This is a genomic window from Halalkalibacterium halodurans, assembly GCF_004376175.1.
GTDB lineage: Bacteria > Bacillota > Bacilli > Bacillales > Bacillaceae_D > Halalkalibacterium > Halalkalibacterium halodurans.
Genome location: NZ_SNUY01000014.1, coordinates 1 through 57,671, shown reverse-complemented (window position 1 = coordinate 57,671; position 57,671 = coordinate 1). Strand labels below are relative to the sequence as shown.

General features: G+C 41.0%; 37 protein-coding genes and 5 pseudogenes (1 of these 42 running past the window's edge). 6 read left to right on the top strand and 36 right to left on the bottom strand.

Annotation, left to right across the window (positions count from 1 at the left end):
• From E2L07_RS06805 to E2L07_RS06755, 12 genes are all read right to left on the bottom strand, one after another.
• A protein-coding gene (locus E2L07_RS06805) for an IS256 family transposase (protein ID WP_134229209.1) crosses the window boundary here: on the bottom strand, positions 1 to 195 show its 5' end (the start). The gene continues 1,002 nt to the left of window position 1, outside the view; the window shows 195 of its 1,197 coding nt (coding positions 1-195); its start codon is at positions 193 to 195; its stop codon lies beyond the left edge, outside the window.
• 82 nt (positions 196 to 277) lie between these two features.
• On the bottom strand, positions 278 to 1,333 hold the full coding sequence (locus E2L07_RS06800; protein ID WP_134229208.1) for an ATP-binding cassette domain-containing protein: 1,056 nt from the start codon (positions 1,331 to 1,333) through the stop codon (positions 278 to 280).
• Positions 1,334 to 1,798: 465 nt separating this feature from the next.
• Entirely contained in the window at positions 1,799 to 2,098 is a 300-nt protein-coding gene (locus tag E2L07_RS06795; RefSeq protein WP_053431225.1) for a hypothetical protein, read from the bottom strand.
• Positions 2,099 to 2,225: 127 nt separating this feature from the next.
• Complete coding sequence (locus tag E2L07_RS06790) at positions 2,226 to 3,653, bottom strand: cobyrinic acid a,c-diamide synthase CobB (RefSeq protein ID WP_053431226.1); 1,428 nt, start codon at positions 3,651 to 3,653, stop codon at positions 2,226 to 2,228.
• 69 nt (positions 3,654 to 3,722) lie between these two features.
• Complete coding sequence (locus tag E2L07_RS06785; RefSeq protein ID WP_010898057.1) at positions 3,723 to 4,283, bottom strand: hypothetical protein; 561 nt, start codon at positions 4,281 to 4,283, stop codon at positions 3,723 to 3,725.
• Between the two features lie 83 nt (positions 4,284 to 4,366).
• The gene (locus E2L07_RS06780; protein WP_243854925.1) at positions 4,367 to 5,860 is read right to left on the bottom strand and encodes an esterase/lipase family protein; all 1,494 of its coding nucleotides are present in this window, start codon (positions 5,858 to 5,860) and stop codon (positions 4,367 to 4,369) included.
• A gap of 312 nt (positions 5,861 to 6,172) precedes the next feature.
• Positions 6,173 to 8,263, bottom strand: a complete 2,091-nt coding sequence (locus E2L07_RS06775; protein WP_134229207.1) for a peptidoglycan D,D-transpeptidase FtsI family protein — start codon at positions 8,261 to 8,263, stop codon at positions 6,173 to 6,175.
• 127 nt (positions 8,264 to 8,390) lie between these two features.
• A complete protein-coding gene (locus E2L07_RS06770; protein ID WP_276399881.1) occupies positions 8,391 to 8,873 on the bottom strand; it encodes an NUDIX hydrolase in 483 nt (160 codons plus the stop codon).
• 106 nt (positions 8,874 to 8,979) lie between these two features.
• Complete coding sequence (locus E2L07_RS06765; protein ID WP_083445535.1) at positions 8,980 to 9,432, bottom strand: DinB family protein; 453 nt, start codon at positions 9,430 to 9,432, stop codon at positions 8,980 to 8,982.
• Positions 9,433 to 9,550: 118 nt separating this feature from the next.
• The gene (locus E2L07_RS06760; protein ID WP_134229205.1) at positions 9,551 to 10,480 is read right to left on the bottom strand and encodes a hypothetical protein; all 930 of its coding nucleotides are present in this window, start codon (positions 10,478 to 10,480) and stop codon (positions 9,551 to 9,553) included.
• Between the two features lie 18 nt (positions 10,481 to 10,498).
• Positions 10,499 to 10,675 carry a DinB family protein gene (locus tag E2L07_RS21485; RefSeq protein ID WP_276399883.1) on the bottom strand — a complete coding sequence of 59 codons (177 nt, stop codon included), beginning with the start codon at positions 10,673 to 10,675 and terminating at the stop codon, positions 10,499 to 10,501.
• Positions 10,623 to 11,000 carry a DinB family protein gene (locus E2L07_RS06755; RefSeq protein WP_243854924.1) on the bottom strand — a complete coding sequence of 126 codons (378 nt, stop codon included), beginning with the start codon at positions 10,998 to 11,000 and terminating at the stop codon, positions 10,623 to 10,625. Before E2L07_RS06755 ends, E2L07_RS21485 begins: the two co-directional genes overlap by 53 nt.
• A 154-nt stretch (positions 11,001 to 11,154) precedes the next feature.
• Here E2L07_RS06755 and E2L07_RS06750 point away from each other — a divergent pair, with 154 nt between their 5' ends.
• The 3 genes from E2L07_RS06750 (at position 11,155) to E2L07_RS06740 (ending at position 13,806) form a co-directional block, all read left to right on the top strand.
• Positions 11,155 to 12,132, top strand: a complete 978-nt coding sequence (locus E2L07_RS06750) for a helix-turn-helix transcriptional regulator (protein WP_134229204.1) — start codon at positions 11,155 to 11,157, stop codon at positions 12,130 to 12,132.
• 27 nt (positions 12,133 to 12,159) lie between these two features.
• Positions 12,160 to 12,747, top strand: a complete 588-nt coding sequence (locus E2L07_RS06745; protein WP_083445536.1) for a GrpB family protein — start codon at positions 12,160 to 12,162, stop codon at positions 12,745 to 12,747.
• Positions 12,748 to 13,122: 375 nt separating this feature from the next.
• Positions 13,123 to 13,806 (top strand): 4'-phosphopantetheinyl transferase family protein, encoded by a 684-nt coding sequence (locus tag E2L07_RS06740; protein ID WP_134229203.1) that lies wholly within the window; start codon positions 13,123 to 13,125, stop codon positions 13,804 to 13,806.
• A 213-nt stretch (positions 13,807 to 14,019) separates the two neighbouring features.
• On the opposite strand, the pseudogene E2L07_RS06735 reads toward E2L07_RS06740, so the two are convergent.
• The 3 genes and pseudogenes from E2L07_RS06735 to E2L07_RS06725 form a co-directional block, all read right to left on the bottom strand.
• Positions 14,020 to 14,313, bottom strand: a pseudogene (locus E2L07_RS06735) (peptide-methionine (R)-S-oxide reductase); the annotation flags it as partial.
• Positions 14,304 to 14,552, bottom strand: a pseudogene (locus E2L07_RS06730) (ISL3 family transposase); the annotation flags it as partial. The pseudogenes E2L07_RS06730 and E2L07_RS06735, both read right to left, overlap by 10 nt.
• Positions 14,553 to 15,039: 487 nt before the next feature.
• Entirely contained in the window at positions 15,040 to 16,509 is a 1,470-nt protein-coding gene (locus tag E2L07_RS06725; RefSeq protein WP_134229212.1) for an aldehyde dehydrogenase family protein, read from the bottom strand.
• A 177-nt stretch (positions 16,510 to 16,686) separates the two neighbouring features.
• On the opposite strand from E2L07_RS06725, the gene E2L07_RS06720 reads away from it, so the two are divergent.
• Complete coding sequence (locus tag E2L07_RS06720; protein ID WP_134228568.1) at positions 16,687 to 18,120, top strand: DDE-type integrase/transposase/recombinase; 1,434 nt, start codon at positions 16,687 to 16,689, stop codon at positions 18,118 to 18,120.
• 244 nt (positions 18,121 to 18,364) lie between these two features.
• Here E2L07_RS06720 and gabT read toward each other — a convergent pair whose 3' ends face one another.
• From gabT to E2L07_RS06645, 15 genes are all read right to left on the bottom strand, one after another.
• Positions 18,365 to 19,726: a 4-aminobutyrate--2-oxoglutarate transaminase gene (gene gabT, locus E2L07_RS06715; protein ID WP_134229202.1), complete on the bottom strand. Its 1,362-nt coding sequence runs from the start codon at positions 19,724 to 19,726 to the stop codon at positions 18,365 to 18,367.
• Positions 19,727 to 19,785: 59 nt separating this feature from the next.
• A complete protein-coding gene (locus E2L07_RS06710) occupies positions 19,786 to 21,513 on the bottom strand; it encodes an AMP-binding protein (protein ID WP_166740038.1) in 1,728 nt (575 codons plus the stop codon).
• An 11-nt stretch (positions 21,514 to 21,524) separates the two neighbouring features.
• Positions 21,525 to 21,971, bottom strand: coding sequence for a 3-hydroxyacyl-ACP dehydratase FabZ family protein (locus E2L07_RS06705; RefSeq protein ID WP_134229200.1), 447 nt, complete (start codon positions 21,969 to 21,971; stop codon positions 21,525 to 21,527).
• A gap of 41 nt (positions 21,972 to 22,012) precedes the next feature.
• The gene (locus E2L07_RS06700; protein WP_134229199.1) at positions 22,013 to 23,269 is read right to left on the bottom strand and encodes a beta-ketoacyl synthase N-terminal-like domain-containing protein; all 1,257 of its coding nucleotides are present in this window, start codon (positions 23,267 to 23,269) and stop codon (positions 22,013 to 22,015) included.
• On the bottom strand, positions 23,270 to 24,487 hold the full coding sequence (locus E2L07_RS06695) for a beta-ketoacyl-[acyl-carrier-protein] synthase family protein (protein WP_134229198.1): 1,218 nt from the start codon (positions 24,485 to 24,487) through the stop codon (positions 23,270 to 23,272).
• 4 nt (positions 24,488 to 24,491) lie between these two features.
• The gene (locus E2L07_RS06690; protein ID WP_134229197.1) at positions 24,492 to 24,743 is read right to left on the bottom strand and encodes an acyl carrier protein; all 252 of its coding nucleotides are present in this window, start codon (positions 24,741 to 24,743) and stop codon (positions 24,492 to 24,494) included.
• Positions 24,744 to 24,834: 91 nt separating this feature from the next.
• A complete protein-coding gene (gene fabG, locus E2L07_RS06685) occupies positions 24,835 to 25,572 on the bottom strand; it encodes a 3-oxoacyl-ACP reductase FabG (RefSeq protein ID WP_134229196.1) in 738 nt (245 codons plus the stop codon).
• Between the two features lie 59 nt (positions 25,573 to 25,631).
• Complete coding sequence (locus E2L07_RS06680) at positions 25,632 to 26,057, bottom strand: acyl carrier protein (RefSeq protein ID WP_134229195.1); 426 nt, start codon at positions 26,055 to 26,057, stop codon at positions 25,632 to 25,634.
• A gap of 51 nt (positions 26,058 to 26,108) precedes the next feature.
• The gene (locus tag E2L07_RS06675; RefSeq protein ID WP_134229194.1) at positions 26,109 to 26,318 is read right to left on the bottom strand and encodes an MbtH family protein; all 210 of its coding nucleotides are present in this window, start codon (positions 26,316 to 26,318) and stop codon (positions 26,109 to 26,111) included.
• Between the two features lie 79 nt (positions 26,319 to 26,397).
• A complete protein-coding gene (locus E2L07_RS06670; protein ID WP_134229193.1) occupies positions 26,398 to 28,041 on the bottom strand; it encodes a cyclic peptide export ABC transporter in 1,644 nt (547 codons plus the stop codon).
• Positions 28,042 to 28,057: 16 nt separating this feature from the next.
• A complete protein-coding gene (locus E2L07_RS06665; protein ID WP_166740037.1) occupies positions 28,058 to 35,548 on the bottom strand; it encodes a non-ribosomal peptide synthetase in 7,491 nt (2,496 codons plus the stop codon).
• A gap of 24 nt (positions 35,549 to 35,572) precedes the next feature.
• The gene (locus E2L07_RS06660) at positions 35,573 to 38,746 is read right to left on the bottom strand and encodes a non-ribosomal peptide synthetase (protein ID WP_166740036.1); all 3,174 of its coding nucleotides are present in this window, start codon (positions 38,744 to 38,746) and stop codon (positions 35,573 to 35,575) included.
• An 11-nt stretch (positions 38,747 to 38,757) separates the two neighbouring features.
• Positions 38,758 to 39,786, bottom strand: a complete 1,029-nt coding sequence (locus E2L07_RS06655; RefSeq protein ID WP_134229190.1) for a TauD/TfdA family dioxygenase — start codon at positions 39,784 to 39,786, stop codon at positions 38,758 to 38,760.
• Between the two features lie 43 nt (positions 39,787 to 39,829).
• Positions 39,830 to 45,904: a non-ribosomal peptide synthetase gene (locus E2L07_RS06650; RefSeq protein ID WP_276399882.1), complete on the bottom strand. Its 6,075-nt coding sequence runs from the start codon at positions 45,902 to 45,904 to the stop codon at positions 39,830 to 39,832.
• A gap of 47 nt (positions 45,905 to 45,951) precedes the next feature.
• Positions 45,952 to 50,613 (bottom strand): non-ribosomal peptide synthetase, encoded by a 4,662-nt coding sequence (locus E2L07_RS06645; protein WP_134229188.1) that lies wholly within the window; start codon positions 50,611 to 50,613, stop codon positions 45,952 to 45,954.
• Positions 50,614 to 51,256: 643 nt separating this feature from the next.
• Between E2L07_RS06645 and E2L07_RS06640 the strand changes: the two are divergent.
• Both E2L07_RS06640 and E2L07_RS06635 read left to right on the top strand, forming a co-directional pair.
• Positions 51,257 to 52,536: pseudogene (locus E2L07_RS06640) on the top strand (IS4 family transposase).
• A gap of 362 nt (positions 52,537 to 52,898) precedes the next feature.
• Positions 52,899 to 53,287 (top strand): annotated as a pseudogene (locus E2L07_RS06635) (transposase); the annotation flags it as partial.
• Here E2L07_RS06635 and E2L07_RS06630 read toward each other — a convergent pair.
• The 6 genes and pseudogenes from E2L07_RS06630 to E2L07_RS21020 all read right to left on the bottom strand — a co-directional run.
• Positions 53,217 to 54,086 (bottom strand): TetR/AcrR family transcriptional regulator, encoded by an 870-nt coding sequence (locus tag E2L07_RS06630; RefSeq protein WP_134229187.1) that lies wholly within the window; start codon positions 54,084 to 54,086, stop codon positions 53,217 to 53,219. The pseudogene E2L07_RS06635 and the gene E2L07_RS06630 sit on opposite strands and share 71 nt — an antisense overlap.
• Before the next feature lie 18 nt (positions 54,087 to 54,104).
• On the bottom strand, positions 54,105 to 54,554 hold the full coding sequence (locus E2L07_RS06625) for a YwnF family protein (protein WP_134229186.1): 450 nt from the start codon (positions 54,552 to 54,554) through the stop codon (positions 54,105 to 54,107).
• Between the two features lie 33 nt (positions 54,555 to 54,587).
• The gene (locus E2L07_RS06620; RefSeq protein WP_134229185.1) at positions 54,588 to 55,343 is read right to left on the bottom strand and encodes a GTP pyrophosphokinase; all 756 of its coding nucleotides are present in this window, start codon (positions 55,341 to 55,343) and stop codon (positions 54,588 to 54,590) included.
• Positions 55,344 to 55,712: 369 nt separating this feature from the next.
• Positions 55,713 to 56,732: pseudogene (locus tag E2L07_RS06615) on the bottom strand (hydantoinase/oxoprolinase family protein); the annotation flags it as partial.
• Complete coding sequence (locus E2L07_RS06610; protein WP_134229184.1) at positions 56,674 to 56,985, bottom strand: S-methyl thiohydantoin desulfurase domain-containing protein; 312 nt, start codon at positions 56,983 to 56,985, stop codon at positions 56,674 to 56,676. The gene E2L07_RS06610 and the pseudogene E2L07_RS06615, both read right to left, overlap by 59 nt.
• Positions 56,986 to 57,207: 222 nt before the next feature.
• A partial coding sequence (locus tag E2L07_RS21020) for an AAA-type ATPase lid domain-containing protein (protein WP_478292531.1) occupies positions 57,208 to 57,671 on the bottom strand: 464 nt, incomplete at its 5' end.

The window sequence follows — 57,671 nt, the reverse complement described above, 5'->3', positions numbered from 1 at the left end:
TGTACGCGAATAAGACCCATTGCGAGAATTGCCTGAGTTGAACCCGATACGATCGTATTTTTCATAGTCCAGAAATTCCGTTAGTTCTGTCGCAAGTAACGAGTTAATCGCCATTTCCAAGTGCGAACGAAAAACCTCTGTAATATCTTGTTTTTTTACTAGTGCATCGACAATTTTTGTTGTAAACTGATTCATAGGGAAGACCTCTTTTCTAGAATTGGTTATGGTGACTTTATTCTACCAAGAAAGGGTCTTCCTTTTTACATGGAATTTTCATTTACACAAAATATTTTATACTCTCAAGTTTTATACCTGGTGCGTTTGCCTTTTCAATCAGATGAAGAAGCGTCGTCTTTCCTGCGCCATTCGGACCTGTGATCGCTAGCTTATCTCCCGGTTGAATGGATCCAGAGATACGTGAGACTAGCAACGATTCTCCAACTTGAATCGTGACATTTTCGAATGAAAGGACCGTCTTGCTATGCATCGCCTGAAACGTTTGGACATCGAACTGAATCGGTTTGGCCTCTTTCGGTTTTTCCTTCACGTCTAATTGCTCGATTCGGCTGCGAATGGCCTTGGCTCGGTTGTCAAGCTTCGCCTTCTTTTGACCGACACTCCGCTTATGAAGCCTGGCTTCTGAGTTGCCCATCCGTTTCGGTGCCTTGCGGAGCGATTTCGATGTTTCGCTCTGTTTCCTTGCCGCCTCCTCGAGTCGCTTTTTCTCTTTCTGAAACTGTACATATTCAAATTGTTGCCTCTCGCGCTCGTGCTCCTTTTGCTGTAAATAGGCATCCACATTTCCGTCATATTGATTCACTTCGCCAGATTCCACTTCCCATACCGACGTACAGACACGATTTAATAGCTCACGATCATGAGAAATGAGAATGAGGGCTCCTGGAAAATGAATAAGCTCAGCTTCTAGCTTTTCAATTCCTTTCAAATCGAGGTGACTTGTTGGCTCGTCTGCAATGAGTATCTTTGCCGATGTGGAAAGGGCTTGGGCAATCTTTTTTCTCGTTTGTTCCCCACCGCTCATCCTTTCGTTTGAAGCCTGAGAAACATTCCACTGCTTTTTCACTCGTCCATCGAGGCTCGCATCACGATCCTCAAGCTGGGGGATATAGGCGATGTCTCCATAAGCCTTCACAAAGCCAGAGCCATCTGAAGCTAGCACGCCAGCCAACATTTTGAGCAAGGTCGATTTTCCTTCCCCGTTTTTCCCGACCACTCCAATTCGGTCCCCTTCGTAGACGAAGAGCTCTTCCGCCTGTATCACCTGGCGATCCCCGTATGTTTTCTCGAGTTGTTTTGCTTCTAATAACAACATAAAAAACCCTCCCTGCGTTGCTAGAGAGGATTAATCCGATCGGGCTAATAACATCCTTAAATCATCGCAAAAAACGCCGGAAGGAGCATGTGCCTAAATAGTGCACAAAATCGTCTTTACTCGCGCTTCTGCAATCACTTCTTAACCGTAAAAGGATGAACCAGTACCCTAAAAATGGCAGACTAATCCTATCTAGACAAAATCATCTGTTCTTTTATGACGATTGTCTGAAGTGTAGGATTACTGCTTCATTGGCAAAGTACCGATCCTTTCCTTATCATTGTTACGTTTTGAAAATTGGCTTCTCAAAATGGTAAGCTGATCAAAACGCAATGCTAGGGCCTACATCCTGTAGGCAACACACATTTATAGCATAGTTTGGAAACTTCCCCATGTCAAGGCTGAATTTCATGTCCTAGCGTCATGCGAAAAAATCCTCCAGTTATCTGAAGGATTTCTCGTCAGCTATTCCTCCTGTTCCTCTTCTACAACAGCCGGCATGCCAAACAAAAAGCCGAGCCACGGATCGGGGATGGGAGCTTCCTGCTCTATATTTTCTGACCGTCTTCCGAACATAAACCCATACCACTCATCTTCAGCTTCACTCGAACGTTCTTGGACTGGAGTCTCCTCTGTCTGTGGTGCCGGTTCTTCCATCGTACCGCCAAACATGATCTCGTTCCACGGATCAACCGATGTTGCTTGCTCTTGAAAGGTTTCTCCTTCCTGCTCGTTTTCTTCTTGATGTCGTTCATTCTCGCTCATTCTTTTCGCTCCTTTTTCCTATGTTCCTTAGTATCCTATTAGGTTGATGCCCTGAATGTTTGGGCATCTATCCACATTGGACGGAAGAAACTTACTGAAAAAAGGACGGTTGATCTCGTAAAGTTCGTTATTGACTTACTTGGCCCCTATGTAAACGCCGATTTTTGTACACCTCACAGGCTTTTACCCATTGCGTAGCAACAGCTGGTTCGGAAGCAAAATGTAGATGGGTGTAGCCAGCAAGTAAATGATCAGACATGTAGCCTTCCTTCCCTTCCCCAAACAATCCTTTCACAAAATAAGCCGGCCTTTCTGTTTCCGTGTAAACTGCTTTTGAATAATGGAACTCATGTCCACGAATTTGTTGTCCTTTCGAAAGTAAAAACGAATCGTCTAATGGGGTTACATCTCGATAGCCGAGGGAAACGAGCTTGTTCTCCATTTGAACGACCATTGGAATGACACCAGCCATCTCAACTGTTTTTCCTTTAGTCGTGGTCAGCTGTTCGCCTAAAAACATATAGCCACCACATTCGGCTAATGTAGGCAGTCCGCTTTGGACTCGCTTTTTAAGCTGGGGATGGTCTTTTATCCATTGAGAGAGCTCATCTGCAAACTCTTCTGGAAAGCCGCCGCCTAAATACAAACCATCACAATGACTCGGCAAATCTTCACCGCGAAGGGGGCTAAAATAAACAAGCTCAGCACCAGCTTGCCTGAGCAATGTGAAATTTTCCTCATAGTAAAAATGAAAAGCCGCATCATAAGCGACCGCAATTTTCACAACTGATGGGCGTTTCGTTTGTTGAAACAGGTTCGTTCGCCTTGAAAGGGCAGATGTTTCCAAAGCCAGCCGCTCGATTCGTTCAAGATCAAATTGCCTTGAAACAACTGCCGCTAACTGTGAAAAAAGCGAATCATGCTCTCCACGCTCAAGGGCAGGAACGAGCCCTAAATGCCGTTCTGGGATCGATGGAACGTCCCCTTTTTTCAAGTAGCCTAAAGCGGGAATTCCACACGCTTCCTTAATCGCTTCACTGCACATTTCCGCATGTCTCTCACTTCCTGCCCCGTTGAGAATGACGCCAGCGATCTTCACCTTCTCATTTAATTGTTGGAAGCCTTTGACGACCGCAGCTGCACTCCGAGCCATCCCACTAATGTCGACAACGAGCAGAACCGGCGCCTGCAAAAGAAGGGAAATATCCGCTGTACTTCCTTTATCACTTGTGGAGGCTTTGCCATCATAGAACCCCATGACTCCTTCAATAATCGACAAATCCGCTCCATTACAGCCTTCAATAAAAATATCATTCACGACGTCCTCGCTCACCATCCAGCTATCTAAATTTCGCGATGCACGCTTTGTCACCGCACGATGGTAGCTCGGATCGATATAATCAGGGCCACATTTAAACCCTTGGACGATGTTTCCTTTTTCAACAAATGCCGCCATTAATCCTAACGTAACAGTTGTTTTCCCGACTCCACTATGAGTCCCTGCAATCACCAGTCTCGGTTGCAATTCTACCACCTCTTCTTTAGTCTCTCCCATCCTACCGCGTCTCTTTACGTTTATTAGCCTTTGGTGAAACACCAGTATACAGACGCTCGAAAAGGGGCCTTATCCCACAGCCGTGTAGCGCCTATATAAGGAGGTCTCTTGATCCATCGCAGCCGCGATCGTAAACGCTTCTTGCTCCCTTTTCCCGTTCGTGATCAGCTCGTACATGAACCGTGTCACAAACATTAGATTGGCATTGCCATCAATATAATCAATAGGACCTATAAACGACGGGCAACCACACTGAAGAAACGACTCGGCTAACCGTTCTACTCCTAGGGTGCAACCAGTGGCCAACACCTTGACACCTTTTACACTTGCAGACCGAATCACATCATCGGCACTGAAAAATTCCCCTTTCGGCTCACCGGGCTCATAGATGTCCTCACTAAGCACCGGAAGACAAAACCTTCCCTCATCACCATGAAAATTTAACAGTAAATAGTCTACTTGCTGCTCCCGATCAACGCCTGATAATACATCAACAAAATCGTTTGGCCGTCCAACCCAATGGACGTTCACCCTCGCGCCAAAATATTCTAATGTTGAGCGCAACGCGTAGGATTCCATTTCACAATTTGGACCGATCACTAAACTTACATGCATAACTGGTTTACTCATTTCTCTTGAACTCCCTATTCAAATCTTTACCTTCTAAAAGTGTAAAAAACGCTGGACGAAAAGTCCAACGTTTTTCATACAGACTATTGAAACAATTTTCCGTTTTTATCGACATAAACATTTTTGACAATGGTTCGCTCAAAAGGCGCCTTGTTCGTCGTCTCCCCAGAAACATCGAGTGTGATCGTGTAAGAGCCTTCTTTGTTTAACGGAAGATACAGTTCGCCGTCCTTCGTGACTCTTGCTTTTACTTTCTGGGTAACGGTTTTATTCGCTGGGTTCGTATACTCAACTTGAACATCGTATTTCAACTTTTGCTTATTTATTTTTGCGCCCTTCGTTTTAATTTTTTCATTCGTCACCGTAGGGATTTCGATCTCAAGCTGATCGGTTACGCCTCCCTCTAGCTGAACCGTTAGAAGATACGGATGTGTTTTCACATGTTTGGCTGTCACCGTCCATTCCCCTACTTGTGGGTTCGTAACAGTTGCTATATGCTGCCAAGCACCAGCGAACTCACCCTCTACTTCGACTACTTGATTGAGAGGATACTTGTCGCCGTTAGGAGCCGTTACGGTCACATCTTGCAACGGTGCATCGGATAAATAATCAAATGTAATTGTTTGGACACCATCCTCAACCGTCACGACTTCCTTTACTTCTCCTTGCTCTTCCCCACCGCGAAAAATTGTTGCACTGGCCAATGGTTGATCAACCTCCGCTTGTGCGTTCATTGTGGAAACTGTATGACGATTAGGGGTCAAATAAGAACGAAAATGTTGAAAAGTCGTGCGACCATTATTGATGTTGTAATGATCCCAGTTACTGACGGCAAGTTCCCTTGCATAAGGTAACCGAGAGGATGAGACTGTGACAGCTCCATCATTTTGGCCATACTGACTTAAATAAAGACCACCCCAGTAAAGAGAGCCTCCAAAGCTCCCCCAGCTCGTACCGGCTAATGTATAAATTGGATTCGTGCGATGATGCGCGTGGGAGTCTGTTAAGCTACGATAGTACGCCATATGACCTGTTTGCAATGAATACGTCCCATCATTCCTCCCACCGATAATTTCTGCTAGCCAACCAGCCCAACTGCTATAAGCTAGATCAGCGAGTTGGGAGCCATGATGGGGTGTCGACAAGGTGATCACATTGGAAACATAAGGATGGGCGCCATAATGAACTAGAGCTGTTTGTGAATCAACCCCCCCTTTGCTATGGGTGACTAATACGAGAGGCTTTCTACCGAAGTGATGATAAATCTCCTCTAACATGGTGGCTAACATCGAGCCGTTGTCCCACATATCCTTCACAGGGTATAAATCCACGAAGGCCGTTTGGTAGCCGTTGGCTCGTGCGGTATCGTACATGTCGTTTCCATCCCACCACGTATGTGATGAACTATTGAGACCATGGACGAACACAATCGGGGCTTTATTAGGGTCTATATTCCCCGGGTCGTCGCCTGCATACCAATGACCAGGGTTCCCTGGTGGATCGAATTTCCCTGCAAATGCGTCAACTGGAATTATCAAAAGAAACATCATCATCATCAACCCAACTACTTTTTTCAATTGTACCTCTCCCCCAAAAGATTGATAGCCGTTCGTCTGCTCCCCCCCTTTCCCGGCTCAAAAATGCTTATGTCTCTATTTCGCAACGAGACTGTAAAAATCCTATGAAACAGGTTAAAAAATGATGTTAAAAAAACGTAAACATGAGGTTAAATGGAAACATTTACGGATAACTCTCCGTCTTTTTTACTGGGAGAGCCTTTCGGGGTTTAGGACATTCGTTAACAAACGAATCACTAGTAGAAAAACAAACGATAAAAAAGGCTGCTAGGAAGCCCCTAACAGCCTGGCAAAATCGGTTAAACTCTATCACTAGTTTTCTTCATTTTCCTCATCATCTTCATCATTGACTAACGGTTCATCTGCAAGCTTTGGCCCGCGTCTTTCTTCTTTGAGCTTAAAATATTGATCGAGCATCTCACTACCAATATCCTGCGCCATACCCCTTACTGCACCTGGTGCTGAATCGACCCTCGCATTTGGTACGATGATGGCAAACGCCACTTCCGGATCGTCGTATGGAGCATAGCCAACCAATGCTTGATTGTTCCCCTTTACGACTCTACGATTGTCCCCTTCACCGACGACAACCGACACCTGTGCCGTTCCTGTTTTCAACGCTGGCTGATAGCTCTTTCCAGAAAATTTGTCTCTCGCCGTTCCTCGACCTCCAACTGCGACCCGTCGCAACCCTTGCTGGACGTCACGAATGTGGGCTTCGCTCATATCGATCCGGTTTAACACCCGCGGTTCAAACTGTTGCACGAGCGCCCCAGGGCTGCCTATTTCCGTGCTCGGCTCACGAATTTCCGTGACGAGCCGTGTTTGCATCCGGTAGCCGTCGTTGGCAATCGTTGCAATGTACTGTCCTAGCTGTAGTGTCGTGTACGTATCGAGCTGCCCGATAAACAAGTGGAGCAAGTTCCCCCCTTGTTGAATACCCCCATTAACCCCGATGTATTCGGAAGGGAGATCAATCCCGGTCTCAACGCCTAAACCGAACTGCCCGAAGTAATAGCGTGCTTCGCCATACCCTTTTTCTAAGTTCCAGCAGCAGTTAGAACTTAAATTGTAGCCAGCGAGCGCCATGGCGATACGAAACATGTAAACGTTGGAAGAGCGCTCTAACGCCGTTTGTCCGTTCACCCAACCCATATTTGTATAGGAGCCCATTGGAGGAGCACCTGGTAATTGAATCGGCGTATCGTACAACGATTCTCCCGGGGAAACGACCCCCGTATGATAACCTGTTAATACAGACGCTCCTTTAATCGAAGAGCCCATTTCAAAGGCCGCGTTCACAACTCCGAGTTGATCCGGTCCACGGTCAGTACGATAGCCGGTCATGGCGATGACGTCACCCGTTTTCGGATTGAGCATGACGACATAGGCTGAGCCGACATCGACAAAACCATGACGGCTATTTGAAATCTTCTTTTCCACGATCTCTTCTAAGTGTTGCTGCATCTCCATATCGATTGAGAGCACTAAGTCATAGCCCCGGGAGCCTAATCGTTCATTCACTAAGCGGTCAACTTCCTGTCCACCCGTCATCGTTGTAACGCTCTCGACTTCCGCTTTTTGCCCGCGAAGGACATCCTCGTATTGCTCTTCTAAATAGCTTGTTCCGACGATGTCTGAACGGTCATAACCGACCGATAAATAATAGTTTAACTTTTCTCGCGGAATTTGCCCGGTCTTCCCGAATACCCCCATGAGTGAGTCACCGTAAGGATATTCTCTAGAGGCGTCACGCAACAAGTCGACGCCCGGTAATTCATCAAGCATTTCCCCGATCATATGGGCTTCTTCTTCGGTGACGTTTCGCTTAATCCGTTGCGGAGTCATCGCATATCCTTGATTCATCTCACGGAAAATCGCTAAAATTCGTTCATCTTCTTCCGTTAATGTTTGCAAATGCACATCGGAAACCCGCTCGATTTCAAGGTCGTATTCCTCTTTTTGTGGCAGATCCTTTCGCTCTTCAAGTGTAACGAGCTCGTAGCGATCTTCTTCGCTCGCTGTCAGCAGCCAGTAATCTTTACGGTCCCTTTCGGTAATTTTATCCGTTTCAACCGTTATAATTTTTTCTAGCTTTTTAGCCACATCCAGCATTTCTTCCATATCACGAGTGTTCCCTTGAGACGTGTAGGTTAGTGACAGTTCTAAGCGGTTATCCACAACGACATGACCGTACCGATCAAACATTATACCGCGCGGGGCGTCAATGCGCGCCACATTATTCGACGTTCGTTGCAAGTTTGCATTGTGGACGTCTCCTTCAACAATTTGCACCATACCTAAGCGCAAAATGAGTAAGGAAAATAAGATAAAAATTGCAAAAAATAACACATTTAATCGAAGCGTCACATGATGACGCTTTTTCCGCGGAGCTTTCTCCATTTTAAGTCCTCCTCAAATTTTCATGAAAGGAATGAACTTCCAACAATATGATCCTATCATATTATGAGATCAAATGGTAGAGGTAGGATAAAGGAAATCGCACAAACGGTTCAGGGAAAAGCTCCTGTTATTTTAACTCCATAAACCGATCGAGGAAAATCCTGCTTGTTCTCGTGACATTTGGCGGGAATTGATCAAGTGCTATGTATTGTAGGTCCAACGATTCTCGCGGGTCCATTTGAATACTCCCCGCTACATCACGGGTCATAAACAGAGCCGTGACCGCGTAAAATTCATCACCATTATCGACTTTAACGTATAAATCTTTACCGGAAAATACATCGAGGAAGGTGATGTTTCTGATTGTCAAACCTGTTTCCTCAAGTATTTCACGCTTCGCTGTTTCTTCAAAGCTTTCACCGAGCTCCATTAAACCGCCGGGCAACCCCCATCGTCCATTGAGCCGCTTTTGCAGTAAAATTTCATCCTGTTCATTTAAAATGATGACCACAGATGCTGGTAATATAAGCGGCCTTGTTCCGACTCGTTTACGTAAATCTTCCATGTATCCCATCTTATCGGCTCCTTTTTTCGCTTGAGACAAATCCATGACCAAATAGAACTCCTTGATCGGTCTCCCCTTCATATACGGCTCCCGCTAATGTTTCGTTTCGGTTATTCGAAAAAAACACAGATTGTTCCGCAAGCCCCCTTCCTTACCGATTAATGTAATTAGCAGAGACTGGTTCCCGCCCTAGCTCTCTTGCCCAGACAGACAGCTGCCCCATATGATGAATTTCGTGGGCAATCACATGACGTAGAATCTCGCCTTTTCGATAAGTACCTTCAAGCCAACGGGGGTCAACTAGATCCTCCTCCTGCTCATCTGTCCATGTTTGTAAAAATTCATAGATTTCCGGCTGACACGCTTCAGAATGTTGGCGAATGTATGTAAGAGACTTCATTGATTCGTAATCTAAAATCAGATCCTTTTCTCCTTTCATCGCTCGAATCCAGCTGTGCTCCACATCGACGATATGAAAGAGCGTTTGTAAGATTGAGCCTACTCCTCCTATTCGCTCGGCCGTTAACTGTTCAAACGATAAGTTTTCACACCAGTCAAACCACTTGCTCCGGACGTCCCAGTTGTACAAAAATAAGTGTAACACTCGGATCACTCCTATCTTTTCCATTTTTTTGAAGGTGAAGGATCATAAAAGAGTGAGAAACTCTCGCTCAAGAAGAGAGAATTCCTCACTTTTGTTTACATAACATCATTACAGTAATCTAATCTTGCGAAGTTTCGATTCTTTCATAGTTTTGCAACACTTTAAGCATGTGCACCGTTAAATAGCCTCTCCATTCTATCTCAGCCTGTTTCCAAACGTCTTCATAGTGACCGAACCAAGACCAATTAGGTTGCCAATATCCCTCCTCTCCTAGCTGTTTGATTTCATAATCAAGATTCTCAGCAATTTGTTTTTCTAGTAACGGCGCAAAGGGAGAATGAGGAGATGGTGCGATGTGCAAAGGCTTTGCTCCATAATCGTCCCACTCTGAAGGAACGAGCGCGGTTATGACGCGAACCGATGAACTAAGCTTGTCGAATAACTCCGTCTTATATGGATCAGGAATGACGTCTAATAAACGAGCAAAGCAATAAAAATCATGGATCTCCATCTCAAGTGGCGCAGTTCTGGCGGCGTGCATGGCGTTTTCAGTTACTTCCGCTAAAAAAGTGGCTGGAACGAGGCTGCGATGTTCGTAAAGGTAGGCAACAATTTCTGCCCCTGGGTTCGCCCATGAATCGTGTTCACCCGGGAAATCGTTTCTTTCATCAAAATGCCACCACGGAGCATGGGGGACGTTGTTTACCTCTTTCGGGACCATTTGCCACTTCTTTTTCTTTTCATCGTATTTATTGAGAAAATAACCAATTGCTCCTTTCACAATCGGATGTTCACTAGGTAAACCGATCGCACGAGCATACTGCATCCCGACCGTCGTAGCTAATGAGGACGAGGCAATTAAGCGAAAATCAGGCTCTAAACTGTGGCCAAACCCTCCATCTTCATTTTGGAAAGCTGCGAGCTCGCGCGCCACTTTATCGCTGTCCCCACCTTCAAAATAATAGCGAAACAACTGCCTGTCGAGCGGTCTAGCCTCTCGCATAACATACGCTTTCACGCGATCAAATTGCTCTCGAGTTAACTGCATCGTTCGTCTCCTTTCGTCTTACACTTCCGGAATAAAACCCATCTCTTGTCCTTCTTCAAATGAAGGCCCGTAACAGCCAGGAACCTTTACCCCCGCTTGCCGCATAAGAACGGTCATCTGTCCGCGATGATGAATCATATGCTTAATGAAAAGCGAGAGGAGCTCTGCTTTCGATAACGGTTCCCCCCCAGGCATCTTGGACGTAGGATAACGATTCATCCGTCCATCGCTGCTCTGCTGAGCGGGAGACAGCCTTGCTAGCCATACGAAAATAATCGGCTATTTCCTTCGCTTTTGTTGGAATATTCGCTGGCATTTCCACCTCTTCCAGTTCAAAACCAAACTCCGTTAAATACTCGGGTATCGTTTGTGATATATGCCAAGCCAACCTTCTAAGCGTCCGGCCGTTTTCAGAAAAGCGTTTATCTAACGATTCATCTGTTAACGCTGCGATTACTTTCTCCGTTATCGATGCTTCTTCCTTCCACTCTTGCAAAAATTGTGTCACCTTCGTATACATACTGAGACCTCCTTTTATTTTGAAACATGTGCTTAGCCTCTATAAAGCCGCCCTCCTTTAGCGACCAAGCTGACATTTTTCTGTTCACAAGGTAAAGTCTAGCATATAATAGTGACAAAACTTGTCATAGTTACGGAGAAAAGGTGGGAACATCATGTCAAAAGCGAAACGCCTCATGGAGCTAATGATGGTTATCAACCGAAAGCGGAGATTTACAGTGAAGGAACTTGCCGAGGAATTTAGTGTTTCATCACGAACGATTTTAAGAGATTTACAGGAATTAAGTGAGCTTGGAGTGCCTTTCTATTCAGAGGTAGGCCCTCATGGCGGTTATGAAGTACTCAATGAGCGAGTACTGCCACCTATTGCATTTACAGAGGAAGAAGCGGTCGCCATCTTCTTTACCGTCCATGCCCTACGCCACTTTTCAGCCCTTCCATTCCAAGCGGAATCTTCCTCTGTTAATCATAAGTTCTATTCGTACATGCCAGAAGACGTTAAAGAGCGGATCGATCAATTGAAAAATCGGTTTGATTTTGAAACCCCGATGAGACCATTGGCTACACCGTATTTGCCAACCTTGCTTGATGCAGCGATTAAACAGAACGTAGTATCCATCGAATATGAAACGAGCCAGGAGAAGACAAAACGAGAAATCCAACCGATTGGGGTCTATGCACGAGATGGTTTCTGGTATTGTCCTTCTTATTGTTTTTTACGAGAGGACATGCGTCTTTTTCGCTGTGATCGGATCACATATGTAACCGAGCAAACAACAAACAACCCTTTAAACTTTCGGCATGTTCATCTAGGGAATTGGCAGTCCTATATGAAACAAGAAAGAAACGTTCTCGATTTTTATGTGGAACTGTCACAAGACGGCGTTCAACGTTGTGTTGCCGAACAATGGCTGAAACCTCACCTACACATTCGTCAAGATGGGTCAGGTTGGCTTGAAGGTCCCTTCCCTGAAAGCGAGGTTCCCTATTTCTCCTACTATTTTATCGGGTTCGGCCATGACGCAACTGTCAAACAGCCTGTACAACTTGTGACTCTCATAAAAAAGTCATTACGTGAACTACTTTCTAAATATAATGGAGAAAAGGAGGGGTTACTTCAAAAGTCTTTCTAAAACATAATCATGAAGGAGGTCGTTTAAATGCCACCAATGAAGGATAGTTCAAATTCAACGCCTAGAACTGATGAAGAACTCCAAGAGGTTACGGTTGGAGAGCTTAAGCCTCATAATGCCTCCATTACTCTCTTGGAATATGATCCACGTTGGCCTAAACTATTCGACCGAGAAGCTAAACGAATACGTTCAGTACTTGGCAACAAGGCATTACAAGTGGAACACGTAGGATCAACTTCAGTGCCGGGACTGTGTGCTAAGCCCATCATTGATATCCTACTCGTTGTGACTGATTCTGCTGACGAAACGACCTATGTTCCCGACTTAGAGAAAGTCGGCTATACGTTACGTATTCGTGAACCTGATTGGTTTGAGCACCGTGTTTTCAAAGGACCTGATACAGACATCAACCTACACGTATTCAGCAAAGGAACATCCGAGATTGATCGAATGTTGCGCTTCCGAGATTGGTTACGGGCCAACAATTCAGACCGGGACAACTACGCTCGTGTTAAACGCAAACTTGCTCAGCATGAATGGCGACAAGTGCAACACTACGCAGATGCTAAAAGCTCAATTGTCCAAGAAATCATGGAGCGAGCAAACGCAACATGATCATGCCCCTGTGATTGTTCCGATATTCAGCCTTTTATTAGGATACCAATTGGTGAGGTAACCCCTGTTCAACAATCGGGTGTTTTAATAAAGTACCTAAATCCGTGAGTAAAAAATGCACAAATACACCATCAACCCTTAAAACGTTTTTCGTCGTAGATGTGATCCTTGTGTTTAATCCTATGGGAATGACTATATTTGATACTGCTATTCCCTCATATTATTATAAAATAGCATAAAGTAATCATGATATTTGCTTCTTGTTAATTCTAAACCCACACTTGCCTTAAAGCGCCGTCTCCCAACGCGTGTTTGGCGCTTCATGTGTGCAGACACCTTACAATGTCTTTCGATCAAATAGACTAGGAGGCAACCATGTCCCGTATTTATGCAATTCAATTAGACTACAATGTTACAGAAGGACAATATCATCGTTTGCTATCCGAGCTCTCCGAAGAGAAACAAAAAACAATTCAACGATTCGTTTTTCGTGAAGATGCGTTGCGGAGCTTAGTGGCGGATCTGCTGGTACGAAAGATCATCCGTACGGAACTTCAAATATCTAATGACCAAATTCAGTTCGAAACCAATACATACGGAAAGCCTTTCGTCAAAGGGCTGCCATCGTTCCATTTCAACATTTCACATTCCGGAAATTGGGTAGTCTGTGCTACTGATGATCAACCAGTTGGCATAGATATAGAACAAGTCCGGCCGATTGAATTTGAGATTGCAGAGCGCTTTTTTTCGGAATCAGAGATTCGGGATCTAGAAGAGAAAACAGGCAAAGCTAAGCAATCCTATTTCTATGATTTATGGTCACTCAAAGAAAGCTATATTAAAATGGTAGGAAAAGGGCTTTCTATTCCACTCAATTCGTTTAGCTGCAGAGTCATAAATAGTCAGGTATATTTCAGTTCAGTTCAAGAGCAGATACCTGCCTATTTTAGGCAATATGAAGTTGATCCACAATATAAATTAGCTGTATGTCAGAGCCATCCACACTTCCCAAAAAGTGTTCAGCGAATTTCCTTGGAAACAATTGTTACAGCCTTTTAAGGCTCTCATAGGATGATTATTTCTACTGGATCGTTAGCGCTTTCTTAACTTTCCGAACCGATTGGAACGTATAATCGTTACGTGTTACCCGATGATCGGATTTAGTATCGGTTATAGTCTGAATTATTTCTTATATCACTTCTGTAAAAGGGCAAAGTGCCAGAAATCGATACTTTTCGCATGAACACTTGGCATACCGCCAAGTGTTCTAATTAATTCTTTGTACTTTCCGTATCCTTCTTTCTCAAGGTCAGCCTTTGGAGGCATCCGAGTTAAAATGCAGTACTTAGACCGTTCGGTCCAGGGCCATCTGGAAATACGTACCTAAATAAGAATCCGCCTGCTTACTTCGCACCTAAGCCCGAATCATTCCGTGACTACGATCTTCTTTTTGAATAATTTCTTCTTCATCGATTGGTTTGGTAAAGCTTGGCCAACCGTAGCCAGCATCTTATCCTTAGAGCTAAACAACGGTTTCCCAGATACGATATCAACATAAACCGCTTTCCGCATCTACCACGCGTACCGGCGCTTTCGATAAGAATAGAGATACATCCGCCGTTCAAAGAGCTTGAGATTGAACTTTTTGAATACGATTATTATGAATTCTTTCGGTTCTCTCCCACAGGATGGCAACAATGAGGCGTTCGCGGCATTTCTAAATGGAGTGCGATATAGTCCTCTCGTTCCTCCATCTTTGTGACCTTCACACCTTTTAATCCGGGCAAATCCATGGTAAAATTCATCGTACACGCAGCTCCTATCCTTTCTTTGTTTCTAGGCAATTCAAGGATAATGGATAAAGGAGCCTGTGTGCATTTTTTTCCTCTTTTGAGCGAAAACCCCAACATTTATTGTAGAGCCAAATTTAAAGGCCTTTCCCCGATTGAATACCGAGAAAAGGCCGCAGCTTAAAATACTCTTTTTTTCATTGTCTACTTGACAGGGGTTATGTGCATATAACCTCTACCTCATTTTGGTACCTCTAAAAAAACTGATGATACTGTTTCATCGCTTTCCGACTCTTTAAGAGGTTGTTTTTACTTTGATAGTAACGCTGAGTTTCATTAATAATTTCTTCGATTCTTAAATACTTTGGTGGACATACGATCACTTTTTTCAAGCTTACCGTATTCGTTGTTGCAAGATGGATAAATGATTTGATTGGAGATAATCAAGTCTTTTTCTCCCCTTCGAAAGCTACGTTCCAAGTGATTCTTAGAAATCATAGCCTTAAAGTAGATCTGTATCTATTTGTGCTCGCTGCAGTTTATCGCTGTAGTCAATATATATCGTTTTCCATTCACTAAATGCATCAAGTGCGGCTTGTCCCGCCTCACGCATACCATTACCTGTATCTTTTGTTCCTCCAAATGGTAACTGAATTTCTGCACCAGTCGTTCCGTGATTAACGTATACGATGCCTGTATCAATCCCTTTTATCCCTGTGAAAGCATGATTAACGTTCCTAGTAAATACGGCTGTGGATAACCCATAGCTTACCGAGTTATTGATTTTAATTGCCTCATCTAACCCCTGTGCTTTGATCAAGCATAGTACAGGACCGAATATCTCTTCCTTGGCGAGTGGGCTCGTTGGGTCAACAGGACCTAATACTGTTGGGGCGAAGAAATGACCCGGAAGCCCTTCTAGTCTTTTTCCACCACAATGAACCTTGATGTTTTCTTCGACAGCTCGTTTAATATAAGCCTCTACCTTTTCGATACTATTTTCATTAATCAGTGGTCCAACATCAACATTTTCATCTCTTACATCACCAATATTGAGCTGGGAGGTGATCTGCAATATTCTTTGTAATAATTGATCGTATATGCCTTCTTCGATTATTACTCTGCTTGCAGCTGTACAACGTTGACCACTTGTACCAAACGCAGCCCAAACAATTCCTTCGGCTGCAAGCTCCAGGTTGGCATCCTTAAGCACAATAATCGCATTCTTTCCCCCTAGTTCTAGAGAGACTCGTTTGAGCTGTTTTGCAGCACTCTCGTAAACCACTTTTCCCGTTTCTGTTGAGCCTGTAAATGATATATGTGCCACTCTCGGCTCCTCAACAAGAAATTGACCTGGCTGAGCATCCCCTAGTATTAGATTAAATACTCCTGGAGGTAGGCCTGCATCCTCAAAACATCTGGTAAATTCTGTAGCAGTTGCTGGTGTCTCAGGAGACGGCTTCCATACGACTGTATTTCCAAGTATAAGGGATGGGAGTATTTTCCACGAAGGGACCGCTACAGGAAAATTAAATGCACTTATTGCCCCGATGATTCCCACAGGCTCTCGTGCTGACATTGTCCATTTATCAGGTAGCTCTGATGGAATCGTATGTCCAAACATTCTCCGTCCTTCTCCAGCCATATAGAAGGCCATATCTATTGCTTCCTGTACTTCCCCCTCTGCTTCAACCTTCGTTTTACCTACCTCAAGTGATATTAGTCGCGCAATTCTTTGCTTCCTTTCTTTTAAAAGCATTCCTATCTGATAAAGGTATTCCCCTCTTAAAGGTGCAGGTTTCTTTCTCCATAGCTCAAATGCAGCTCCCGCTTTCACAACCGCCTCTTGAACGTCTTGTTCAGAGGAGGAGTTTGCTTCAGAAACGGGCTCTCTTGTAGCTGGATTATAGTTTAGTATTTTCTCACCACTTCCACTCTTCCAAGTACCACCAACAAAGTTTTGAGCTTGAATCATCTGCCTATCCCCCCTACATGAGCGCGTATTGTCAAAACTTTATATAGAAATAGGTTAATAAATCCTATATTAGAGGGCTTTATAAGCAAAAAACTTGCCACCCCCCTGAATTCTAAGGTATTGATGAGGTAACCACACGACATCAATCCCCTTAAGAAAAAAGGATGTGACAAGTTGTTACCTCAAATTATAACCTATTTACTTATGTTAATAAACTATCAAGAACAAATGATTCGAACGTTGCTTACCCTACTGATTGGGAAAAGCATGTTTGATAAGCCAATAGAAGCGCCAGTGAACAAACCTTATCGGAAACTTCAAGTCGACGATCTGCCGATCATTGAAGTACCAGAAAAACTTGATTTTAAACAGTTATTAACTGAGCATCTGGCGGCGAATGGAAAGCCTCTTAAACCGGTACAGAGACGTTCTAATTCAACACCTGTTCCTGCGTCAATGAAATGTCCAAAGTGTGGTGCTCCATCCGAGTATTTGTATGCCAATAATGGAGGGAAAGGACAGTTTCAATGTAAGGTGTGTTCCTGTCTTTTTAATCAAAAAAGCCGCTATCTCAAAGAGGCCATCCTTAAGTGCCCTCACTGTGCCAAGACTCTTGAAAAAATCAAGGAAAGAAAAGACTTTAATGTGTTTAAGTGTAAAAACAATGACTGTTCCTACTACCAAAAGAAATTGAGTAGAATGTCACAAAAAGAGAAAAAACGGTTCAAAGAAGACCCTCAAGCCTTTAAAATGCGGTATATTTACCGCCAGTTTCACATTGACTATCAACCGTTAGCGAAACATTCACCCAAGAAGCCAAAAGTCGATTTATCAAGGCTTTATGTGTCTCCACATACACTTGGACTCATTCTGACGTATCACGTGAATTACGGGCTATCCGCTCGTAAAACAGCTGCACTGATGAAAGATATTCATGGTGTATCCATTTCTCACCAAAGCATTTTAAACTACGAAAACAGTGTAGCACTTACGCTTAAGCCTTACGTCGACCACTACCCTTATGAGCTTTCAGATCAATTCTGTGGTGACGAAACGTATATCCGTGTGAATGGTCGTTGGCACTATCTGTTTTTCTTTTTTGATGCGGTGAAAAAGGTGATTCTCTCATACCCTGTCTCACCAAATCGAGACACAGCGACCGCCATTCGAGCGATTGACGAAGTATTACTTAAGCTGAAAGAGATTCCTGAGAACCTTACATTCGTTGTCGATGGAAACCCAATCTACTTGTTAGCACAGCATTTCTTTTCCCAACATGAGATTCCATTTGACGTAATACAAGTCATCGGCTTAACCAATGAAGATGAAGTCTCCAAGGAATATAGACCGCTAAAACAGATTATTGAGAGACTGAATCGAACCTTTAAAGGCAACTACCGATCCACTCACGGATTCGGGTCAGAACAAGGATCCGTATCATTTGTGACCTTATTTGTGGCTTACTTCAACTTTCTAAGACCGCATTCAGCCTTGGAAGGTAAAGTTCCTGTTCTCATTCCAGAGTTAGAACAACTTCCAAACATGCCAGCACGCTGGACCAAGCTGATTGACTTAGCTCAACAATGGTTGATTGATCAGACTGCCTAGCTTTTGTTTAGCTGAGCCCTAACATCAGCAATCGGCGTAGCGAACTCTTGACAAACCGAACTTGCCAATGGTTTAAAATGGAAATAACCAAGGGCTATTTGGTATGCCTTCTTTTGTCCCCTTCGCCCTTGTTTAGCCTTAGTCAAAACCATTGGCGTGTTTGTCAAGAGCGATTGCGGGGCTCCTCCACCCACAAAAGAGAAAAGAACTGAATGCCTAGTGAGTTTTCATAGAACTTTTGACATTACCCATGAGCGACCGTCTGACGTTCATATTGATGCGTGACTTCGATTACACACTCTTCTATCACGTCTAGCGCTTCTTCTAGTTGATCGTCAGTAATCACCAACGGAACTAAAAACCTTATTACATTGTTATATAATCCTGCTTTAAATAGAATGACCCCTTTATGCAAACAGCGCTGAATAATTTCATACGTTTCTTCATCTGCTGGCTCTCTTGTCTCGTGGTCTCTTACAAGCTCAAAAGCTTTCATTGCTCCTACTCCACGTATATCACCAATAAGGTGTGATTTATTCTTCAATTGATGCAACCATTGATCAATCTTTTCTCCTATTTTATTCGCCCGCTCACCTAGGTTTTCTTCTTCGTATATGTCTAGCACTGCAAGTGCTGCAGTACAGGCAATCGGATTTCCAACAAATGTACCACCAACCGCTCCATCACCTGCACTGTCCATGATTCTTTCTTTTCCGATAATGGCTGAAAGCGGAAGGCCAGCAGCGATAGATTTTCCTAACGTGATTAAGTCTGGTTCGATACCATAGTATTCAGACGCTAAAAAGCATCCCGTTCTCCCGTATCCTGTTTGAACCTCATCGACTATGAAAACGATACCATACTCATTACATACTTCCTGAACTTGATGGAGATAAGGCATAGGTGGATTAATAAAGCCTGCTTCTCCTTGAATCGGCTCGATTATCAGTGCTGCGACATCATTTGGATCAACCTGCTTAACAAACAATTCCTTTAACATTTTTATTGCTCGATTTGATACTTCTTCTGAGCAGACCCTATCCTCCCAACGGTACACGTAAGGATAAGGGACACGATAGATATCATTGAAGAATGGACCCATTCCTTCTTTATAAGGCTTTATCTTGCTCGTAAGCGATAATGACAGCATCGTTCTCCCATGAAAGGCTCCTTTAAAGCAAATGACAGACCTGCGTCCTGTTGCTTTCCGTGCAATCTTTATCGCATTTTCAACTGCCTCTGTACCAGAATTAAAGAAACATGCTTTTTTTTCTTCAACTCCAGGCATTTTGGAACAGAGTCTTTCTGCTAGTTTAAAATAGGATTGATAAGGAATAACTGTGAAGTCTGTATGTGTAAATTTATCCGCTTGCTTTTGTATAACGTCAACCACTTTTGGATGACTATGTCCCACGTTTAACGAACCTACTCCTCCAGCAAGATCGATGAATTGATTTCCATCTAGGTCCCACACTTGGGCACCACGAGCATAATCTATTATTGCTGGTACAAATGTACCGAATGCTCTTGCCACTGAATTCTTTTCATTTAAAATTTCTTTGGAGCGAGGCCCCGGAAGGGTAGTCTTTATATTCAGATAATTCATCGCATTTCCTCCTTAATCAATTGTTATAAGGTGTATGCTCCTTTATAACAACTGTTCTACTATAACGTTGTAGACTCGTGCATACAAAGTTTGTTAAATTCCTGTATTTGTTGATCATAAACGCCTTGTACATAATCTTTCGCTAATTGATAACGTTGAATTTTTCCGCTTGTTGTTCTAGGGATGTTTTTCACAGGAATGAACTGTTTTAACAACACTCCCATTTGTTCTTTGATATGCTTTTGGACTTTTTGGGCTAGTTGAACGATATCTTTTAGGTCGCCTCTATGTAACAAAAATCCAATCACTTCTTCTTCGCCAAGTTGGTCATTATAAACACTAGTGCAAGCAAACGTATTTAATTCTAATCCTTCAACTTCTTCTGCCACTCTTTCAATATCATAAGGATATAGATTTTGACCATTAATTATAACCAAATCCTTTTTTCTTCCAGTTATAACAAGGCTCCCTTCTTTAATAAATCCGATGTCACCCGTTCTAAGATAACCGTCATGTGTAAATAATTGTTCATTTCTTTCCGGGCTATTATAATAGCCTTTGGTTACATTTTTCCCTCTCATTTGGATATGTCCAATTCTATCTTCACCAAGGTCATTATCTTGATCATCACAAACCCTGATAGAAACAGACGGCAAGGATTTTCCTAAATCAACTAATTCAAGTCCACCTTGCTGTACCTCTTGAATTTCTGAACCAATATCTAACTGATCACGGGAGATGGCATACGTTTTCATTGGTTGAAACAATTCACAGACTGTAACTGCTACGCTTGCTTCTGCTAGGCCGTAGGCTGGAACAATTACATTTCTTTTTAAATTGTAAGGTTCCAACGCTTCAACAAATAACCGAGCTAATTGAGGCGATATTTGTTCTGCGCTATTGAAAATATACCTTACAGACGACAAATCTAACTTCGATTGATTCAGTCGCGATGCTTGAAGATATTTAAGTAGGTACTGATAGCCGAAGTTAGGAGAAGCTAGACATGTTGCCTTATACTCACTCGCTTTGCGTAACCATAGTAACGGCGACATGATAAACATCTGTGTTGGCATAATCATATGATTTGCGTTCGCTGTTAACGGAAACAAATGTAGCGCAATAAGCCCAAAATCATGTGTCATTGGTAACCAACTAACAAATCTGTCATCAGCCCATTTATTTCGACCTACACTAATAATGTCTTTAATATTTGTCATTACATTTAGATGAGTTAGTGCCACCCCTTTAGGTCTCCCTGTTGACCCTGAAGAAAACTGTATCATCGCCACATCGTCCACTTCTGGGGTGTAAACCGATCCAGGTGAACCCTGTTCGACCGCCTGTTCAATGATTATTTTTGTTTCTAATATCGGCTTAAATTGCTGTGTGACGGAATATTTTTGTGCAAAACGCACTAATCTCTGGGTATTTTTTTCGTTCGTAAGTAAGAACGGGTTGTTGAGGTACTCCCATACGTTCAACAACTTTAAACGTTGATCTTTATTCACACCAATACTTAACGGTACAGGTACAAATCCCCCTAATATACACGCCCAGTAAGCATATACAAATTGCTCAACATCTTCCGTTTGTAAAACAACCTCATCTCCTGGTTTGATTCCAACCTGCTGAAGGTACCCAGTGATTGATAGAGCTGAGTCCAGAAGGTCATGATAGGATACGAAATGCTCTATATTTTCCTCCTTAATAAATGTGATTCCTCTGTCGTGCACGTTACGTTTTGATAAGATAACATCCGTTAAGCGGTTAAACGAATTATTCATTGCATCCATCCTCATTTATTAGATATTGCAAGCGTAATATCTGCTTTAGCAATTTTTGATTCACCAACCCAGCCTGTTGACGTTACAATCCCAGCATTTGCCGTCATTTTGACATACTCTGTTTCAATTCTGATTTGATTACCTGGTACAGCCGGATTTAAAAAGCGCACTTTCACTCCTGATAGAAGAAACTGTTGTTTCTCAGTACTACTGATATCCTCCTGACTTAGCTTGTATAATAAAATACCTGATTGAGCCATCGCCTCAACGAGTAACACTCCCGGAAAAACGGTTTGGTCAGGGAAATGGCCTGGAACGTACCACTCATTCCCTGTCAGATTTTTAACACATACAATTCTGTTATCTGGCTCTATCTGCTCTACTGTATCTATGAAGATAAAGGGATGTTTTTGAGGTAGCAGAGATCGCACTTGTTCATAACTAAGGTTCTGATCCATTCATATACCACTCCTTCTTTCCACTGTTCATCTTGTTAAATCTATGTTGAACGAATAAGGATTGCACTCGTTTCTCCTGATCGGCTATGGGAAGTAAGCGCAATATATGGACATTCATTTTCTTCAGTCCACGCTTGATTATAGTTCAGTAGAGAGGCAAAGGTTGGATCAACTTGATCCGCATCATTTCCATACGGGCTTGGCCATTTCTTTTTGTTTAAAAAGCCTAAAGCTCCTGACAGTTGAAACAAACCGCTCGCACCAAATGCCTCTCCTACTACTGATTTGATAGGAAAAACCTTAGGGCTATTCACTTGCTTTTCTCCCATTTCTAGTAGTTCTTGCAATGCGAGCAGTTCTACTCGATCTATTTCATAGTCCCCATTTGCCCCTGAAAATATCAGGCCTATATCTTCTATGGATGCTGAAGCTGCATTTACTACAGAGGTTAGTGCTCTTCTCACCGCTGCAACTCGATGAGATTCGTCCTTCCGTGCAGCAAACACATTATCCCAAGAAACCAGCTCTGCTAAAGGTTGGATTCCTCTATCGATTGCAGTAGATTTTCTTTCTAGTATGACCGTGACAGCTCCCTCACTAGGCAGAATTCCAGCTGAATCTGGTGCATACGGTATCCCTTGTTTATCAGTCATATTCTTAGGAGTATGGTCCGAACGCTTGAGGTACTGTATGACACTTTCGTTTAACTCTTCAACACCACCAACGATGACATATTTGGCCCTGTTTCTTTTTAGTAGGTTCATACTGTAGCCGAGTGCATCTAAGCCCGCACATTGACCGGTAGATATCGTTGTATTACAAGCTTGAGCCTGTACCCTAATCCCTAAGTGAGATGCAGGAGCATTTGCTAAAATATTTGGAGCTTGCATTGGGCTAACGTATCTTGGCCCTTCCGTAATTGCGATTTGATCATATTCTATTGAAACGGCTAATCCTGTATAGTTGCAGCCTACAACGACTCCTAATTCTTCGGCATTTACCGTTTCGCTAGATAATTGTGCATGCTCTAGAGCTAGATTAGTCGCAGCCATTAGATACTTAGTACTCGCATTCAAGAATTGGAGCCCACGTTTACCTAATAGCTCTTTTGGATTCCAATCGGAGGGAATGAATAAACCATTCTCCTCATCAATGTTTCCAATCCTACTTTTTTTCAGTTGATCAATTTCGCTTTTTGTTTTAAACAGTACGTTCCATAATAGCTCCTTATCAATCCCATACGGTGAAACCTGACCAATTCCACTTATAACTATTGGATCCTGTAGGTCATTCATCATTTATACACTCCCTAAAGATATAATCGAAATGTTCCCACCAAAGGCGAATGAATTACTAATAGCGAATTTCACCGGCTTTGCTATAGGCTCTTTTACAACCACACTACTTAAACATTCTTCATCCAGAACTTCGATATTCATCGTTGGGGGAATAAGTGAGTGATAGATTGATAGGGTACAGACGATTGCTTCTATCGCACTTGCTGCCCCCATAGTATGGCCTAACATCGATTTAACTGAACTAACAGGAACTTGGTCAGCGTATGGGCCAAAAACATTTTTAATCGCCATCGATTCTGTTTGATCATTCGCTTTTGTACCCGTTCCGTGTGCATTTATATATGAAACATCTTCAACAGATATTCCTGCGTCGATGAGAGCCTTTTTAATTGCTTGTTCAGCCCCTTCTCCTTCAGGGTGAGGCGCTGTGGGATGATGTGCATCACATGCTAATCCATGCCCAAGCAGCTCGGCATATATTCTTGCCCCTCGTTGTTTAGCCTTTTCATAATCCTCTAAAACTAATACTCCTGCTCCTTCACTCACATTAATGCCGTCTCTATTTTTATCAAAGGGCTTTGAAGCGCTTTGAGCCATCGCACCTAAACGAGAAAATGTTGTGTATATGACACGGGACATTGCATCAGCACCACCTACAATGGCCTTATCTGCTTTCCCTTCTTCAATCAAATCCTTTCCAAGTCCAATCGCATAGTTTCCTGCGGCGCAGGCAGTAGGGACCACCATACATGTCCCTTCTGCGCCTAGTTCTTCTGCAACGACTGAAGATAACCGATTTAGAGAATAATTTGTCATATACTCGGTACTCGCTTCTTGCTCACTCGTTAAACTGTTCTCATGATACTTTTCAATCACGCTATTGTTTCCCATTGTCGTGCCCATACAAACTGAGACTCTATCAGCATTTGCACAGAAATCTGGTATGTTAGCATCTTTGACAGCCATCTTTGCAGCAGCCACTGCTAGCTGGGTCGTTCTCCCTACTAAGCTAGGAGCATTCTTTTCAAAAAACTGTTCAGGATCAATATCTCTTACTTCTCCACCAATATGACAGTCAAATTTTTCTGTATTAAAGGCTGTCACTTCTTCTTCTGTTCCAACTTTACCTTGACATAAATTCTCCCAGAACACTTCTTTTCCTGAACCGATAGGAGTAAGTACACCTATTCCAGTTATGACAATTCTCTTTCTTTCCATTGAGCTACCCTTCTTTTACTACAGTGCTTTCCACAATATTTGTGACCACTTCATAAACGTCATTCAATGAAGTTACTTTTGGTAAGTATTCTTCTGAAATTGTAATTTTATATTTCTTTTCGATTTGTGCGACAATTTCAATAGCCATCATCGAGTCTACACCAAGATCGTCAACAAAATGATCCGTATCTTGTAAATCCTCTTCCTCAATGATTTCTACGATTAATTCTTTTAAATCTTCCTTTAAAATTTTCATTATTATCCCTCCAAGATTTGTGTATTTAGATGTTCAATTCGTGCCCATCCTTGTATTAGTCAAGCGTATATCAATGTATAGCCATTGTTGGTTATGAGCTTAAGCCACCATCAACAACAATGACACTTCCAGTCATATAGCTTGATTTATCAGATAATAAAAACTTAATCACCTCTGATACTTCATCTACTTTTCCTGGTCTACCGAAGGGAATCTCCTGTTGAATCTCCTCCCTCTGCTTTTGAGCAATTGAAGACCACATATCCGTTTCGATAAACCCTGGTGCAATAGCATTAACGTTAATGTTAAATCGTGCGACCTCTTTTGATAGAGAACGGACAAAGCCAATTTGTGCTGCTTTTGAAGCTGAATAATTTGTCTGACCAGATATCCCTTTTAAGCCACTGACGGATGTGATACAGACAATTTTTCCATGCTTTTGCTTCATCATCTGATAAATAACAGGCTTCGTATAATTGAATACACCACCAATGTTTGTAGTAATGACATTGTCCCAGTCTTCTTCGCTCATCATCATTAACGGCATATCCTTATTTATTCCTGCATTCAGTACTAAGCCATCTATTCTCCCTAAAAATGCTGTCATTTCATGAACGACTTCTTTTGCTTCACTGAACGATTTTGCACTAGCTTGAAATCCCTTGACTCTCCCTTTGTCATGCTTTGTGCATTCGCATACTTCCTGTGCGGCTTCATGGTTTGTGTTGTAGGTAAAAGCAACATCAACTCCTTCTCTTGCTAGCAATTCTACTGTTGCCCTTCCTATCCCCCTTGAACCACCTGTTACAATTACACCTTTTGTCTGCAAATCTTTATCTCACCCCTCAATATTAAGGAATTTATAGCTTCTTCCTGTAAAATATCCGTTTATGACTTGCTTTTTTGTATTTGTTCATATAATTCATTGATCTCTTCGTCACTCATCTTTTGTAGCTCTTCAGTGAAGAAATCCTTTTCCTCACCCGAATCAATAGAAGAGCTGGATGAATGCCTCAGTTCATCTACGAGGTCAATCATCATTGCTGTTAACTGTAATAGTGATTGCTCTTCAAACAGTTCAGATACGTCTATCTCTATTCCTATATCTTTTTCTATGTGTGCCTTTAGCTTAATTGCTGTTAATGAGTCCTGTACCCATTCCATGATCTTCACATTTTCGATCTCGAGCTGCGCATCATATTCAGTATGTTCGATTAATAGCTGCTCTAGGTATTTCAGAATATGCTGCTGAGCCTGATCTCTATTAAGAGAATAGAGATCAGGTAACTTTTCTTCATATCTAGTGTTGCTCACCTCACGTATGCACCCCTTTTTAAAAGATCAATACATGTATAAAGCTTTATATTAATTGCCTTCAGCCTTAGATAGTTGCTTTCTTAGACTTAGTGGTCTCATATCTGTCCATACTTCCTCGATCCGTTGAAGACATTCTTCCTTCTCTCCAATCGTACCCTCCTCAAACCATCCGTTCGGCAGCTCTCTATGAGCTGGCCAAATTGAGTACTGTTCTTCGTGATTGTATACAACTTTATATTGGATGTTTGTGTTCTCCATGGTTTATCACCCCCTTTCAATGAAGTTTCTGTATAATGAATCTTCTATTACTTAAATAGCATATGTGGCAACCCACCGATTACTCAGCTGCTTGCTGTGATAGTGCTTCAATAGGCTCATCTTTTATCACTTGCCCGTAGTCTATCTTAATGATTCTGTCCGCCACGTTGAAATATTTATCATCATGTGAGATTACAAGCACCGTCTTGCCCTTACCTTTCAAAGCTGGTAGAAGTTTTGTATAAAAGAAGTCTTTGAACAGCGGATCCTGATCTGCCGCCCATTCATCAAATACATAAAATGGTCTATCCTCCAGATATGAAACTAACAACGCAAGTCGCTTCCTTTGTCCTCCTGACAGATCTGTTGTTGATAAGCGATCTTCTTCAACCTTTACCTTATGATTTAGTTGAAGAAGCCGCAGGTACTCTTCCGCTTCCTCTTTTACTTTGTCTTCTGAGATACCAATAAATTGCTCGAAAAGATAAAAATCTGAGAACACTGTAGAAAAGAGCTGGCGGTAATGATCAATGTGCTTATCTGTGATAGGCTGACCATTGACCTCTATCCTCCCCCCTTCAGGCTCATATAACCCGGTAATCAGTTTGGCTAGTGTTGTTTTTCCACTCCCGTTACCACCTACGAGGAAGATGAGCTCATTTTCTTTGAAGGTCAAATTGATTGGTCCGAGTGTAAAGTTATGATCTTCCTCTTCTCGATAATACGTGTGGGTTAAATCTATTAGTCTGATCTCGTTAAAACTACTCGGTAACTGTTCTCGATTGCTCATCAACTCTTCATCCTCTGTAGCGAGTTCGAGCTTTTCAATCTTCCTAAGAGCCACATTGGCACGCCCGAAGTTTGGAAAGACATTAAGGATTGTAACCAAAGGTGTGATCATATATAAAATCGATAGCGTATATCCAGTTAATATCTCTGTACTGACTAGGTTAAGCTGGGGAATAAAGAAGATGACCAGCGCAATAAAAAACAGGAATAGCATTTGTCCCCAGTTTCCAGCTGCAGTATATATTGTCATGCCTTTTACAGTGTCCTTATAAACACCCCTTATTGTTGGTGTTAACTGCTTATCGAAGAAATCTATTCGACGCTGTTTGCTCATTTTTAATTCTTTTGTTCCGCTTGTAAGTGATTTAAAATGTCTAAAAAGTGAGTCGTGTTCCTCTCTCGCACTTGCTAGATATTTGTTAGCTATCTTCATCAGCATTTGGTAGCTAAAAAATGCTATCGTCATAAATGTTAGTCCAATGAAGAGCACTGATATGGATAGCCATCCCATGTAGATTAGACATCCCAGAACAATGAAAAGATTAATGATCAGCATTGGACTAACCGTAATAGCATTCGCGATTGCCATTACATCGTCAGTTAACGATGCTAACAGCCTGTGAGAGCCATTCTGTTCTACCTTCCTAAGTGGGGTTGATAGAATGCGCTTACTCAGGTTAATACGTAAATTGATGATTGACCCTTGTGCAAGCTTAATCAATAAATATCCAGACACTAAACTGCTCAAAAGCATCGTTAAGCACAAGGCGATAAACGCTAATACAATATGGTAACCCGTACTTTGCTGATTGTTTATGGTGTGGTTTATGACAGCGATGACACCTGTACTGCTGGCCCCACTAATGAGACCAGCAATCAGAGCATAAAGCACATTCTTTTTGGAAATGGAAAACAGATATTTGTATATACTCATTCATACTCCCCCTTCTTTATTTAGACCGTAGACGTTTGTCCAGGATATCCGTAATCTCATACACGTTTGGAACTGTTAAGACTGTTAAATGGTCTCCCGATACATAGTTAACATTCACATTTCCGAAGGTTACCTGCGACCAGCCCAACGTATGATCCTGATGCAGTTCGGCCTCAAATCCGTTCTTAGCAATGAATAATGTTATATCACTATTCACTTTTTTAGGATGGTAATCATTCAACGCAACTCTTGTTGCTTCAGTATTAAGCTTATACAATACGTATAATCTGTACGTCTCGGACGACGTAGTATCTATCGGTACCACTTCACTAGCAATTAATACATCCGTAATATACTCCCAACGTTGATCCATGCCTGGTAAACATTTAATCCTTTCTGCAACCTCTTGAACGGATTGGCTCACTTTATTTATGCCAATTTCCCTACAAGTGAACCAAGCTAAGGATTGTGACATTTGACCAATATATACTGGGTCGTTCTCGTCAAAAATGTACTCTTTAGGTGTTTCTTGTTCGCCCCCGTTGACGGTATACCCTGGAGCAAACGAGTCAATCATTATAATTTCTTTAACATGCTCACCTTCCTTTTCTAGCTGACTAGCAATCTCAAGTGTTAAATGTGAGCCTGTACAAAACCCACCTAAGACGTATGGACCACTTGGTTGCTTTTCCCTGATCATACTAATACTTTCTTTCGCTAGCTTTGGGAGTATCTCCTGATCTGGTTCCCAGGCTCGGACGACATTCATTTGTTCAATGAAAGACGGTTGATCCAGATTCAATTTTGCAGATAGTTCACCAGATAAAGGTGGGGTTTGGATGCCGAAAAACGGTTGCTTTTTCCCAAGCGCATGGGAGAAATCTATTATCCCAGCAACAACAGTAGAAGGTAAGATTCCTCCTAGTGGAGCTGAAAAGAATAACGCTTGTCTCTCTCCATTAGGTTGAATATCTACAAGCATCCCCCTACTCTCCTGATTTCCATCCTTTCTTCTAAGGTTTTCTATTCCTCCCGCCCATGTGTTGCGATGCATGATTTCATGTGCTAAGTCCTTTATTTGTGGATTTTCAAAGATCAAATTAATTGGGTACTTCTGTCCAGTTAACTTTTCTATATGATTGATCAAAAATACGGCTGTTAAGGAGTTCCCTCCTAATTCAAAGAAGTTATCGAGTATTCCAACACGCTCAAGATTCAGAACTTTTTTATATACTTCCACCAGTTCTTTTTCAAGTGGTTTTTCTGGTGCTACATACTGTGCATCTAGATCTGGTCTATCCTCCGACGGGTCTGGCAAACTTTTTCGGTCAATTTTCCCATTTGGTGATACAGGCATTTTGTCCAAAAATATGACTCGGTCTGGCTGCATATAGTCAGAGAGACGTGTTGAAATATACTTCTTTACTTTCGTTATAGATAACTCAGCACGTTCCACTGGAACAACATATGCAACGAGCAAGTCTTTGTTTCTATTAGCTGTCTTATTGAATACGACAACAGCCTCTTTAATATGATGATGGCTTCTCATTGCAGACTCGATTTCCTTTAACTCAATCCTTACTCCACGGATTTTTACTTGGCTGTCTTTTCTACCAATGTATTCGATATTTCCGTCTGGTAATAAGCGTACTAGGTCCCCTGTGCTATACATTCTCATGCCTTGTTTTTTTGAAAAAGGATTCGGTATAAATTTCTCTGCAGTTAAACTAGGCTTGTTCGCATATCCTGTCGCTAATCCTATGCCGCTGATAAACAGCTCTCCTATTCTATCTACCCCTACAGGTTGCAAATCCTTGTTTAGAACATAGAGCTGTATATTCGCAATCGGTTTTCCGATCCAAACTGAAGAATCCTCTTGTTTACAGGCGTAATAACTCACATCTACCGATGCCTCTGTAGGGCCGTATAAATTATGCAGGTGTGAATTTAATGCTTTATAGAAGCGATCTTTCAGTTCTGGGGCAAGAGCCTCACCACTACAAATCACCCTTTTTAAGCTTGTACAGTTCTCTGATTCTTTTTCATTCAGAAATTCTTGCAGCATTGTAGGTACAAAATGTAAAGTGGTGATCTGTTCTTCTTTAATTAGCTTTGCTAAATAGTAGCTATCTTTATGACCTTCAGGCTTAGCGATGACTAAGCTTGCACCTGTAATCAGTGGCCAAAATAACTCCCATACAGAAACATCGAAGCTTAAAGGTGTTTTTTGAAGCACTCGATCCTCCTTGTTTAACTGATACTCCTCTTGCATCCACAGAAGACGGTTTACAATCCCTTTGTGTGGAATCATTACCCCTTTTGGATTTCCTGTTGATCCAGACGTATAAATCATATAAGCAATATCCTCTGTTGATCCCCTATGATACTCAAAATCAGAACTTGGTTGCTTTTCTTGGGCACTAAGAATTTCGAGTATGTCATAACAGTCCTGCGGTGTATCATTACTCATGCTCAAAATATTGTTTAGTTGATGTTTCACTGTAAGGATACACTCAACACCAGCATCAGCTATCATATACTTGATTCGTTCTTCTGGATAGGATGTGTCCAATGGTACATAAGCACATCCTGCTTTAAGAATCCCTAATAATGCAACCATCATCTCTAAGGATCGTTCAAGATATACACCAACAAAAGCGTTATTTGAGATTCCTTGTGCCTTTAAAAACTGAGCAACCTGATCAGCTTTTTGATTTAGCTCTGCATAAGTCATCTTCTCCGATTGAAACACTACCGCAGGATGTTCTGGTGTCCGTTTAACTTGCTTGGCGATCAATTGTTGAATCGTCAAACCACTTTCAGCATATCCTCTATCAGTTTCATTCCATTTGTACACTGCCTTTTTATATTCCTGGTCAGCTAGATAGGAACGGTTGTTATGATTTATCAAAGGATCAGAAGCGATTTGTATTAGGATATTACGATAGATATCAGCAACAGAGTCCATCTTTTCTTCTGAAAAACGATTCCGATCAAAAGCTAAAGTTAACTGAATATCGTAATGTGGTGGATGTACAGCAAAGTTAGCCATTAACGAAAAATGGGTATCATTTGCTGAGTTTTTATTAAAGTCAATAAACTTAAGCTTTTTCGATTGAAACAAGTGCTCCATTGAATGAAAGTAAACGTAGTTAAACGCTGTTTCAAATAATGGAGATTGTCCTACAGTTTTCTGTATCTCGGGCAACGGGTATCTCCTGTACGGCAGGATCTGTTGTTCCATCTTGAATGTTTGATGAATAAAGTCGATCCACGTACCCTGTTGCACTCTCTGTCTTAATGGAAGTGTGTTTAGAAATAGTCCCTTTACTTTCTCCCCATCCTTCACTTCCATCCTTCCGTTTGAAACCAACCCAGTCAAGACATCGGATTGCCCTGAAATAACCTGCAAAGCTTTAATATGAGCGGCTAATACCATACTTTTTAACGTCACGCTATGATCTGCAGCTATTTGCTTTAACTTTTTCTTAACAGTCTGTGGTAATGAAACGATTCTTCTATGGATTTCCACTGATTCATGCTTTGTTTCAGGGGTCAAATGATTAAATTTTAGTAGTTGGCAATCGTCAAGGTAGCTCTTCCAAAACTCTTGCTGTTCCTCACTATTTATCGATTCCTGTTCTAAGCGTATGAAATCACTAAACCGTACATTCAGTTCCTTGCTTTCCGTCATTTGACGTTTATTTTCAAGCAGATCAAAGTATAGGTCAAAGATTTCACTAAGCGTTGATGTTAAGCTCCACCCATCAAATATTAGATGACACTCTGTAAGCGTGAATTGAAATGTCTCGGCCGTTCGCTGGTGAATATAGAACCTTAACAGACTCGGTTTATTTAAATCGAACTTATTCATTTTTTCTTGTTCAACATACTCATCAATGACTCGCTCCTGCTCTTGTTCGGATAAATGTCTAATGTCTTGATAACCAACAGGTAGCTTTGCTTTTTTGTGTACAAGTTGTAATGGTACGGAATATGAATACATGTCAAAGGAGGTACGTAACATTACATTGTTTTCCACAACGCTTGCTACCGCTTCATTAAATAGGTCAATATTTAATGCACCCTCCAGTCGCACACTATCGATGTTGTGATAAATCGGTTGATTAGGAAACTGTTCCATGTGGAAAAGCATCCCTTCTTGTAGCTTTGTAAGTGGATACGCATCTTCTATTGCCTCGCTTAACGCTGACCGATCTTTATCTGAAATGAGTTCAAATGGCTTTGTACGCCTATACGTTGTTGTACGACTTTCGCTCTGTTCCAAGTATTCTGCCAATTCTTTAACCGTTTGGTTAAGGAACATGTCTTTTACTTCAAGTTCATATCCCATTTCTTGTAGCTCAGATATGACTTGAACACTCCTTATCGAGTCTCCACCGAGTGAGAAATAATTATCATGTATCCCTATACCATTTCTTCCTAATACTTTTTCCCAGACGGCAACCAACTCTTTTTCAGTCTTTGTTTGTGGCCTACCTCCTTGAGAAGCAGCGCTTTCAGTACGTAGAGTCAATAATTGCTCTTTGTTAACCTTTCCATTTGCATTCATCGGTATAGTGTCAACAGCTATAATATGAGCTGGATACATGTATCTCGGCAACTTATCAATTAAATGATTGCGTAATTCTCGTACCTGTTCTTCAGTTTCTTCCTTTTGCTTAAACGTAATAAAAGCTGCAAGCTCCTTTTCATTCCTACTGTTCGATCCCACTAAAACCACACAATCTTCTACCCTGTGATCCTCTGCAATAGTGGCTTTTATTTCCCCTAATTCAATCCTGTGCCCTTTAACCTTTACTTGGTCGTCCGATCTACCTAGATATTCTATGTCTCCGTTCACCGTTCGCTTGGCAATATCCCCTGTACGGTATAGCCTTTGTCCACCGGATTTGAATGGGTTGGGGATATAGCGCTCCGCAGTAAGGGAGGGACGATTAAAATATCCCCTCGCTAAGCCTGCTCCACTCACATAAATTTCTCCAGGAACGCCAATTGGTGTTGGAAGTAAGTCCTCATTCAATATATAAATGGTAAGATCATTTAAAGGTTGTCCTATGAAGCTACCTTGATTTCCAGTTACATCTGACTTCTTCACCTCCCTATAGGTGACATGAACCGTTGTCTCTGTGATGCCATACATGTTAATCATTTTTGTTTTTTCGCCATGATATTCAAACCATGCTGTCAAGTCTTGATAATCTAATGCTTCTCCTCCGAAAATAACGTACTTAAGAAACAGAGGATGCTGAGTGTGCTTCGCCAACCGAACAATTACTTTAAATGCAGAAGGTGTCTGATTTAAAACAGTAACACGATTTTCACTCATGAATTTGTAAAATGCTTCAGGATTTCTACGTAGCTCATGCGGTACAATCATGAGTTTTCCACCATTAAGTAGGGCCCCCCACATCTCCCACACCGAGAAATCAAACGCTATAGAGTGAAAGAGGGTCCAGACATCATCACGGCCAAAATCAAAATGTTGTTCAGCGCTATCAAACAAGCGGATGACATTGTAATGTGTATTACACACTCCTTTTGGCTTCCCGGTTGAACCTGATGTGTAGATCATATAAGCGACTTGATCAGGTGACATTCCTACAGATGCTAAATTCTTTTCTTCCTCTTTTAACCACCTCTGATCATGCAGGTCTATATACAGGATTCGTTGATCCAATTCCAGCTGGTTATCTTTCATATATTTTGATTTTGTAAGCATATACTCGCATTTAGCGTCGTTGATGATATACTTTGTTCTTTCAGCAGGTTGCTCTGGGTCAACGGGTATGTAGGTCCCACCTGCTTTTAATACACCTAAAATTGCAATGATTAAATCTATTGAACGGTCCAATTGAATGAGTACTTTCGCTTCTGTATTTACACCATTTCTCCGCAAATATCTAGCTAACTTGTTGGATTTATTGTTTAATTCCGCATACGATAGCCTTTGCTTACCGTCATCAACTGCGATCACATCAGGGTTCTGTAGCACCTGATGCTCAAAGCGCTGAAAAATCATATCTCCCTTTTTATAGACTAAGGACGATGCTACACTCATTAGTTTCTGCTCTTCTTGATCCATATACTGAAGCGTATGAATCGTATTTAATGGCTCATCTACCATTCCTTCTAATATACAAATAAAGTTACTGGCCATCCGTTTAATTGAATCTTGCCTGAAAAGCTCTGTTCGATATTCAAATACACAGTCATATTCTCCATCCACTTCCATGATTGATAAGGATAAATCAAACTTGCTTGCATCTAACTGTAAGTGGTACGGTTGTGTCTCTATGCTCCGATCTAAAGTGATTAAGTTTCGATGTTGATTTTGAAATGTAAACATCGTTTCAAATATTGGTGATTGATATAGTGTACGTTCAGCTTTAAGCTCATCTACTATTTTCTCGAAAGGAACATCCTGATTCTGATAAGCTTCTAATGTTGTACGACTTACTTCTGCAATGAAATCCTTCACAGTAGAATCGCTTTCAACATTCATTTTTAATGGAATCGTGTTCGCAATACAGCCAATAAGTGACTCAGTTTCAAACTGGTTACGATTCGCCACAGGTGTTCCCACTATTATTTCTTTTTGGTTGCAGTACCGAAATAAGAATAGATAGTATGCGGAAAGTAAGATTGTAAAAGCTGATACTCCTAGCTTTTGGCTCGTGTGCTTAACCGCTTTTGTCACCGACAACGGAACTGTGAAGCACTCAACATCACCATATTGACTAGCCGCATTCGCTTTAGGGAAATCATAAGGAAGTGCAAGCTTCGTCGATTCTGTTCCTATTATCTTTTTCCAGTATTCCAGTTGCTTCTGATAATCACCGTTTTCATATTTTTTTCTCTGCCAAGCTGCATAGTCAGAATATGTGATAGATAGGTCTGGGAGTATCTCATTCCATTCTTCTTCATTCGCATGATACAGCTTAGTCAGTTCATTAATCAACACTCCTGTAGACCAACCATCTGATACGATATGATGCATGATCAGAACGAGGATATGTTCATTCGCTTGTAATTTTATTAATTGAATACGGAATAAAGGCCCTTCACTCAAGTCAAACGGTTTACAGGCTAATTTCTGAGCAACACTTCTGGCCTCATTCTCTCTTTCAGCATAAGAGAGTGTACTTAAATCGTGTAAAGAAATAGGATAATACTGGGCTGAAATAATATGCTGATTCGCTTTCCCATTTTCTTTCTTAAATGTTGCACGTAGCACCTCGTGCCTTTCAATGACCTTATTAAAACAGCGTTCCAATTTTTCTGTATCAAGAGCACCAGCCAATCTAATCGCTAAGGGGATATTGTACGCTGCACTGTGATGATCTAACTGCTGGATAAACCAAAGCCGCTCTTGGGCAAATGATAAAGGGTATTCTGCTCGATTAGTTCTTCTTGGGATACGATCACTTTCACCTTCATCTTTTAATAGCTGATCAAGAATTTCCATTTCTTTTGAAAAGCTCATATACATTCACCTACTTATATCACCTTATTTTATTGCCAAAGCCTTAGCTTTAAGATATGCAGCTGATATCTCTTCAATATGGTGTTTTTGGGAAAGAGTCATCTCTATCTCTTCACATAATCGTTCAACCGTCTCCGTCTCGAATATTAGACTGATCGGGATATCTACCCTATAAATCCTTCTCAATCTTGAAATCAATTGGGTAGCATTTAGAGAATGACCTCCCAGTTCAAAGAAATTATCTCTCATCCCTACTCTCTCAACTTTCAGCACCTCTCTCCATATTTCTGATACTGCTTGTTCTGTCTTGTTACGCGGCGCTATATACTCCTTTCTTGATGCTTCACGATAGATGCTTTGTAACGTTCGGTGATCCGTTTTTCCACTATTATTTAGTGGCATCATATCCACTCTGACAAATGAATGAGGAATCATATATTGAGGTAATCGTTTTTGCCCGTATGTTCTCAATTCTTCCTGTGTCAGTGCTGTACCCTGTTGCACATAAAACGCTACGAGGGTCTTTTCTTCTTCAATAGGTAACACAACTACGCTTTCTAAAAGTGGATGTTGTGCATACGTGTATTCGATCTCTCTCGCATCTACACGCTTACCATTGATCTTCATTTGTGAATCCCGCCGCCCTATAAACTCTATTTGTCTATTCGGGCGAATACGAACAAGATCACCTGTCTTATACAGTCGCATACCTGGCACATCTGAGTATGGATGCGGGATGAACTGAGTTGCCGTAAGCTTCGCCTTGTTGATATAACCTCTAGCAATACCTGTTCCACCAATATACAGTTCACCAATTTCATCGACTGCAACTTGTTCTAGCTTTTCATTTAAGACAGCCACTTCTATGTTGGCGATTGGTTGGCCGATGGTAATGAGGTAAGGATGCGTTAACCTTGCAAATGTTGCATTTGATGTTGCTTCAGTCGGTCCATAAAGATTTACGATGTCTACTTCAGGTAGCATGTCCTTCGTTCTCTGAATAAATGAAACTGAAACTTGTTCCCCTCCTACAAGTAACGTTCTTAGTTGACGACGCAGATTCCTTAACAAGTCTTCTTTTTGCTGGATTTCTTGTAGAACCACTTCCCATAAGGACGGTACACAGTTAAGTGCGTTCATATTCGTATTGATTAACTTTGCTACTAGCTTATTTGTATCTAGTACTTCCTCTTCTGTGAAAATCGTGATTTTATTCCCTAACGTTAGGGGGCAAAACACTTGCTTTAGAAAAGCATCAAAGCCGAACTCAGAGATAAACGGCATGTTCAAATCCTCCGAAAATTGGCGTTTAAACCATAATATGTAATTCAAAAGCCCACCGTGTTCGATTCCCACCCCTTTAGGTAAGCCAGTAGATCCTGACGTGTACATCATATAAGCAAGTTGATTAGATTCAATATTGTTTAATGGCAGCTCTTGTCCCGTTTCATACTGATTGATCTTCTCTTCATCATGCTCTATATCTATCAGTGGTACCCCTGGAGAAAATGCTGGATCCATTGATTCTCGATTTTGTACAACTATCAACTTAGCCCCACTATCTTGAAGGACATATTGAATTCTTTCCACTGGCCACTTAGGATCAATAGGTACAAAGCTAGCTCCTGACTTGAGTATTGCTAGCATACTTATGATTGCATTCACACTTCTCGGTAGGCACATCGCAATACGCTCTTCAGGCATAATATTAAAAGATTTAATAAACTGGGCCATTTGATTCGATTTTTCATCAATATCCTTGTACGATAATGTAAGTGAGCCTTCCTCAATTGCCACTTTATGAGCATGAAGAGTTATACTCTCTTTAAGGTGTTGCAAAATGTTTTTTGTATGACTTAGGATGTCCTCCGAAGGGTATGTAGCACTTGAAGTGCTCGTACTTGATAGAATCTCCTTCTCTTCTTCTTTCGATTGATACTTTAGCTCAGAAAATGGTCTGTTCCAATCGTCTAGACACTCCTCTAAGAAGTGTAGAAAATGCCTAATGACCGTTTGAATATCTTCTGCTTTATATATGGCATCATCATATTGAATACCGATGTTCATAACTGACTCGCTATCTAAAATGCTGAGCTTTAACTTATACGTATCCTCCCCCGAGTATATTTCTTCAGAAAAGCAGCTCAAGTTCCCATGCTCATAGTTTACACCTTTCACGTACTGGATCTGATATGGTAGAATCCTCTTCTCTTTTAGAGTTGAAGTTGGATCCAAGTACTCAACAGCATCTGCCAACTGTACGAAACGGTCTTGGATGATCGCAACATACTCCTTAAACGTTGCTTTCTCCTCTATTTCTGGTGTAATAAGCTTCATTAATTTTGCGTACGGACCCATTCCATTCTTTAATTCTTCATAATTTCTTCTTCCATCTATTGTTATTCCTAGATTGACATCACCATTTACCAGTTTTGATAAGTACATGCTCCAACTGGTGAGTAAAAGTGTAAGCAAAGGAACATTCCATTCATGCGCTAACGCTTGCATTTTTGAGTAAATGTCGACGGAAACCTGGATAGAAGCACGATTTTTACCGCTAGGCCATTCCAAGTCTTGCGCTTCATAAGGTAACGCCTTCTGTTGAACGTTTTGCTTATTATCCTCAATTGTTTTCTCCGTTTCAAATAGCTCTTCTTGCCAATCTGAATAGTCTACATACTGAACAATATCATCTTCTGAACGTGATTCTTGCTTACTATATAAATGTATTGTTTCCTGCAAGACGCTTTGTAAGGTTGTAGCATCAGCGTTCAAAGCAGAGCAGCACAATACAATTTTATGCGTTTCTTCACTTTGTTTGATCACCTCTACGTAAACAGGACTGCCATTCTCTATATCAAGAATTTGATTGATTGTTTCATCTGTATACGTACTTAATATCTCCTTCGCATTCCTTTCCTGCTGTACTTCCTCAATACTCCGACTTGAAAGACGTACGTCCGTTTCATCATGAATCCTTTGTACGGGATAGTGCATCCCTTCAATTTTATTAAAGCTTGTACGAAGTATTTCGTGGCGATTTAGTACTTGCTTCATGCTTTCTCGTAATTTAAACAAGTCTAACTCCCCAGACAGTTGAAAAGATGCGAGATGATACAATGGCTTATCTATCTTATTCTGTAATTCCCATACTTTTTTTTGTTGAGGTGATAATGGGTATCCTTCCATCGTACTCATGTTCATCCCCCTTATTTAATCTGTGACCATTTCATCGGTTCAGTCATTCCAACGAGCACTTTTCGCTTACCCTTATAAGATGTCCTCCCATGGGCAACTAGCATATTGTCTAATACGATAAGATCACCCTTTTCCCAAGGGAATACGATCATTTCCTCGTTATATACTCTTCTAATCTCTTCTAAAACTTCTGCTTCGATTGCAGTTCCATCTCCATAAAATGTGTTTTTAGGCACATTCATCTCTCCATACTCTCTCAAAAGCTCCTGTCTTACGTCTTCGTTTAAAGTTGTGATATTAAATGCGGTAATCTGATTAAACCAGACATATTCTTTTGTTAGTGGATGTTGGGATACAGCAGGTCTAATTTGCTTGATTCTTAAGTGTTCATCTGATTCCCATTCACATTGCATCTCACTTTTCTCACAAATCTCCTCTACTTGATCTTTGTCTTCGGTTTGGAATACATCTTGCCATTTCTGACCTACTCCTAGACCGAAGTTCCTCACATACATCACTTGCTTTTCTTCAAACTTTTTACGTACACGCTTATCCATTTTTTCGTAGACTTTCCTGCTATCTAAGATAGGTGTTTCACCACCTTCTTGTGCAGGTATCTGACAGTTAAAGAAGATCTTCATTGGCCATTGATCACTGTAGGCACTTTCATTATGCAGCTCGATCCAATGCTCTGCTGAATAGTCAGTTGATGTATAAATCTGTTTATTCACATTACTTCTTGGCGTCGCACTATCTTTGTATTCTAGTAGATTCCCAGAGTACTGATGAATAAAATCGTAGAAACGATCGACCTCATCTATATTAAAACCTCTAAACAATATCCCACCGTGCTTAGCTAAATCTTTTTCGAGAGCTGTTCTATTTTTTCCCACCCACTCAAGGATATTTACATCTGCTGACATTGGTTTAATAACAAGTGGAAGCTGCTGCTCTTCATTAAGTAATTGCTTTTGTACTAATTCTTGTCCAATTTTTACTTGCCTTCTTTTTCTATTTTTAATATTTAGTGATTTATTCAACACACTTCACCTCTCGATTTGTTATAATGAAATATCAATCCCTTTACCTTTTTTTCCTTCTTGTGACGTTTAACAGCCTGCTTCGATTTTTCTCTCTCTGCTTCGACCTGATCACTCCACTTCTGGACTGGAAAAGCTTATCTAGCTCCTTACTTATGTCAGTCAAAGTTGACTCTATCCTGTTCTCAAAGTTGTTCAGGATATGTTCGAGTATAAATAGGTAGTGCTCTACATCGCCTTTATCAATTTTGTACGTATCAAAGTTCACATCTAATGACATGGTTTCATTTGTTACCACTGACAAGGTCAGTGGATAATTCGTTTGTTCAAGAGCGGTGATATCTGAGACTTCTACCCCTTCGATGATCTGTTGTGTACCCTCAGTAGACATGACGTTAGGGAAATTTGCATAGATCACACACGTGTCAAACAACTCCCCTCTTGTTTGGATTCCGCTCCATTTCTTGATGTCTACAAGTGGGGTGTGTTCATACTCCTTTACCTTCATTTGTAGTGCATGAGCATTTTGTAGTAGGTTGTTAAGTGTTTGGTCCGCTTCAATTTTTACACGTATTGGTAACGTGTTAATAAACATACCAACCATATCCTCTATACCTTTAATGGATGCAGGTCTTCCTGAGTATACAGAGCCGAATATAAGATCTTCCTTTTTGCTAGCATAATGAAGTAGGATGCTCCAAGCTGTTTGAATTAAACTATACAAAGTAACTCTCTTTTTAGTCGCTAATTGTTTGAGACGACGAAAACTTGCACTAGACAATTGTAATGTCATTTCTTCATGTGTTTGCCCTGATATCTCCTCTATCCTCCTCCCACCAACAGGATCAACCTGCTTGATCGGTAAGTATGTGGTATGTTGATATCCGTCTAGCATCGTTTTCCAAAAGGTTTCTGCTGTTGAGTGGTCCTGCTTTAAATACCAGTCTATAAATACTCTAAAAGGTGGTGACTCTAATTTTGGTAATGGTTCTTGGTGTAACAATTTCGTATAAACCTCACACACCTGACTCAAAACGGTTGGCATTGACCAGCCGTCTAAGAGCATGTGATGATAGTTCCATATAAAGAAGAACTCATTTGACTCTAGCTTTACGAATGTAAAGCAAACAAGTTTATCCTTGGAAATATCGACAGTGCTTTCCCTAAGTTTTTTACACAATTTCCCCAATTCATCCTGTACTTTAAAATCTGAACTGAATCGACGATCTGTCCAATCGAGAATATCAACGTGAACACTAGCTTTAGCCTTGACGATCTGTACTGGCTTTTCAAAGCCTTCCCATCTAAAAATCGTTCTTAATATCGGATGTTGGTTCATCACATATTCCCAAGATTGCATAAACCGCTCTATGAATGCCTCTCCTTTTATCTTAAATGCCATTTGCTGAACGTATACACCCGTGCCAGGCTGTAATAATGAATGGAAAAGCATGCCTTCTTGGATCGGGGACAACGAATATAAGTCTTCTATATTTCCCTCTAATTCATTGACGATTTTCCAGTCCTCCAGTGATAGTACTGCTGTAGGAAAATCCTTTGGAAGATGCTTGTATCCCTTTAACTGTTGGCCAATACTCACACATTCTTTTATCACTTGGTTAAATTCATTTGTCAGATTTATCATTGTAGACTTCTGATGAACGTTCTTACTGAACATCCAATCAAGTTTTAACTGGCCGTCGAAGATCCCCCCTTCTATATCTAGCAAATATGTTCTTTTAGCTTCAGCATGTCTGAGAGGCTCAATACTTTCAGATGACATCATAAATGGAGCATCTGTGTGTAGTTCCGTATGAATATGCCCTAAGTAGTTAAAGCTGACATCGGCTGGCCTCTCATTCAATATTGATCCACTCATATACTTGAGTAGACCGTAACCGATTCCATTCATAGGAATTGAGCGCAGTTCTTGGACGGCCCTTTGTACTTTCTGAAGCACGGAGTACTGTTGATCAAAATTGACCGTAACTGGAAAGAGCGTTGTAAACCAGCCCACCGTTTTGCTCAAATTTATGGTAGGGTCAATATTTTCTCTTCCATGTCCTTCGATGTCTATTTTGATTTGACGTGTGTCTGACCATTGCTGCAGAGAGATCATGAGTGCTGCTATTAATATTTCATGCGCTTTTGCTCCTAAGGTGGTATGCAGCGTTCTCGTCAGCGATTCAGTCTCTTCTCTAGTAAAGGTCAACGTTATTTTGTCTAGAGAACCTTCTGTGTTGTTTGAATCGTTTCTAAAATCGACTGGGAGCTTGTATTCAATGCTCGCTTTCTTCTCCCAGTATTCTTGCTCATCATGTGAAATATGTTGCTGAGCGTATGTACTGAGTGTGTAAGACCAATCCTTAAAGCTCGATGTCCTCTCAGGAATATCTAGTTGTTTGGACTGCAAAGCTTGTCTATATAGTCGTAGTAAATCCTCAAGTAGGATACGCCATGAAACGCTATCAACGACCAAGTGGTGGATTGTTATAAACAGCCTACATAGCGAAGTGTTTGTGTGTTCTAAGTAAAGCACTTTCATTATTGGACCATTTTCAATATTTAAGCTCGTTTGTACTCGCAATATTTCTTCTTTAACCTGAATCTGTCTGGTTGTGCTGTTATCGTTTAGTTTTATGACATCTATTGCATACGTCTTTCCACGGTCTGTCACTTGTTGAATCCATTGTCCATCCTTTTGGTGATAACGATATTTTAAAGCTTCATGATGATCTACTACTGCTTCTAATGCTTCAGTTAACGCATGAGTGTTTATACGCTCTTTTACCTGCAATAGGACTGATTGATTCCAGTGATGATGCTGATCAAACTGCTGTTCAAAAAACCATGATTGTATTGGTGTAAGTGGAATATTCTCCCCAGATTTACCCCGATCGCTCCCAACCACGTGTTTTTGTATCGTTGTGGCAGCTACTTCTGGATAAGCCCCCGTTAAGACTGATGATGCTAACTCTTCTATCGTCTGATACTCAAATACATCCTTTGTACTCACTCGGATTCCAATTTCCTGTGCTTTCGCTACAATTTGTAAAGCTAGAATTGAGTCGCCACCTAGATCAAAAAAATTATCTTTAATGCTAACTTGCTGTACCTGTAGAACACTCTTCCAAATGTTCACCAACGCTTTTTCCGTTTCCGTTTTTGGTGCAGCGTTTTCATCGTTCTCTTTATACTCTTCATCTTGAAGATGAACAAGTGGTAGCGATTTTCTATCCACTTTTCCATTCGTATTTAATGGCAAGCGGTCCAAAAACATGATTTGTTTTGGTAGCATATATTCTGGGAGCTTATCTTTTAACTTCCTTTTTATCCTTTGCCTGTCCATATCGCCAGCAACAACCACGTATGCTACTAATGTTTTTGAACGAGTATCTTGATCATGTACAATGACCGCTACGTCTTCAACTTCACGAATTGTAAGCAGCGCTTTTTCTATTTCTCCTATTTCTATTCGATAACCACGTATTTTTACCTGATCGTCATTTCGCCCTATATATTCTAGGTCTCCGTGTTCATTAAGGCGAACAATGTCGCCTGTCCTGTACATTAAGGCTCCTTCTTCTGTACTGAAAGGGTCGGGAATAAATCGTTGGGCAGTCAGTCTCGGTTTATTAACATAACCACGTGCGATGATATTGCCTCCTATGCATAGCTCGCCCTTTTCCCCTGACGGTACTGGTCTACCATACGTGTCAAGAATATATAACTTTCTACCGCTCATAGGTATACCAATTGGAATCGTACTGATCTCATCTAACAGATTACTCGGTTGGACTAAATAGAATGTGCTCGTTGTTACAGTTTCTGTTGGGCCGTAAAAGTTAAACAATTGTGTCTTTCCTTGATTGAGTCGATTCCATAGCTGAACATGTTTATATGAAAGCTTATCCCCCCCGATCGCTAAAAAACGTAACGCTGGAAGGCTCAAGCACTGAGTTGTGATCATAAGGCTATTCACTACCTCATAAAAGTACGCCGTCGGTAAATTCGCGACCGTAATTGCGTATTCTTCTAGCGTGTGAACAAAGTGTTGTGCATCCCAAACATCCTCCCCCCGAACGAAGACCTCTCCACCACTGAAAAGTGTTGGAAAAACCTGCTCAATGGATGGATCGAAGGTCATTGCACTAAATTGCAAAACAACGTCATCTTCACTCAATTGAAACTGCTGTTGAAAAGCAGTATAATGCAAAGCTGCTGCCTCGTGTGTAACAGCTACTCCCTTAGGTAGCCCAGTAGAACCTGAGGTGTACATAATGTACGCCAATTGATCGGCTACAACTGGTGGCCTGTCTATTGCCTCTAAGTGTTGAGTCTTTGATGAATGGTGGATATTGATCAGATCTAGCACTTGATCTTTGTATTTTTCTGTGAACGGTTCCTCGGTGATCATTGTGCGAATATTTGCATCCTGAATCACATACTCCAAACGTTCTGGAGGTAAGTTTACATCAAGAGGGACGTAGACACCGCCTGCTTTAAGAATGCCTAGCATGGAAACGATTGATTCCAGTGACCTATTCAATAGTACGGCTACTCGCTCTTCAAACTTCAGCCCCTTAGAGAGTAAAAGGGAGGCAATATGTTCTGCTTTACAATTTAACTGTTCATAGGATAAGAGATCAGACTCTGTTCTAAGCGCTATTTTGTCAGGCCTACGTGCTGCTTGATGCTCAAACCGTTGGTGTAGCACATTCGATACCTGAGGAGCACTTTCTGTTACTCCGATACATTCTGTTGTTTCAGACTGCATTATGCTCTTGTCTCTATCTTCAGGCGACAGCAGACTGATTGAATCTACTGTACGTGTTATATCCAGAATGATCTCCTGAACAATATTCTCAACTTGTTCCAGAATCTTGTTTGTTTGCTCTGAGGTCATCACTTCCGAATCATAATGTAAGCGCAGAATGACCTGATTGTCATACGGTATAATCGCTAAGCTTAAAGGAAAGTTCGACTTTTCCTCTATACTGAAATTGTTAATCCTGAATCCTAAAGCCTCATTTGAAAACATACTCTGATCTAAAGGATAATTCTCAAAGACTACAATACTATCAAACAAAGATTGGTTGCCCTGTAAATTACATACTTTATGAATGTCTTTTAAGGGGGTAAAAGCATAGGAACTGATTTCTAACTGTTCTTGTTGCACTTGCTTAATGAGTGTAAGTATCCTATCATTCGCTTTCACCTTTGCCCTTAGCGGTAGTGTATTAATAAAAGGACCTACAATGTTCTCAGCCCCTTTTAAATCATGGGGTCTTCCAGAAACGACGTTTCCAATAACGATATCCTCTATATTATATTTACCATTAATCAGCAGAATCCAAGCTGTCTGTAGCAAGGAAAATATTGTAATCTCATGTTCATGCGTGAGATTTACCAATTGTTCTTTTACTGTTTCTGAAAGCCAGAGATCCTGGTACCCGTCTTGCTGTGTTTTTCTTTTACTAAATGAATCCCCTGCACTAAAAGGACAGATATTCTCAAACCCTTCCAGCTTATTAAGCCAGAATTGCTTAGCCCCATCCATATCCTGGTTGTTGAGCCACGAAATATAGCTCTCATACTGTTCAGGGGCAGGAATGAATACAGGATTTTTTTGTACATACCCCTCATAAAGCTTCAAAATATCTTGCATCACTCGTCCCATGGACCACCCATCAAGCAGTAAATGATGAAAAGTCCAAATAAAGTGATACTCATTATCGCCTATTCTTAGCAGATGTAGTTTCATTAAAGGACCTTTCGATAAATCAAAACCTTCTCTTTTTAACTTTCCCGCAATTTCTTCTATTATTGACTCTATATTTTTCCCTTCATCTATCGAATGGTGCCGTATATCAATATAGTTGACCCGTATATCTATCTGCTTATGAACAACCTGTAATATTCGATCGCTCTCTTTCCAGTGAAAAGTGGTGCGTAACGCAGAGTGCATTTGAATCGTTTCCTGCCAAGCTTTTTCAAACATTGCTTGTTCTACTTTACCGATCATTTGAAAGCTTAGTTGTTCTACATATAAACCTGATTCAGGTTGATGTAATGTGTGAAATAGCATCCCTTCTTGTATCGGTGAGCAGGTGTATATGTTTTCTATGTTCCGAATATCTATGTATATCCCCCCATGCTTTTCATTTAGTGATTTTTCAAATGAGATAAGAACTTTTCTAACTCTTTTTGGCCAATATTAGCATTAGGAAAGTCCCCAGAGACGTAACCGATTTCTTCTGATGATTTACATAAAGTAATTAAAGACTTTAGGTGTTCAATCGTCTCTTCCGCTAGGCGCTGGATTCGGGAATCTGGGACAAGGTCCTTACTATAGCCGATTCTTAGTACAAAATTTCCTGCAGAAATGTACGGTTCAAAGTCAAGAAAATAAGGGCGTTTTTCATTTGGATCACGAACAGATTCACTAAGGTATCCAGAAAATGTGAAGTAACGAGAATGAAAGAATGTATGGTCTATCTGACCTAAAAAGTTATAACTAAACCGAGCCCTCGGCATTTCAGACTGTGATTCATCACAAGCACCCTTCGCTTGCAGATACCTCAACATGCCGTAGCCAAGCCCTGAATGTGGAACTTCACGCATCTTATTCTTCACATGTTTTAACAAATCTCCATTCGGTTGGACAATCTGCTGTAAGTCAAGATAAATCGGGTAGATATTAGTGAACCATCCAACTGTTTTTGATACATCTATTGCCTCTTCATTAAATGGCACTCTACCGTGATGTTCTATATCTATGACGATGCCATCCCGTTGTGTATAAGCCTTTAAAGAAAGCACTATTGCAGCTAGTACAACTTCGTTCAGCTGTGTCCCAAAGTACTTAGGAACCTCCTGTAATAGGTCTTCTGTTTCAGCTGTACCTAGAGGCATTTCCATTTTCACTGTACTTCCTTCTGATCCTGTAATTGTTTCTGATCCTCCGTATACTGCTACAGCGTCGTTCACTCTATTCCAATAACTACTCTCACTCAGTACTAGTGGAAGCGATTCTATTAAATGGGTTGACCAGCGTTTGTATGATGCTGTTTTATGCTGTATATCTATTTTTTCTTTTTCTATCATTTTATTTAGTATTCTCTCAAAATCTGTCATAATGATCTGCCACGAAACAATATCCACGAGCAAGTGATGAATAATGATGATGAAATCGTTGTTTAGACTGTCTTTATCATTTTCGAGCAATGCAGCAAGCACTGTTGGCCCTTCTTGCAAATCAAGCGCCTGTTGTAAACTACCTATGCTGGTAGCAACATCCTGCGTACTGTTCATCGCATTTGGATGAGTATGATTTGTCTTGATATTAATGATTTGGACTGATTTATGATCTGGCATGTACTTCTGAATCCATTCGCCTTCCTTATACATAAAGCGCATGTGAAGCGCTTCATGCTGCCCGATGACAGCCTCCATAGCTTCCTTAATCATTACAAACGGTAGTGTCTTATCTATTTTTAGATGTATTGCTTGATTCCAATGGTTAGGGTAGTTAAATTTTTGTTCAAAAAACCATTGTTGAATAGGAGTAAGCGGAACGTCTCCATTTATATCTAATGATTCTTCATACACAGTCTGACTATTGTTTAATACTTGTTGTGCAATCCTAGCAATCGTCCTGCTTTCAAAAATATCCTTAGGTTTAAGTGTTAAACCTTCTTCACTAGCTTTTGATGCAATCTGGATGGCTATGATAGAATCTCCACCCATTTCAAAAAAGTTATCGTTAACCCCTATTTGTTCGATCCGTAGCACTTGTTTAAAAATGTCCACCAGTTTTCTTTCCACTTCATTTCTAGGGAGTACGGTGTCTGTTTCTATTCTATCTATCTCCCACTCTCTGAGCCGTTTCCGATCTATCTTACCGTTCTGTGATAATGGGTACTCCTCAACGCTTACAAAGTAGTGCGGGATCAGATAATGAGGCAGATGCTTTGAGCCGTACTCTTTTAACTGCTCCTGTGATAAATGGTCAGAGCATTTAATAAAGGCAACTATCTGTGCACCTTGGTCTTTTTTGTTGATGACTACAGCCTTCTGTATGACTGGATGTCTTTCATATGTTGCTTCTATCTCACCTAATTCAATTCTAAAACCGTTTACTTTAATTTGATTATCTTTTCTACCGATAAACTGAATCGTTCCATCATGGTTATATTTGGCTAAGTCACCTGTCCGATAAAGTCTTTCACCATCTCCGTATGGATTAGGGATAAAGCGCTCAGCAGTCATTCTCGGCTGATTGATATATCCTCTTGTTACTCCTGATCCAGCAATAAATAGTTCGCCAACAACTCCTTTAGGTACCAGATTCAAAGCATCATCAAAAATATATAGCTTGCAATGCTTCGCTGGCTTGCCGATCGGGACTATCGGATAAGTTATATCATTTAAACGATGTACACTTCCCCAAACGGTCCCTTCTGTTGGACCATACTCGTTATAGATCTTCAGATTGGGGTATTTGTCCTGTTGATACGCTTGCAACTTGCTTGGGAACTGCTCTCCTGCAACAATGATCGTTTCCAAGCTCCTTATTTTCTCTGGATGTGCTCTGCTCAATAACACATGTGCTAAAGATGGGACACTCAGAAAATGTGTTGCTTTATGGTTTGATATTTCTTTTATTAATTCGTTGATATCTAGCAAATCTCTGATTTCCGGTATTATGATTGTCCCCCCAATACTCAGTGTCCAAAATATTCCGACTAATGAGCTATCGAAGGAAATAGAGGATAGCAGTATGAATCGGCATGGTCTATCTTCTTCATATGCGAATCTTCTTGCGTATGTGGACGCATATAAGTTCCCATGGCTTACCATAACCCCCTTCGGTTTACCTGTAGACCCTGATGTATAGATCATGTACGCCAGCTGGTTCGACTGAATTCCAACTTTTCTTTGTGGTGCTGCTTGATCTATTAGCAGGTCTTGAAGAAAAACTTTCCTTGCCCCTACATCGTTTAGTGCTGAAACACTTTGATCCGTAATGATCAATGAAATGTCACTATCGTTGATCATATAATCTATCCGTCCAGCAGGATAGGCAGGGTCTAATGGTACATATACCGCTCCCGCTTTTAATATCCCTACTATACCGATCATCAGATCTGCACTCGTATTCATACAGAGGCCTACGCGATCCTCAGACTCGATGCCTAGTAAATGTAAGTTATTAGCCAATATTTCTGCCTGTTGCAAAATTTCAGTATACGTAATAGAGTCTTGTCCCCTTACCACAGCAATAGCATTCGGCTTTACTAGAGCAACCTCTTCGATTAGCTGCAGAATGGTATTACTTTCGCTAGGCCTGATTAGCTCTGAATGATTGTATTGATGAAGTTGTTCAACAACATCAGATTCATTTAAGAACTGGTAATCTGTTATTCGTCTGTGCTGATCACTAGTGATGGCCGATAATAGATTGACATAATGAGAGCAAATCCTTTGCATGATATGGGCATCGTATTTTTCTGGATCATAGAGTAGCCTAAAATACATCTCTTTGCCGTGCTCAACCACCTCAAGTTCTACTTCAAACTGAGCGACACGTCTCTTTAAAGGGTACACCTCGATTTGAAGTGGCCCTACGTTCCCTTTTGCCCCTTCTATCCCTAGAAAGACTAGACTTAACCCGCTTTCTTTTAACTCATTTAAGTTCTGAAAGCTGAAGATAACATTCGTATTCCCCTGTGCGTAACCCTCATTACCTGTAAAAAATGAGTTGGATATGTCTTGGTATTTGAATACTTCTTTTACTCTATTTGATATTTGGGCGAGCATATCATGAAATGTTACTTCCTGATGAAACCGGCCATGAATATGTAATGTATTTACGTAATAACCTACACTGTCAAAACATCGAGCGTCTCCCCTTCTCGAAAAAGGCGTAGATACCCAGATGTTCTCTTGACCAGTGTACCGGTATAGCAACGTATGTAAGCTGGCCAATAATACATTATAAACAGTCGTTTTATTGTCTTTAGCAAGCTTATATAACCTTGTACACAGATCCTCCTCAATTCTAGAAAAGATGGGCTCCCCTTTATAGGAATGACCCGTATTTTTTAATGAAGGGAGATTTACTGGTTGTAGTCCTCCCCCTTCACGTATTCTTTCAGACCAATACTTCCTAATAGGATTATCAGCCTTCCCCTGCTCCTTTAATCTCTGCTTATCCTCACGTACAAACTGCCTGTATGTATCATGAACCACTGTACGAATTGGGGAAGCTGCCGATACTAGCCTGCTATACATTTCACCTAGCTCTTGAAGCAGAATCGTAATGGACCAGCCATCAATTGCTAAATGATGAACATTAAAAAGAAGAATCTGCTCATCAGCATGGTTTTTATATACGCGAATCTTTAATAATGGGTCCTTCTCAATGTCGAAAGATGCATGTGCTTCCCCTGATAACCTTTTATCAAATTCCACCCTACTCAGATGGGATAAATCCTCATATCTAAAGTTCACCTTATGATTTTCATGGATATACTGGTATGGAGAACCTTTCACAGTCATGTAATTTGTTCTAAGTGTTTCATATTTATCTACTAGGTATTGAAATGCTTTTTCTAACATGTCTATTCTTACATGATGTGGGAGCTTCCATGCTGAAAACATATTTAAATGATTCTGATTTTCTGAAATATAGTGAGAGCACCAAAGCGTCTCCTGTCCAGACGATAACGGATACAATCGGTTTGCCGATTGTTCGTTCGATTGGAAATACTGCTGTAGGATTTCTCTCTTTTTTCTCACTTCTTCGGTATACTGACCTGTCATAGGTACTCCCCCCGATCTCAATTTACGTATCCTTTTACCTAGTCACTCTTCCTAAACAATATTGTTTAGGAAGAGTCTTTATATGATTAGCAATACGCTTAGCCAATTCTTCTAGCGTTTGGTACTCATACAGTTCAACCAGGTCTAATTAGATATCATACTTCTGGAGAGACGTAACGACCTGAATCGCGTTAATGTCCCAATTCTTTTCGGTATGAAAGAGAAAACATGATCATCACAAGCAACCGAAAGTTTGGGCGGTGGACCAAGTTATTTCATCAATTTAAAGCGCAAACGTTTGCTCAAAAATCCATAAAAACCCCTTTCTTTATTTTCAGCTAGAAAATGGTTGAAATCACGAATTTTAGAGTGTAAACTTTTTAGTGTAAACGATTTCTATTCTGTATTATAATAGCACAGAAGATTTGTGTCAATATTTTGTTTTTTTAAATTTTTTTGGGTTTTATAGTTAATTAACTTAACTTTCGTACCTTCAAAGTCATCTGTTTTAGATCGATCAAAGCTTTAAGTCCGATCCGATAGGTTGCTTGACAAGTTGCTTTTAAACAGAAAAAGCCACCTGATTCTTTGTTATAGTGGAATTGACTAGAAACCATTACCACAAAGAAGAGGTGCCTTCTCTATGATAAGAGAAAAACACTCAAATGAGCAACTACCAAATGAACATTCTCTAAATTACAAGTGTCGAAACACCTATGTCACGCAGGTATTCGAAAAAGCTTTGGGTTTTCATGCACCTATTTGTTTCGGCTTGTTTTTTGTCTGATTTTCCATCAAAAAAATTGGTTTGCCCTTGTCACATCGAAAAAGAATGATTGTTCGCCAAGCAAAGATACCGTCTATCTCTTTTTAAATCATTCCAAGTTTGCTTGGAGGAAATTTCTTTTACACTTTAGTACAGCTACCATACAAAAAGTCAGCATTCTTACATCAATAGACCGCTCAAAAGTGCTTCATTTATTGACGACCCTACGTTTGATCGTAATCGGCAGTAAAAAATGTTGAATTACTTGCCCGTTGTTTTGATCATGCTTCTTTGAACATGCGATTTTATAAAGGGTTTCGAATGCTTACATTAGGCTGGTCAGATGGGCATACTTTCATGCCGATTGACTTCTTTTTACTAAGCTCAAAAACGTCTTCCATTAACGGAATCAATGAAGAAGTTGATAAGCGATGTTCGGGTTATAAACGCCGTACAGAAGCGCTACAGTCTGCACCTGATCAAATTCCAGCGATGATTGAACGAGCGTTGTCCAAGGGCTTGATGTGATTGGGATGGTGAAGAATGCCAAGCAGCGCTACAACGTGAATGGACAAATGCTTTCCTTAAAACAACTCTATCAATCTGCCGCTCCACTTCAAGGAAAGAAAGGGCTTCTTCGTTCAATCACGACGACGATGGCCAATGGCGTACCCGTTAAAGTCGTGTTCGTGCAAAACCGTAATAAGAAGAGTGAATGGCTTGCCATTTTAAGCACAGATTGCACACTATCTAAACAAGAAATGGTCCGTATTTACGGCATTCGTTAGGATATTGAAGTGCTCTTTAAAACGACAAAGTCCCTTCTTCGCTTATAAAAAGAGTTTCAAGGCCGCTCGTATGACTTACTTATCAGCCATACAACGATCGTCTTTACTACATACATTGTTCTCTCGTGGTAAAATCGTTGCCACACAGATGAACGGACATTAGGTGGTTTATTTTATGACCTGTGTGACGAAGTAAATGAACTTGATTGGGCTGTCGCATTACAGCAATTAATCGATCTTCTTCAAGATGTCTTGAAAAAGACGAACAAACAAACACAACAATTACTTAAAAATCAACTATCACAATGGATTGCAGGTTTAACTCGTTACATCAGGGCTTACCTGCCTAATTTGGTCTGCGAAATTTGAGTAATTATTCATCCAATGATTAAATTAATCGAAAGAGCAAACGTTTGCATTGAATTTCGTGGAACCTCCTTCTTAATTTTTATCTGAAAGACGGCTAAAATGATGAATACCCGAGTGTAAACGCTTTCTATTGTGTATTATAATAACACAGAATATTTATGTCAATATTTTGTTTTTCTTTTAAATTTTAGGTTTAATTTTATAAAATTAAGTTAGCCTCTTATACTAATTACAGAAGTTAAAAATCCTATTAATTAGATCGTAGAATCGTAAAGTAATGAAGAATCCAACTTTCTCCATAAATAATTAACACACACTGATAGAGCATTTTAGCTGCCTACTTAAAGGGGCATGACCAAATCTACTTTAACCCGGTGTATGAGGAACTCAAAGTGAAGCAACATCAAAACTGAAAAGCGAAGAAGGCCAACACTCTACCAAAAAAGAAAAACGGATGTGGAGAGCGCACTTGGTCATGTCAAACAAAACCTCGTCTTCCGCAGGCTGCATCTTCGCGGGAAGGAAAATGCGTACATAGAGCTTGGGCTTGTGGCCCTTGCCCATAAACCTTAAGGAAACGAGCGGCAGCGGATCATCGATCGAAGGACAAAAATCGGGTGAACCGCATAAACGGTTCACCCGATTTTATTGTTCAAGGTGCTTCTGGGACAACCCCTTGACTACTTTAATGCCATTTGTCGCTTTAATTCTTTTACGAACGATTCAAGTTCTTTTATTCCCACTAAGTTAGAAAGCATTCCTTTGATGACGGGATAACGAGGATGATCATTCTCCAACTCTTCTTCAATCACGTGGATCGACAAAAGCGCGTCATCGCTATTTGGGGTGGTCGATAGCGTTTGCTTCATTCCGTGAATCAACTGGACAATCTGATCCTCATCCTCTTTTACGAAAGCACGAACCTTTTTGGACATTCGGTGCATTTGAATTTCAGACATCATCGGTTTTTCTTCATTTGCACATAGACCTTGATATAGATCATCAACTCTATTCAAGAGAAATGCGACTAAATCATCACTTGAGAATGTCTGTTCATTGACAATGAGAATTTTTATATATGATCGTAACATGCCATCTAGCATGATTGCTAAATCATGAAGATACGGCTTTGCCTCATGCCCGTAAATCGCTTGAAGCCCATGCAAATAAAAGGCATGAAGTTCATAGTGCTTTGTGATTAAAAATTTTCGTACTTTTTCAGGGATCCTCACACTTTGTTGTAACAGTTGATCATCGACAAACTCCTTGTGGTTTGAAATATGGTCTAATAGATAAGAAAGCTGCTGGCAAAAAACCTCCCTCGGATCTTTCCCCAACTGTTGGAACGACATCAGCTCTGACTGAACGGCTTGAAAGTACATTCGTAACGCTGCTAGAAGGATTTCCTCCTTTGATGAAAAATAAGAATATAGTGAGCCTTTCGCCATTCCACATGCTGAAGCAATCTCTTGAATTGAAGTTGCGACAAAGCCTTTTTCAATAAAGAGCCTCATCGCTTGTTCGATAATCAATCGTTCTTTCTCTCGCATGTTTCTCCCTCTCTCTCGTTAGTCATCAACCTCATCCAACCGCTTTATCCGCTCCTCCTGCTCAAGAAACTGCTGAAAAACCCAAAATACTTGCCTCGGATCTTCTTTAATATCATGAAGATACCGCTCCTTTGCTTGGTCTGGAACATAAGAGCTTGTGGCAATCCGGTCTTTAATATAGGCAATACTGGAGTCGATAAATTCTTTGTTTTTATGCATCGACTCTTTAAAAAGGGCCAATCCGAATGCGCCCATTAAACAGAAAATGGCAATCGCAATCGTAAAGTCCTGTATAGGCAACTCTCCATTAAACAAAAAGAGGAATAAATTGAATAGCGCAAACGAAAGAAGCGGGATGGAGATGAAGCTATAAATCGTGCTTTTACGAATAATCGGTGCAAGCTGAAGCTGCATTCGCTCAAATTCTTTTTTCACATGAAGTGTCATTTTGTCTTGCTTTCGCAACATAAGTATTCCTCCTCAGCAAAAAAATTTGAAGGATTAATCACGCAATGAAGACGGGGGCATCAAATTAACTAAAATCGATTCATTCGGAAGACTAAAGGTTTCATTATCAATGATTAATTCGTAGCGCTCATCCTCATCGGTTTGCCGATCCTTCCAGGCACTCATTTCATGCTGAATCTTCTCCATTTTTTGATCTAAGAGCGCAGCTGATTCTGCTGCATCCTTCAATTCTTTTAACAAATGCTCAGGCACATTTTTGTTGTATTTGTAGTAAATTTTATGTTCTAAGCTTGCCCAGAAATCCATGGCGATCGTTCGGATTTGTACTTCTACATAGACATCCTGCACCCGGTCTGACATGAAAATCGGAATCGACAAAATTAAATGGAGACTGCGGTACCCATTTGGTTTCGGGTTTTTAATGTAATCTTTTGTTTCAACGACCGTAATATCATGTTGCTGCATTAATTGTTCACTGAGCGCATAAATATCCGATTCAAAAGAACATGTAATGCGAATCCCTGCAATATCACGAACATTTTCCCGAATGGACTCCAGAGTAAAGTCGTTGCCTCTCCGCTGAATCTTATTAACAATACTCTCCGGTGATTTGACCCTTGATGACACATGCTCAATCGGATTGTAATCATGAATGTATTGAAATTCCTGCTTTAGGATATCTATCTTTGTGTTAAGCTCTTGTAAAGCAAATTTATAAGACATCATAAAACGTGTAAGTTCTGTTTTCAGTATTTTTAATTGTTTCACATTTAGTTCATATTTAGTCATAAGCCTTTTCCTCCTCAAGGGCGATCATCCGAACAATGGTTCAATAATCTTTGACCAATGGGTCATACACGATTATTTTAATCGATTGTTGTCGAAAAATCACCCATAATGAGATACCCTACATGGCATTTTTGTGACAGAATTCACAAAAATAACGGTATACAGCTAGCCCTATTTCAAGTTTGACTAGCCGTTGATTACTCTAACTGCCAAAATAGGATATAGCCTTGATAGCACGTCATTTTTTAAGTGTAAAAAAGACCTGGCTCATGTAAAAATTTGCGCCTAGGTCTTTTCAGCTCCTTTATTCAATTTAGCAAGGGTTAAAATGTAACGAAAAAGCCAGAGCGGCAGATGTAAGCAAACGTCTTACAGAATGACGTTTCCCTTTTCGTACTGCTCAGCTGATGCACTCCCTAATGGTCCTGCTGCTTTCACCCTTATTCGCGTGGCGTTTCCCGGCAAATAAGCGAGTGGAACATCTTCCACGTCAACAATCGTCAAATCACTAGGATCTGCCCCTGCTTTTATCGCTTCTTCCCTTGCTAAGTCCTTCGCATACGCAAGTGTTTGCTCACGCCCGCGCTCATCAAGGGAAAACACTCGTTCAATTTGTCCACTTACTTGAGCAATGGCCGCACCAATAGCATTCGCAACACCTAAATGCTCAGGCTTCATCACTTCGGAGGCACCTCGTAATTGATCAGGCAATAAAATACTGCCACCACCGACTAAAATGACTGGAGCATCCCCACTACTCGTTTTCATTTGATCGACCGCCATTTCAACCATCTCGACCATTCGGTCATAGATTCGTCTAAGCAGCTCTTTGTCTAAGTGTGCCACTTTTGAACGGTCACCGATATTGGCTCTGCCAAGGGCGACGACCACATCTGTTGTCGTCAATGTGTCACCGCCAAACACGAGCCCTTTTTCTGGGAGCCGATAGCCCACGCTTTCTGGACCAATGGTAAAAGTCCCGTCCGTTTCATTCACTCTGATGATCGTCCCTCCACCTAAACCGATCGACACTAAATCCGGCATACGAAAATTTGTCCGGGCTCCGCCAATTTCTACAGCGAGGGATGATTCACGTGGAAAGGATTGAGCGAGCACACCAATATCGGTCGTTGTCCCCCCGACATCAACGACGATCGCATTCTCTTTTCCTGTTAAAAAAGAAGCGCCTCGCAAGCTGTTCGTCGGTCCGCAAGCAATCGTTAAAATCGGGTATTTCTTCGCGTATTCAACAGACATTAACGTTCCATCGTTTTCACCAAAGAAAACGTTGGCCTCAATTCCTTCTTCCTTTAAAGCTGCGACAAAGCCTTCAGCGGTTGCCTGCGCCACATTGACGACAGAGGCGTTTAAAATGGTTGCATTCTCCCTGAAAAACCATTTGCCCCTCATCGCCTCTAGGAAGTTGTTCTTCATAAAGGATAGGAGAACCGGCGAAGCAAACTGTAGCGACAACCTGTTCTGTAAGGTCTTCATATTGCAAGACGTTAATTTGATCGTCTTCCTTCGTGATCGATTCTAGAAGCCTTTGGGTAGTCTTTGTATCTCCACCACCTCCACATCCGAGTAGCTTAGCTCCTCTCGAAATATAAGCAATATCTTTTCTCGATATGAACCAACTCATTTCTACGCCCCTTCTATCAAAAATATTTGCAAGTTTCGTGCCAACTTTGCTAATTTTTATAAATATTCCTAAGCCAAGGGAATTTATCGCTCGATCTTTTTCGAATAAAACACTTAAATCTTACAAATTTGTATAAAGATTGTGAGAATCCGACTTTTAAAAACACCGAATATTGTCGATGAACTGTTGATTTTATCGATTTTTCTCAATAATTCTCAATATTTATCTAATTTTCAGTTTTTTCAACCTGCGGTAAAGTGTTGGGAGGCTAATGCCCATCTCCTTCGCAATTCGTTTTTTTCCTTCCGTATGCCGACCATAAACATCCAGCAGGTGAAGAACTTGTTGTTTAAACGACTCCTCACCGTGAGGGGCTACGTTTATTTGCAGCTGAGAAGTAGCTTTCCCTTCCTTTATTTTCAAATAGGCTGGTAAACTATCGGCCGTGATAAGGTCTCCCGTTTCCAAATAAATCACGTGTTCTACCATATTGACAATTTCACGTACATTTCCCGGCCAAGGATATCGAAAAATTAAGTCATACGCATCCTTCGAAAAATGTATGAGTAAAATGTTTGTGGGAGAAGAAAAAACCTCCTCATCCAAGTAATGGAAATTTCCGTTACTTGGATGAGGAGGCCACCAAGCGAAAGCGCGGTAGGGTTTAAGCAAAATACATGAAAAAA

Coding starts and splice junctions, on each gene's coding strand:
- E2L07_RS06670 (WP_134229193.1), bottom strand. CDS start 28,041: ATGAGTATATACAAATATCTGTTTTCCATTTCCAAAAAGAATGTGCTT.
- E2L07_RS06800 (WP_134229208.1), bottom strand. CDS start 1,333: ATGTTGTTATTAGAAGCAAAACAACTCGAGAAAACATACGGGGATCGC.
- E2L07_RS06795 (WP_053431225.1), bottom strand. CDS start 2,098: ATGAGCGAGAATGAACGACATCAAGAAGAAAACGAGCAGGAAGGAGAA.
- E2L07_RS06785 (WP_010898057.1), bottom strand. CDS start 4,283: ATGAGTAAACCAGTTATGCATGTAAGTTTAGTGATCGGTCCAAATTGT.
- E2L07_RS06645 (WP_134229188.1), bottom strand. CDS start 50,613: ATGACAGGTCAGTATACCGAAGAAGTGAGAAAAAAGAGAGAAATCCTA.
- gabT (WP_134229202.1), bottom strand. CDS start 19,726: ATGAATTATCTGAATATAAAGACTACCCTTCCGGGGCCTCGCTCCAAA.
- E2L07_RS06625 (WP_134229186.1), bottom strand. CDS start 54,554: ATGTTGCGAAAGCAAGACAAAATGACACTTCATGTGAAAAAAGAATTT.
- E2L07_RS06660 (WP_166740036.1), bottom strand. CDS start 38,746: ATGAGTACGATGGAAGGATACCCATTATCACCTCAACAAAAAAAAGTA.
- E2L07_RS06750 (WP_134229204.1), top strand. CDS start 11,155: ATGTCAAAAGCGAAACGCCTCATGGAGCTAATGATGGTTATCAACCGA.
- E2L07_RS06665 (WP_166740037.1), bottom strand. CDS start 35,548: ATGAGCTTTTCAAAAGAAATGGAAATTCTTGATCAGCTATTAAAAGAT.
- E2L07_RS06630 (WP_134229187.1), bottom strand. CDS start 54,086: ATGCGAGAGAAAGAACGATTGATTATCGAACAAGCGATGAGGCTCTTT.
- E2L07_RS21485 (WP_276399883.1), bottom strand. CDS start 10,675: ATGCCTGGGGGGGAACCGTTATCGAAAGCAGAGCTCCTCTCGCTTTTC.
- E2L07_RS06790 (WP_053431226.1), bottom strand. CDS start 3,653: ATGGGAGAGACTAAAGAAGAGGTGGTAGAATTGCAACCGAGACTGGTG.
- E2L07_RS06710 (WP_166740038.1), bottom strand. CDS start 21,513: ATGAATAATTCGTTTAACCGCTTAACGGATGTTATCTTATCAAAACGT.
- E2L07_RS06610 (WP_134229184.1), bottom strand. CDS start 56,985: ATGAGTTGGTTCATATCGAGAAAAGATATTGCTTATATTTCGAGAGGA.
- E2L07_RS06700 (WP_134229199.1), bottom strand. CDS start 23,269: ATGATGAATGACCTACAGGATCCAATAGTTATAAGTGGAATTGGTCAG.
- E2L07_RS06745 (WP_083445536.1), top strand. CDS start 12,160: ATGCCACCAATGAAGGATAGTTCAAATTCAACGCCTAGAACTGATGAA.
- E2L07_RS06760 (WP_134229205.1), bottom strand. CDS start 10,480: ATGCAGTTAACTCGAGAGCAATTTGATCGCGTGAAAGCGTATGTTATG.
- E2L07_RS06775 (WP_134229207.1), bottom strand. CDS start 8,263: ATGGAGAAAGCTCCGCGGAAAAAGCGTCATCATGTGACGCTTCGATTA.
- E2L07_RS06675 (WP_134229194.1), bottom strand. CDS start 26,318: ATGGAGAACACAAACATCCAATATAAAGTTGTATACAATCACGAAGAA.
- E2L07_RS06695 (WP_134229198.1), bottom strand. CDS start 24,487: ATGGAAAGAAAGAGAATTGTCATAACTGGAATAGGTGTACTTACTCCT.
- E2L07_RS06705 (WP_134229200.1), bottom strand. CDS start 21,971: ATGGATCAGAACCTTAGTTATGAACAAGTGCGATCTCTGCTACCTCAA.
- E2L07_RS06755 (WP_243854924.1), bottom strand. CDS start 11,000: ATGTATACGAAGGTGACACAATTTTTGCAAGAGTGGAAGGAAGAAGCA.
- E2L07_RS06740 (WP_134229203.1), top strand. CDS start 13,123: ATGTCCCGTATTTATGCAATTCAATTAGACTACAATGTTACAGAAGGA.
- E2L07_RS06770 (WP_276399881.1), bottom strand. CDS start 8,873: ATGGATTTGTCTCAAGCGAAAAAAGGAGCCGATAAGATGGGATACATG.
- E2L07_RS06690 (WP_134229197.1), bottom strand. CDS start 24,743: ATGAAAATTTTAAAGGAAGATTTAAAAGAATTAATCGTAGAAATCATT.
- E2L07_RS06620 (WP_134229185.1), bottom strand. CDS start 55,343: ATGACTAAATATGAACTAAATGTGAAACAATTAAAAATACTGAAAACA.